We start from the raw sequence: 56,743 nt of genomic DNA, 5'->3' as shown, positions 1-56,743 counted from the left end.
TGTTCGGCAAGCTTCTCGCCGACTTCCAGCTCACCCAGGCGAAGCTGGCCCAGATGGCGCTCGAGATCGACGCCGCCGCGCTGCTGACCTACCGCGCCGCCTGGCTGCGCGACAGCGGCAAGCGGGTGACGAAAGAGGCGGCGATGGCCAAGCTGGCCGCCACCGAGTCGGCCCAGCGCGTGATCGACGCCGCGGTGCAGCTGTCCGGCGGCCAGGGCGTGCAGCGCGGGCAGGTCGTCGAAAGCCTGTACCGCGAGATCCGCGCGCTGCGCATCTACGAGGGGGCGAGCGAAGTGCAGCTCCTGATCATCGCGCGCGAGCTGCTCGCACCGAAGCCATGACACTACTTTCTGGAGCAGGGATGGACATTCTTCAACCGCCCGGCTGGCCGCGCCCCAAGGGCTATGCCAACGGCATCGCCTGTCGCGGGCGCCAGGTCTTCGTCAGCGGCATGATCGGCTGGGATGCCGAAGGGCGCTTTTGCACCGACGATTTCGTCGGCCAGTCGCGCCAGGCGCTGGAAAACATCGTGGCCGTGCTGCGCGAGGCGGGCGCCGGTCCCGAGCACATCGTGCGCATGACCTGGTATGTGCTCGACAAGCGTGAGTACCTCGATGCCGGGACTGCGCTCGGGACCGCCTACCGCGAGGTGCTGGGCCGCCACTATCCGGCCATGAGCGCGGTGCAGGTGGCGGCGCTGATGGAAGACCGGGCGCGGGTCGAGATCGAGGTCACCGCGGTCATTCCCGACTGATGCCGGGCGGCCTGGTTGTCAGGACGTCGCGAGCCTGGCGTTTTTCTCTTGATGTTCCAGCTTGTTCTGCTTATAGAAAAACAAGCCCATTGCGGCCGTCGCGAGCAGTAGAGCCACACTGGCTGCATCGACACCGACATTGACGCGAACGTCTACTTTTACGTCTTTCATGATGTGTTCCCTAGATGCGCGTTTGAGTCTGGCCGCCTGGCGGCAGGCCGATCCGGGGGGAGCATAGCATGGCGGTCGTCCCGGGCGCGCCCGGTAGCCGGGCAGCGCGAGCGGACCGAGCGCCCGCGCACCGGCCTTTCTGGTAACTTGTTTGCAACAGCATACCGAGGAGCCATCATGAGCAATCCCATCGTCCACGTCATCCAGGACTTCGCCATCGCCGAGCAGTTGCGGGCCGACCTGGTGGCCGCAGGCCTGCCCCAGGACAGCGTCGTGCTCTCGCCCATCGGGGACGAAGCCGGCCCGGGTCAATCCAACTTCACGGTCGGCGACTCGCCCTCGGCCAAGGGCGGTACCGACTACAACGACGTCTATCGCCCGGAAGGCGATATCCACGGGGCCTGCATCCTCAGGGTGCTGGCCCAGGATGCGCGCCAGGAAGAACTGGCGCGCGCCATCGTCGAACGCCACCGCACCGCCGCGCCGCACGCATTGAGCGAGCAGCGCGTGCCGTAAGCCGCAAGGTCAGCTCCAGCTCAGGTCCGCCTTGCTGAGCGGGAGCTCGCGCACCCGCTTGCCGGTGGCGGCGAAGATCGCATTGCACACGGCCGGCGCGAGCGGCGGCAGCGGCGGTTCGCCCAGGCCCGTCACCGGCTGGTCCGACTTCACGAAGTGCATCTCGATCTTCGCCGGCGCGTCGCCGATGCGCAGCAGCTGGTAATCATGGAAGTTGCTCTGCACGATGCGGCCGTTTTCCAGGTTCAGTTCGGGGAACATCAGCGTCGACAAGCCGTCGATCACCGATCCCTCGACCTGGTTCTCGGCACCGGACAGGTTGATGATGGTCGGGCCAACGTCCGTCGCCACCACCACCCGGTCGACCTTCACCTTGCCGTCTTTCGACACCGTTACCTCGGCCACCTGCGCCACGTAGCCGCGATGGCTGAAGTGGAAGGCGATGCCCTGGCCCTGGCCGCGCGCGAACTTCTTCTTGCCCCAGCCGGCCTTGTCGGCGGCGGTCTGCAGCACCGCACGCATGCGCGCCACGTTGTACGGCTGGCCGCGCTCGACGCTCGGCGGCATGATGTCCATGTCGCCCAGCAGCTCCAGGCGCAAGGCCAGCGGATCGCGCCCGCCGGCGTGCGCCAGCTCGTCGATGAAGCTGTGGAAGGCCCAGGCGAACACGCAACTGCCCGGCGCGCGCCACGGCCCCATCGGCACGCTGCATTCGAGCGCGGTCTGCTCGAGCTGGCAGTTGGCCAGCCAGCGGCCCGGGAACTCGTCGGGCGACAGGCTGCCGCCGCTGCCGTTACGCAACGTACTCTTGCCGTCCTGCACGACGCGATTGGCGAAGGTCACGAAGTGGTTGTGCCAGCCCACGACCTTGCCGGCCTGGTCGAGCCCGCCGCGCAGGAAGTGGAAGCCGCCCGGACGGAAGTGGTCGTGCTGCAGGTCGTCCTCGCGGGTCCAGGTCAGCTTGACCGGCGCCTGGTCCTTCAGGCGCTGGGCGATCGCGGTGGCCTCGACGATGAAGTCCGAGCTCAGGCGCCGGCCGAAACCGCCCCCGCTGCGGATGATGTGCATCGTGATCTTTTCTTTGGGAATGCCAAAGGTGGTCGATACCAGCGCCTGGCCTGCGTTCGGGTTCTGGGTCGGAGCCCACAGCTCGAGCGCGCCATCCGGCTTGATCCAGGCGGTGCAGTTCTGCGGTTCCATGCTCGCGTGCGAGATGAACGGGTAGCTGTAGGCCGCTTCCACGGTCTTGGCCGCGCCCGCGAGCGCGCGGGCGACATCGCCATCCTTGCGCAGCATGGTGGCGCCGGGCTGCCAGCTCGCCGCCCTGGCCTGGGCCGTGAAGTCGGCCCAGCCATGCCTGGCGGCGGCGCCTTCGTCCCATTCGACCTCGAGCGCGCGGCGGGCGCGGATCGCGGCCCAGGTCGAGGTGGCGACGATGGCCACGCCGGGACGCAGCCCATTCAGGTTATCCGTGCCTTCGATGATGAAGGCGTCCCTGACGCCGGGCAGGGCGCGCACCGCGTCCAGGTTGGCGCGCAGCGGCTTGCCGCCGAAGACCGGACACTTGACGTACTGGGCGTGCAGCATGCCGGGCAACTGGATGTCGATGCCGAACAGCGGCCTGCCGCTGACGATGGCGCCATTGTCGACGCCGCCGATGCGCTTGCCCAGCAGCTTGAACGTGGCCGGATCCTTGACCGAAACGCTCGCCGCATCCGGCAGCTGCAGCTTCGCAGCCGTCTCGACCAGCTCGCCGTAGGCCAGGCGCCGCTTGCCGGCCGCATGCAGCACATGCCCGCCGTCGGTCGTGCATTCGGCGGCCGGCACTTTCCACCTCTGCGCCGCGGCCTGCATCAGCACGGCGCGCGCGGTGGCGCCCAGGCGACGAAAGTTCTCGTAGTTGTTTGGGGTCGAATTGGACCCGCCGGCGCCCTGGCTGCCATAGGCTTGCATGTCCAGGTCGCCCTGGACCACGCGCACGCTTTCCCAGGCGACGTCGAGCTCTTCGGCGATCACCATCGGCAGCGAGGTCTTGATGCCCTGGCCGATCTCGGGCTGCTTCGATATCAGGGTCACGCTGCCGTCGCGCGCGATGCGGATGAAGGCGTTCGGCACGAAGTCGGCGCCAGCGGCCGGTGCGGCAGGGTTGCCGACCGCCGCCAACACGCCTTGCGCCGACATCCCGATCAGGAGGGCGCCACCGGCGGCGCTGGCGCGCAGGAATCCGCGCCGGGAGGTAGACGCCAGCGTCATGCTTTCTCCCCTTTGCCGGATGCGATCTCGGCGGCGCGGTGAATGCCCTTGCGGATCCGCATATAGGTTGCGCAGCGACACAGGTTGCCGGCCATGGCCTCGTCGATCTGGGCGTCGCTCGGATTCGGATGCTGCCCGAGCAGCGCGCAGGCGCTCATGATCTGGCCCGACTGGCAGTAACCGCATTGCGGCACGTCCAGCTCTTGCCAGGCCACTTGCAGCGGATGGCGGGCATTGGCGTCGAGGCCTTCGATGGTAGTGATCTTCGCGTTGCCGATGCCCGACACCGGGAGCAGGCAGGAGCGGGTCGCTGCGCCGTCGAGATGGACGGTGCAGGCGCCGCACTGGCCCAGCCCGCAGCCATACTTGGTGCCGACCAGGCCCAGGGTATCGCGCAAGGCCCACAACAGCGGGGTATCGGCTTCGACGTCCACGGCCTGCGCCTTGCCGTTGATATTCAGGGTGTAAGTACTCATGACGCTCCTCAAGGCGGTCCGAACAAGCCGCCTATCGTAGCGGAAATTTCGTTAATTCAACAGCATGGCAAGTCATACTTTGTTGCCTTCTGAACAGTTAATGTCCCGCTTGCGGATGTTGCGCTTTGGTAGGGCGGAATTAGTATGTAATACTTTGTCGCATTGCCGTTAACATTATTCCTATGCTTAAACGCGGTCTGCGCCCGATGCCGGCGAACCTGAAGCTGCGCATGGCCTGCGTCGCGGCGGTCCTGGTATTCGTGGCCACCTTGCTGGTCACCCTCTCGACCCTGGCGGTGGCCGAGCGCGGCATGAAGTCGGTCATCGGCGACCAGCAGCATGCGATGCTGGCCAGCGCCGCGTCCTTCATGGACGACCGCATCCTGGCGCGCGTGGCGCAGGTGGAGTCGCTGGCGGCCAGCCTTGCGCCGACGGCGATCAGTGACCCCGAGGCGACCCGGCGCGTGCTGGAAGCGCGGGGGCCCATGTGGGAACACGAATACCTGAACCTGATCGTGCTCGATGCGCGCGGCCAGCAGGTGATCTCCCTGCGTTCCTTCGGCAAGAACCGACGGCTCGATGCCGCCGGCCTCGACTATTTCACGCGCCCCATGGAAACCGGCCGCGGCTTCATGTCGCAGCCGGTCGTGAGCCGCATCTCGAACCGCAAGATCGTGATCATCAGCGCGCCGCTGTTCGATGCCGACGGCAATCGCTCGGGCGTGCTGACCGCCAGCATGGACCTGCAGGCGACCGGCTTCCTGCGCCAGATCAGCGCCCTCAAGCCTGGCGTCTCGGGTTACCTGTTCCTGACGGCGCCCGACGGCGCCATGATCGATCATCCCGATCCGCGCCGGCTGGCGCAGCCAACCGGGCGCCAGACCGCGGGCCTGACGCGCGCCATCCAGGGCTTCGAGGGCTGGATCGAGGCGGCCGGCATGGACGGGCGCGAATCGATCTACGCCTACCAGCGCCTGCGCACCACCGGCTGGATCCTGGGGGCGCGCTTGCCGACCGAGGAAGCCTTCGCTCCGCTGGCGGAGATGCGTCGCAACGCCATCTATGGCGCGACCGGCCTGGCGCTGGCGTCCGGCGTGCTGGCCTGGGCGATCGTGTTCCGGCTGTTGGCGCCGCTGCAGCGCCTGCGCGACCGGATCCGCGCGATCCGCCACGACGGCGCCGACATCGCGGTGCTGCACGACGCCCGGTGCGACGAGATCGGTGAACTGGGCAATGCCTTCTACCAGTTGATGGCCGAGCGCGAAAACGCCGAGGGCCTGCGCACGGCGAGCGAGAAGCGGCTGCGCCTGATCACCGATAACCTGCCGGTGCTGATCGCCTACGTCGACCGCGACGAGCGCTTCCGCTTCGGGAACGCGACCTTCGAGCGCTGGTTCGGGGTGCCCCCCGAACGCCTGGTCGGCATGTCGATCGCCGATCTGATGGGCGAGGATGCGGCGCGCCAGGGCGCCGCCAGCCTCGACGGCGCCTTCGCCGGCCACGCCACTACCTGCCAGATGCGGCTGCAGATCCAGGGCGCGTCCCGCGTGCTGGAGGGCGTCTATATCCCCGACCTGCAGCCGGACGGCAGCGTGGCCGGGGTGTACGCGCTCAAGCACGACATGACCCACGTGAAGGAAGTCGAGGAGCAGCTGACCCGGCTCGCGCGCAGCGATACCCTGACCGGCCTGGCCAACCGGCGCAGCTTCAACGAGATCTTGCAGCAGGCGCTGGCGCGCGCGGCGCGCCACGGCCGCGCGCTGGCCTTGGCCTACCTCGATATCGACCGTTTCAAGCGCATCAACGACAGCCACGGCCACGGCGTGGGCGACGAGGTGCTCAAGGAAGTCGGCGAGCGCCTGCGCGCCTGCGTGCGCGCGAGTGACACACCCGCGCGCCTGTCGGGCGACGAGTTCGTGGTGATCCTGGAAGAGATCGGCGGCAGCGAGGAAGCCGTGCGCATCGCGGTCAAGATCGTGGCCGCGATGCGTGCGCCGTTCGATACCGGCGCCGGGATGCTGGCGGTGTCGGCCAGCGTCGGCATCGCCTTGTGGCGCCAGGGACAGGATGAGGATGGCTTGCTGGCGGCGGCGGATGGGGCCTTGTATGTGGCCAAGGCGAATGGCCGCGATGGATATGCGGTGGGCGAGGCGGCGTGACCGGGTGATGGGCGGTGCCTGAACGCGTGGTCGGGCGACCCGTCCACCCGCGATCTACGCGTTCAGCGCATCCGGCGATGGGGTCACAATCCGCCCGGATACGTCTCGGGCGGTTCGCCCGAACGCCACCCGCTGCCCGGGTCCAGTGGTTCCACCGCCGTGGTGCGGTCGATGTGGATCACCGCATCGAACTGGCGCGGCAGCTGGGCCATGAAGTAGTGGCTCTGGCGTTCGCTGCGCGGCAGGTACAGCACGCCGATCGCGCGTTCGAGCCGCTCTTGCATCAGCGCATCGCGGGCGGCCGAGGGCTCGCGCAGCGGCAGGAAGAAGCGTTCGATGCCGGTGCTGTGCAGCAGGTGCTCGTAGCTGTTCTGCAGGGCCGGCCGCACGTGCTTGTGCTGGCCCTCGCCATCCCATTCCGAGGCCGCCGTGACCCGGCCCTCATAGGTGGTGAAGCCGACCAGCAGGGCGTCGGCGCCGTAGGCCTTGCGCGCCAGCTCGCCCACCGTCCATTCGCCCTGGCGCCCGATCTCGGTCGCGCGGGCGTCGCCGATGTGCGAGTTGTGCTCCCACACCACGATGCGGGCCGGCTTGCCGTCGCGCGACAGGTGGCGCGCCACCGCGTCCAGCGTCTCGGCCATGTGGCTGTCGCGCAGGTTCCAGGACGAGATGCGACCCTTGAACATGGTGCGGTAGTACTCTTCGGCGTTCTTGACCAGGCGCGCGTTCTGCTGGGCGTAGAAGAACGCGTCCTCGGCGCCTGCGCCGTCGGCCTGGACGTAGTCGAAGGCGCGCTGCTGCAAGGTGCGCAGCGTGTCGATCACGCCTTGCTGGCATGACGGCGACATGCCGAAGCTGGCCGCGTAACCATATTGCTGGCTGTCCTGCTCGTAGTGGTCGAAGCAGGCGTAGACCTTGCGCGCCTCGCGCGCGGCATGGGGGTCGACCGCGTCCAGGTATTGCAGCACCTCGTGGATCGAAGTGTACATGCTGTACAGGTCCAGGCCGTAGAAGCCGGTCCTGGCCGACCCGGCCCCTTGGCCGGCATTATGCGCGCGCAGCCATTCGACGAAGTCGAGTACCGCCGTGTTGCGCCACATCCAGGCGGGAAAGCGTTCGAAGCCCGCCAGCGCGGCGCGGCCATCGCGGTCCGCCCCTTCGCCGCGCACATAGCGGTTGACGCGCCAGGCATCGGGCCAGTCGGCTTCGACCGCCACCGCGGTGAAGCCTTTTTCCTGGACCAGCCGCTGGGTGACGCGGGCCCGCTCCGCGTAGAACTCGTGGGTGCCGTGGGTGGCTTCTCCCAGCAGCACGAAGCGGGCGTTGCCGACCATGTCGAGCAGGGCGTCGTAGTCGTCCGCAGCACCCGTGAGGGGGCGGGCGGACGCGCGCACCGCGTCGAGGGTGGCGTTGGTGAGGATGGCCACGTCAGTGCAGGAAGCTGTGGCTCGGCGCCGCCTGCCGACCGGCATATTGCGCACCGCCGCGTTCGATGAACTCTTTCATGCGCGCCAGGTCGTCGTCCATCTGGCGCTGCGGGTCGGCGCCCAGCATGCGTGCGATGCCATGGCCCAGCGCGCCTGCCGGCGGCGAATAGCGCATGCGCACCGTGACGCGGGTGCCGCTGCCGGACGGTTCGAACGTGATCGTGCCTTCTTGCTCGATCTCCGAGCCCGGCTCGCTGCGCCACGACAGGCGGTCGGGGCGCGACTGCTCGGTCATCACCGCGTTCCAGGCGTATTCCATGCCGCCAGGGCCGCGTACCACCCAGTGCGAACGGCGGTGGCCCAGGTCGCGCACCTCGGTCACGTGCGACATGAAGCGCGGGAAGTTCTCGACTTCGGACCAGGCGTCGAACACTTCTTTTGGCGCGGCGTCGATATGGATCGAATTCTCCACCTCGACCTGGCTGGCGGCGCCGCGGTGGCGCAGCGAATCGACCAGCTGGCGGCCACGGTCGCTGCGCAGCAGCACCGCCAGCGCGCCCAGGCCGAGCAGGGCGGCGACCGGCGAGCGGCGCACCAGGCCGACCACGCTCAGGGCGCCGGTTCCCAGCAGGGCGGAATTGGTGAGGGTCGGGCTGCGCGCGCCGAAGGCCTGCGCCAGGTGATCGGTCCATTCGCGCACCTGGCTGCCTGCGGCCTGGGCGCGCGAGCGGGCGTCGGCCTTCAGGCTATAGGCGGACTGTTCGAGGCGTTCGCGGGCCTGGTCGGCACGTTCGCGGGCGTGCTCGGCGGCGTAGTCGGCAGCACGCGCGGCGCGGTCGCGCGCCTTGTCCGCGGCATACTCGGCCTGCTCGCGCGCATCGTGCGCCGCGTGGCGGGCGCGGTCGCGTGCCTCGTAGGCGACGTGTTTCGCGCGGTCGCGTGCGTCTTGGGCCAGATGGCTGGCGCGGTCTTTCGCCTCATAGGAGGAATCCGCCAGGCGCACGCGCGCATGCTCGAGCCGGTCGCGCGTCTGGTGCGAAGCCTCGGCCAGGCGGTCACCCGCCGCATGGGCGGCGCCGGCCAGGCGTTCACCGGCGCGGGCCGCGGCGATGGAGGCGCGGTGGCGCGCGGCGTCGAGACGGTCGCCGGCGTTGTACCAGGCGTGTTCAAGGCGCTCACCGGTGCGCTCGCGCGCGTCGCGCAGGGCGCCGCGGGCGCGTGCACGGCGCTTGCCGCCGCGGTCCGGGTCGAACGCATACATCAGCAATGCGCCCGCGACTGCTGCGCCGATCCATTTACCCACGTTCGCTGCTTGTTCTTTGTTCGTATCGTTCATGTCGGCTCCTTGAGGTAGGGTTGACTGGCGGCGTCGCGCGTTCGTGCCCACGCCTGCGCCAGCAGGGATTGCACTTCTTCATCACCCGTCTGCTCGAAGCTGCCGTACCACTCACCGACGGCGCGAAAGCGCAGCGGTGCGACAGGGCAGACCACCTCGTCGACCACCTCGCGCAGTGCCTGCAGCGCAGCCGGGGCCGCCACCGGCACCGCCACCACCAGCCGCGCCGGAAGCTGGCGGCGTGCGACTTCGACCGCCGCCAGCATCGTCGATCCGGTGGCGACGCCATCGTCGACCAGGATCACGCAGCGTCCCGCGATCCGGACCGGCGCCCGCGCGCCGCGGTAACACCGTTCGCGTCGCGCCAGCTCGCTTTGCTCGGCCGCGCTGACCGCATCGACGTCGGCCTGGGTCACGCCCATCAGCCCCGGCACGCCGGGCTGCAGCACGCGCACGCCGCCGCTGCCGATGGCGCCCATCGCGAACTCGGGCTGGCTGGGCATGCCAAGCTTGCGCACCAGCATCAGGTCGAGTTCGGCGTGCAGCGCCTGGGCGATCGGACAGGCGACCGGCACGCCGCCACGCGGCAGCGCGAGGACGAGCACGTCGTCGAAGTCGGCGAAATGGTGCAGTGCCTGCGCCAATTGCCGGCCCGCATCTTGACGGTCGATGAACGGTTCGAACTGTTGCATGATGAAGAAGTTGTTAACTTCCAGCATACACAGGGATGGTCACGGCCGTCGTTCGTTTGCCGTATGGAATGGTCCCCAGGGAAAGGTGAGGACGGATGGCGGCCCGCGCTGCGGGCCGCGCGCTGGCTCAGCCGAGCTGGCTGGCGTGGAAGCGCAGGTGATCCTCGACGAAGGTCGAGATAAAGTAATAGCCGTGGTCATAACCGGCATGGCGGCGCAGGGTAAGGGGCTGCCCCGCCTTGGCGCAGGCTTGTTCGAACGCTTCGGGCAGCAACTGCTCGACCAGGAATTTGTCGCCCAGCCCCTGGTCGATCAGGATGCCGCGGGGGAAAGGTGCGGTGTCGTGACGGGCCATGAGCGCGCTGGCGTCATGGTCTTGCCAGGCGTTCTCGTCGGGGCCGAGATAGCCGCCAAAGGCCTTCCTGCCCCACGGGCAGCGGCTCGGCGCGGCGATCGGCGCGAAGGCCGAGACCGAGCGGAACAGCTCCGGATGTTTCAGCGCCATGGTCAGCGCCCCGTGGCCGCCCATCGAGTGGCCGAAGATGCCGACCCGCTTGGCATCGGCCTGGAAGCTCGCCAGCACCAGCGCATGCAGTTCCAGCAGATAGCTGTGCATGCGGTAATGGCGCGCCCACGGTTCCCGGGTGGCGTCGAGATAGAAGCCGGCGCCGGCGCCGAAGTCCCAGCTATCGGTCTCTCCCGGCACACCGGCGCCGCGCGGGCTGGTATCGGGCGCGACCAGGATGACGCCAAGCTCGCTGGCCAGGCGCTGGGCGCCGGCCTTGGTCATGAAGGTTTCCTCGGTACAGGTCAGGCCGGCCAGGTAGAACAGCACCGGCAGCTTCTTGTCACCGGCTGCCGGCGGCAGGTAGACCGAGAACTTCATCGGCAAGCCGATGGCGGCCGAGTCGTGCTGGTAGAAGCGCTGCACCCCGCCGAAGCAGGCGTGTTCATTCAGGAGTTGGAGCATCTTGGTGTCGATTGCAGTGGTGTGAATGGCGCCAGTATGCCGCGTTCAGGCGCAGCTTGCCAACTAGACCACGCCCAGCGCGCCCAGCAGGGCGCCGGCCGCCAGCATCCACAGCAGGTGCAGGCGGGTGCGCCAGATCACGATGCAACTGGCGATCGTGAGCAGCCACAAGGGCCAGTTGTCCATGTGCGCGCCACCCTTGCCGCCACCGGTGGCCAGCAGCCAGGCGGTCGACAACAGCATGGCGATCACCAGCGGCGCCATGCCCTGCTTGAAGGCGCGCACGGCGCGCAGCGTGCGGTTGCGGTGCGCCCATTGGGCCACCTGGTAAGTAAACACGGTGGAGGGCAGCATGATGCCGATCATCGACAGCACGACGCCGCCCAGCGCCGCCGCCATGCTGCCGGAATTGAGCCCGACGTGCCAGCCCAGCAGCGCCACGAACAGCACGTTCGGCCCTGGCGACGACTGGGCCAGCGCCACCGAATCGGCGAACTGGGTCTGGCTCAGCCAGCCCTGGCGCTCGACCAGGTAGCGCTGCATCTCGGACGTGGTCGAGATCGCGCCGCCGAGCGACATCATGGACAGCATCAGGAAGTGGACGAACAGGTTCAGCCAGTCATGCCAGCCGAACGCCAGGGTCGGCGCGCTCATGGCTTGAGGGCGCGCCAGGCCAGCACGCAGCCCAGGCCGCCGAGCAGGGCGATGACAAGCGCCAGCGGCACCCGGATCCAGGCCAGCAGGACGAAGCCGGCGCCAGCGATCGCGATGCAGGCCGCGAGCGGGATCACGTTCTTCGACAGGGCCACCGACATGCGCAGGCCGGTCGCGGCGATCAGGCCGGCGGCAACGGCGGCCATGCCGCGCAGGGCGCCCTGCACCTGGGGCAGGGTGGAAAACTGGGCGTAGACCAGGGCCAGGCACAGTACCAGGATCAGCGGCACGGTGAGGATGCCGGCCAGTGCGCTCATGGCGCCGGCCAGGCCGAAGTGGCGAGTGCCGATCATCATCGCCAGGTTGCAGACGTTCGGGCCCGGCATGATCTGGGCGACCGACCACTCCTCGATGAATTCCTCGTTGCTCATCCAGCGCTTGCGCTCGACGACCTGCTGCTGGATCACGGCCAGTACGCCGCCGAAGCCCTGCAGGGCGATCAGCGTGAACGATACGAACAAGTCGGTCAGCGACGCCGGACGCGGACGTTCGGGGACCGGCATGGGCAAGTCGGCTGCTGGCGAAATGGGCGTTGCCGAAGGAACGGGGGAGGGGGAAGCGCTCATTCGGCGATTATCGCCGCTCGCCGCGCGTCCTGTCCATGCGCAACCCGCGGCGGATAAAGCGCTCAGCCGCCGCCGATGCCTTCCATTACATGGCCGGTCCCGCCGCACTGCGGACAGGGTTTTCCGTCGGCCAGGGTGCCGCGGCCGGCGCAGGCGTCGCACACGTTTTCACCGGCGCCGGGCGTGCCGGGGGCGGCTTCGTCACCGGGGTTCAGGTCGGGATCGGGCTGGATGCTCATGGATGTCCTCGCGATTGGTCGTATGCAGCCGATTGTAGGCAGGAAGACAGCAGGGCGGCGCAGCGCAGCGCAGACGCCGTCGTCGGGTACGAATTGCCCTCGCATTGATACTGGTCTGACATTGACTTTGAGCGTGCATCGTCAATACTCGTGATGCCATTCATGCTATGCCAGCGACATAACTCATCGGAGACAAGCGCCATGAGCCCTTTCCGTGCCCAGGAAATCAACCAAGGCCTTGCGGCTTCCTTCGAAATCAGGCGTAACACCTGGCAGCGCGACGTCGTGACGCGCGGCATCGCCACCTTGCATGAGTCGGGCGTCATGCCCGCCGTCGAGTATCTCAAATCGCAGGGCGTGGGCGCGCGCGTGATCGAACGCGTGGTCCTCGAGCCGGAACGGCGCCGGGCGGGCGCTTGAAAGATGGCCGGCGCGACGTTTGTGCTGGCATCCGGTCGACGAATTATTTATGGCGGATAAGGTGTATGCTTAAGGCAACTGCATGTAAACCTTTGATTTTGATCGTAAACGGGATTGCCTTCCCAATAGGCAAATTGTTGAAACCCGCACCATGGGCCGCCTCCAGCGTGTCAAGCCCCCGCTTTTCCACATACTTATTCACAGACTTTGTGGATATCCAAAAAACGCCTTGATTATCCGTGACTTGGCAGGAAATGTTGAGGCCCTGGCGCATGCCGTTCCTGACGACGGTTTGATGGCGTCGGCCTGCGACGCCAACTTCTGCTTGCGGCGCTAGACTGGATAAATGTACAGTATGGCATTTCCAGATTGCTCAGCCATGTCCGCCGTCGCCGATCCGAACGCTCCACCGCCTGCCACCGACGACCCGTTCGCCTGCCTCAACCCCGAACAGCGGGCGGCGGTCGAGCATGACGTCGGCATGGCGGCGCCGCGGCCCTTGCTGGTCGTGGCCGGCGCCGGTTCCGGCAAGACCAATACGCTGGCGCACCGGGTGGCGCGCCTGATCCAGTCGGGAGCGGATCCGCAGCGCATCCTGCTGCTGACCTTTTCGCGCCGCGCCGCCACCGAAATGACCCAGCGCGCCGGTGGCGTGCTGCACCGGCTGTTCGGGCTCAAGGGGACGCGATCGCAGGTCACCTTGCCCTGGGCCGGCACCTTCCACAGCATCGGCGCGCGCCTGCTGCGCGCGTTCTCCGGCCGCATCGGCCTGGACGAGGGGTTCACGATCCACGACCGCGGCGACGCCGAAGACCTGATGGGCATGGTGCGCCACGAGATCGGCCTGAGCCGCCTTGAAAAACGCTTCCCGCTGAAAGGCACGTGCCTGTCGATCTACTCGCGCGTGGTCAATGGCCGCGAGCCGCTGGACAAGGTCTTGCAGGCATTCTTTCCCTGGTGCAGTGAATGGGAAGCGCAGCTCAAGACGCTGTTCGGCGCCTACGTCGACGCCAAGCAGGAGCAGAACGTGCTCGACTACGACGACCTGCTGCTGTTCTGGGCCGAGATGGCGGCCGACCCGGTGCTGGGGCTCGAACTGGGCGCGCTGTTCGATCACGTGCTGGTCGACGAGTACCAGGACACGAACCGCCTGCAGGCTTCCATCGTCACCGGCATGAAGCCCGACGGCCGCGGCGTGATGGTCGTGGGTGACGACGCCCAGTCGATCTATGGTTTTCGCGGCGCCACGGTGCGCAATATCCTCGATTTCTCGAGCCAGTTCTCGCAGCCGGCGCAGCTGATCACGCTGGAGCGCAACTACCGTTCCACGCAACCCATCCTGGACGCCTCCAACGCCGTGATCGGCGCCGCGCTCGAGCGTCACGCCAAGACGCTGTGGACCGACAAGGTGTCCAGCGTCAAGCCGCAGCTGGTCTTGATTCCCGACGAAGCCGAACAGGCGCGCTGGGTCTGCAACCGCATCCTCGAACAGCGCGAGGCCGGCGTCACGCTGAAGTCGCAGGCGGTGCTGTTTCGCGCCGCCAGCCACAGCGCCGCGCTGGAGCTCGAACTCATGCGCCGCAACATTCCTTTCGTCAAGTTCGGCGGCCTGAAATTCCTGGAAGCGGCCCATATCAAGGACGTGCTGGCGCTGCTGCGCTTTGCCCAGAACCCGAGCGGGCGGCTGGCCGGCTTTCGCGCGCTGCAACTCATTCCCGGCATCGGCCAGGCCACCGCCGCCCGCCTGGTCGACGCGGCCGGCACGAGCGACGATCCGGTGGCGGCGCTGGGCGCCTTCGCGCTGCCGGCGCGCTGCAGGGCCGATTGGGAAGCCTTTTGTGCGCTGTACCGGCGCCTGCGCACGCCTGGCCTGCGCTGGCCGCTGGACCTCGAACTGGCGCGCGATTGGTACCAGCCGCACCTGGAGCGGCTGCACGACGATGCGCAGGTGCGCGCCGCCGACCTCGACCAGCTGGTGGCGCTGTCCGGCGGCTATGGCAACCGCGAAAGCTTCCTGGCCGAGATCACGCTCGATCCGCCCGAGGCGACCAGCGACCGCGCCGGCGCGCCGCTGCTGGACGAGGATTATGTGATCCTGTCCACCATCCATTCGAGCAAGGGCCAAGAGTGGCACTCGGTGCACGTGCTGAACGTGGTCGACGGCTGCATCCCGTCGGACATGGCGACCGGCAGCCAGGACGACATCGAGGAAGAGCGGCGCCTGCTCTACGTGGCCATGACGCGGGCGCGCGAAAACCTGCACCTGGTGGTGCCGAACCGCTTCTTCATCAAGCAGCAGTCGTCGATGGGCGACCGCCATGTGTATGCGGCGCGTACGCGCTTCATCACCCCGGTCATGCTCAAGTATTTCGAGGAATCGCCCTGGCTCAGCGCCGACAAGCGCGAGCTGCGTACCCCGATGCCCGACAGTGTACGCATGCTGGTGCGCGACCGGGCCCGGAACGCATGGAAATGACGACAGATGCGCGCAAGTTGCCGACTTATCCCCGCCGCGCCACTTTTGTAGGAGTTTGCCTTGTGTGACATGAATGTTTAGAAGTGTTGCACGTGCAAGTGACTGATTTTAAGCGGCTATTTTTTTGCCTCCAGAACGGGCATTTTGTTGAAACCCGCATCAATACTGCGCTTGCGGCCTGTCAAGTGGCGCTTGTCCACACAGTTATCCACATTTCTTGTGGATAGGCCAAAAGGCTGAATGAAATCAGACACTTGTGCTCAATATTAACCCGCAGAAACTCTCTTTTCCCGGCCGTCACTCGCGATCGTGAGCCGGCGCAGTTCGCACAGGAAGCGTTCGCAGGCCAGGCCTGGCGGCCATGGTTCCCACGGCCGGCAACCGTAGTACGCTACCAACGGATCGTCGGCCAGTACCGCTGCCCGGATCTTGAGGGTGCGCCGCACTTCCTCGCGCGACCAGCCAGCCACGTGCACCGCTTCGGTCGCGGCCGCCAGTCGGTCGGCACGCTTGTGCGCGGCGTGGCCGCGCGCATCCCAGGCCGGCAGGCCATAGCGCAAAAAGACCATGTGTTCGAGTCGTTTGGTAAGGGCGCGGAACGCGTCGCCCAGGAAGGGCTTGATGACGGAAATCGCATCGAAGCCGAGCAGGCCTTCCTCGGCGTCGTGCAGCAGTTCGCGCAATTCCTCGAGCGGGGTGAGCGCCGGCGCGGCGGCGCGGCGCAGCAGCATGACCGTGATCGAATGCTGGGCCACCGACAGGGGCAGGGGCCAGGCCGAGTGGCCGCCCCAGCGATAGGTGCGGGCCAGGCCGAGCGCGAGGTCGGCGTCGTCCCAGTCGAAGGGCGTAGGGTCGAGGAGGTCGAGGCGGCGGCCCGACGGCATGCGGACCCAGGCGCGGGTCCGGTCAGGGTTGGACGGGATGGGCATGTGGCGATTTTCTCACACCGGCCCGTTCATTCTCCGCATAATTGATGCAGGCAAACTTCCAGCCGGCGCGTCCGCCTAGACTGGAGCGGATGGCGTCATGCCGCGGTGAAAAGCGATGGGGGACCGATGCGAGCGAACACGATGATCGATTGCGACCTGCTGGTGATCGGCGGCGGCATCAACGGCGTCGGCATCGCGCGCGACTCCGCCGGGCGCGGCTTGCGCGTCGTCTTGTGCGAGAAGGATGACCTGGGCGCACACACGTCCTCCGCTTCCAGCAAGCTGATCCACGGCGGGCTGCGTTACCTCGAGTACCGCGAGTTCGGCCTGGTGCGCAAGGCGCTGGCCGAGCGCGAGATTCTGCTGCGCAGCGCCCCGCACATCATGCGGCCATTGCGCTTCGTGATGCCGCACGTGGGCGGGCAACGGCCGGCCTGGCTGCTCCGCGCCGGGCTGTTCCTCTACGACCGCCTGGCGCCGCGCGCCTTCCTGCCCGCGTCGCACGCGATCGCGCTGGCCGGCCACCAGGCCGGGGCGGCGCTCAAACCAGAGTTTACCCGCGCCTTCGCCTATTCCGACGGCTGGGTCGACGACGCGCGGCTGGTGGTGCTCAACGCCCTCGACGCCCATGAGCGCGGCGCGCGGGTGCTCACGCACGCCGCCTGCAACGACGTTGCCCGGCGCGGCGCGCACTGGGAAGCGCAGCTCGACCAGGACGGCGCGCCGCTGACCGTGCGCGCACGCGGCCTGGTCAATGCCGCCGGCCCCTGGGCGGCGCGCGTCGCCCAATGCGCCAACCGCGCGGCGCCGCACCGCGCGCTGCGCCTGATCAAGGGCAGCCATATCGTGGTGCCGCGCCTGTTCGAGCACGGCTGCGCCTACCTGTTCCAGCATACCGATGGCCGGGTCGTGTTCGCGATTCCGTATGAACAAGCGTTCACCCTGGTCGGCACCACCGACATCGACTTCGACGGCGATCCCGGCAAGGTCGCCATCGGCGAGGGCGAGGTGCGCTACCTGTGCGAGCTGGCCAACCGCTACTTCCAGCGCCAACTGGCGCCAAGCGACGTGGTGTGGAGCTACTCCGGCGTGCGGCCCCTGCTGGAAGACGATGCCCGGAGCGCGGCGGCGGCCACGCGCGACTACTTCCTCGAGCGCGACGCCGATGGTCCGCCGCTGCTGTCTGTCTTCGGCGGCAAGATCACGACCTACCGCAAGCTGGCCGAGGAAGCGGTCGACTGGATCGCGCCGCTGCTGGGCCAGGCGCCGGGCGGCGCCTGGACGGCCAGCGCCGTGCTGCCGGGCGGCGACCTGTTCGGCCCCGGCCCCGACAGTCGCGGCGTGCTCGAATTCGAGCGCTGGGTGGCGGCGCTTCAGCGACGCCATGCCTGGCTGCCCAAGCCGCTGGCGCTGCGCTACGCACGCGCCTACGGAACGCGGATCGATGTGCTGCTCGACGGATGCCGGAAGCTCTCGGATCTTGGCCTGGCACTGGCGCCGGGCCTGTACGAGGCGGAGCTGCGCTACCTGATGACGCATGAATGGGCCGCGAATGCAGCCGATGTGTTGTGGCGCCGGACCAAGCTGGGCTTGCACCTGCGGCCGGGCGTGGCGGACACGATCAACGCCTGGATGGCGTGCAGGGTTGGCGGCTACGCCGCCGACCCCACGCGCGTCGGCGATCGTTATTAGCGTACCCGCTTGTACCAGGCCCTGTCGTCGAACAGCGGCCGGTAATCGCCTGCCGCCGCATCGCCCGCCATCAGCTCGCGGTCGATCCCCAGCACCCCGAACAGCGCCAGGCTGTCCCTGAACAAGCGCAGCACGCGCTGGCGCAATACCGGCCCGAAATCGGGCAGGGCGCGGCAGCAGACGATCGCGTGGAACTCGTTGAACGAGCCATCCGTCACCAGGCAGTACTGCAGCCAGGTGATGCGCTCGCGCAGCCGCGGCAGCAGGCGCGCGCGGCCGTCGCCGACTTCGAAGTAGTCGGCCAGGCGCCCGGTGCCGCCGCTTGCCTCGTAGCCACGCTGGGCCTCGACGAGCTGCGACGCCGGCAGCGTGGCTTCGCGCGCCTCGAACAGCAATTCGTCGCTGGCCAGCGTCGCGAACACCTGGGTGCGTCCATACAGCTTTTCCTCGGCCAGCAAGACCGCCAGGGTCCAGGCCTCGCCCACCCCGGCCACTTCCGGCAGCCAGACCTTGGGCAGCGCGGTCGGACGCAGGCTGTCGGACAACGCGTCACGCTGGCGCCGCGCCCAGTCCGGACGGTCGAACAGCGCGGCCGGCTGCACCGCAAGCGCACGCACGACGCCCTGCGCCGCGCCGGGCGCATGCAGCACCTGCTCCTGCAAGCGCGACAGGTTCGGCAGATCGTGCAGGCGCGCGAGGTCCTGCAAGCGACGTCGCAACAGGGAGCGCTCATGGCTGCGGTAGTCGAAGCCGAAGCGCTGGTACAAGGCTTCGAGCAGTAACTCGATCTCGAGCTCCGCCAGGCCGGGATCGACCGGCAATCCAGTCAGGGCGTTCACCGCGGCCTCAGTGCAGCCAGACCCGCATCATCGACAGCAGCTGGGCCACGTCGACCGGCTTGGTGATGTAGTCCGAGGCGCCGGCCGCGATGCACTTGTCGCGGTCGCCCTTCATCGCCTTGGCGGTCAGCGTGATGATCGGCAGTGAACGGAATTTCGGAATGCGGCGAATGGCGCGCATCGTGTCGTAGCCGTCCATCTCGGGCATCATGATGTCCATCAGGACGATCTCGATGCCGGGATCCTTCTCCAGCACTTCGATGCCGTCGCGGCCGTTCTCTGCGAACAGCACCTGCATTTGCTGGCGCTCGAGCAGGGTGGACAGGGCGAAGATGTTGCGCAGGTCGTCGTCGACGATCAGGACCTTGCGGCCTGCCAGTCCCGAGTCGAGCGCGTGGATCTCTTCCAGCATCTTGCGCTGGGTTTCGGGCAGGCTGGCCTGCGAGCGGTGCAGGAACAGCGCCGTCTCGTCGAGCAGGCGTTCGGGCGAGCGCGCATCCTTGATCACGATCGTCTTGGCATAGCGCTTGAGCTTCGTCACTTCCTTGCGGCTGAGTTCCTGCGCCGTGTAGATCACGATCGGCAGGTCGCGCAGGCGTTCGTTGCGGCCGATCTGGTCGAGCAGTTCGAAGCCGGAGATGTCGGGCAGCGTCAGGTCGAGCACCATGCAGTCGAACTGCGACGATTGCAGGGCCTTGAGCGCGGCGGCGCCATGGTCGACGGTGACCATGTGGATATCGTTGTTGCCGATCAGGGACACGATCGACTCGCGCTGGGCTGGATCATCCTCGACCACCAGCAGGCTGCGCTTGCCGCCCATCAGGAATTTCTGGATGCGCTTGAATTCTTCCTTCAGCGCGTCGCGCTCGACCGGCTTGTTGATGTAGGAAATGGCGCCCTGGCGCAGCGCGCGTTCGCGTTCGCGCAGGGACGACATCACGTGCACCGGGATGTGGCGGGTGCTCGGATCGCGTTTCAGGCGGTCGAGCACCGTGAAGCCGTCGATGTCGGGCAGGTCGAGGTCGAGCAGGATGGCCGACGGCAGGTAGTCGCGCGCCAGCGACAACGCCGAGTCGCCGCGGTGGGTGACGATGGCCTTGAAGTTTCGCTCGCGCGCGAATTCGAGCACCACCTTGGCGAAGCGCTCGTCGTCCTCGACGATCAGCACCGACGGGTCACCCGGCGTCACCAGGCCGCGGTCGTCGAGCACGCTCGCGTATTCGACCACGGCGCCGCTCGGGTCGAGCAGGTCGGACGTCAAATCCAGGGTCGAGACTTCGCTATGCTCTTGCAGCACAGGCACCAGTGGGGCAGGCAGGTTCACCGGCGGGGCCAGGCGCGCGGGCTGCGGCTGGCGCGCCTGCTCGTAGTTGATGAAGCCGGCGCGGTTGTAGGGCAGGTAGAGCGTGAACACCGAACCGACGTTGACGGTCGACTCGACCCTGATTTCGCCGCCCAGCAGGCGCGCCAGCTCGCGCGAGATGGACAGGCCCAGGCCGGTGCCGCCGTATTTGCGCGCGGTCGAGCCGTCGGCCTGCTGGAAGGCTTCGAAGATCAGCTGCAGCTTGTCGGCCGGGATGCCCACGCCGGTGTCGTACACCGAGAACGCCAGCACCGCGTCGGCGTGTTCCAGGTTCGGATGGTCGGCGGTCCAGCCGCTGGTCACCAGGCTGATGCCCAGCGAGACCTGGCCGTGGCTGGTGAACTTGAATGCGTTCGACAGCAGGTTCTTCAACACCTGCTGCAGGCGCGTGGTGTCGGTCATCACCGCCGTCGGCAGGTTCTCGGCCAGGTCGACCTGGAAGCCCAGGTGCTTGGCCTCGGCCATGTGCCTGAAGGTGCGGTCGACGTAGTTGCGCAGGTTCGAGAAGCGGTATTCCGACACATCCAGCGTGACGGTGCCCGATTCGATCTTCGACAGGTCGAGGATGTCGTTAATCAGGGTCAACAGGTCCGAGCCCGAGCCGTAGATCGTCTTCGCGAACTCCACCTGCTTGCCCGACAGGTTGCCTTCGGGGTTGTCCGACAGCTGCTGGGCCAGGATCAGCAGCGAATTCAGGGGCGTGCGCAGCTCGTGCGACATATTGGCCAGGAACTCGGACTTGTACTTCGACGACAGCGCCAACTGGGTCGCTTTTTCTTCCAGCGCCAGCTTCGCCTGTTCCACTTCGCGGTTCTTGCGCTCCACCTCGATGTTCTGCTCGGACAGCAGGCGCGCCTTCTCGGCCAGCTCCTGGTTCGTCTGTTGCAGTTCCTGCGCCAGCGACTGCGACTGCGTCAGCAGCGACTCGGTGCGGCTGTTGGCCTCGATCGTGTTCAAGACCACGCCGATCGATTCCATCAGCTGGTCGAGGAAGGACAGGTGGGTTTCGGTGAAACGGTCGAGCGAGGCGATCTCGATGACGGCCTTGACCTGCTGCTCGAACAGGATCGGCAGCACGACAATATTGTTCGGCGGCGCCGAACCGAGGCCCGACGACACCACGATGTAGTCGCGCGGCACGTCGGTCAGCCAGATGCGGGTCTTTTCCAGCGCGCACTGGCCCACCAGGCCTTCGCCCGGCAGGAAGGAGGTCGGCAGCTTGCGGCTCGAGCGGTAGCCGTAGCTGGCGATCATGCGCAGGCGCGCATCGGTCTCTTGCGAGTCCATCATGTAGAACACGCCGTGGTGGGCCGAGACCAGCGGCGCCAGTTCCGACAGGATCAGCTTGGTCACCGCCTGCAAGTCGCGCTGGCCCTGCAGCAGGCGGGTAAAACGCGCCAGGTTCGTCTTGAGCCAATCCTGCTGCGCGTTCTTTTGCGTCGTTTCCTTCAGGTTGCGGATCATCTCGTTGATGTTGTCCTTCAGGTAGGACACCTCGCCGCGCGCTTCCACCTGGATGGAGCGCGACAGGTCGCCGCGCGTCACCGCGGTGGCCACTTCACCGATCGCGCGCATCTGGTTGGTCAGGTTCGCCGCCAGCTGGTTGACGTTTTCGGTCAAGTCCTTCCAGGTGCCGGCCACGCCCGACACGTTCGCCTGGCCGCCGAGTTTCCCTTCGGTGCCGACCTCGCGCGCCACCCGCGTCACTTCGGACGCGAACGAGGACAATTGGTCCACCATGACGTTGATGGTGTCCTTCAGCTCCAGGATCTCGCCTTTCACGTCCACGGTGATCTTCTTGGACAGGTCGCCGCGCGCCACGGCGGTGGTCACCGCCGCGATGTTGCGCACCTGGCCCGTCAAGTTCGAGGCCATGAAGTTGACGTTGTCGGTCAAGTCCTTCCAGGTGCCGCCGACGCCCGGCACATAGGCCTGGCCGCCGAGTTTGCCCTCGGTGCCGACCTCGCGCGCCACGCGCGTGACTTCCGAGGCGAAGGACGACAGCTGGTCGACCATCACGTTGATGGTGTTCTTCAGTTCGAGAATCTCGCCCTTGACGTCCACCGTGATCTTCTTGGACAGGTCGCCGTTGGCCACCGCGGTGGTCACGTCGGCGATGTTACGGACCTGGGCCGTCAGGTTGCCCGCCATCGAGTTCACGCCGTCGGTCAGGTCCTTCCAGGTGCCGGCCACGCCCGGGACGTTCGCCTGGCCGCCCAACTTGCCCTCGGTGCCGACCTCGCGCGCCACGCGCGTCACTTCGGAGGCGAAGGAATTGAGCTGGTCGACCATCACGTTGATGGTGTTCTTCAGCTCGAGGATTTCACCTTTCACGTCCACCGTGATCTTCTTGGACAAGTCACCGTTGGCCACCGCGGTCGTCACGTCCGCGATATTACGCACCTGGCCGGTCAGGTTGCCCGCCATCGAGTTGACCGAGTCGGTCAAGTCCTTCCAGGTGCCGGCCACGCCTTTCACCATCGCCTGGCCGCCGAGTTTGCCCTCGGTGCCGACCTCGCGCGCCACCCGCGTGACTTCCGATGCGAACGATGAGAGCTGGTCGACCATCACGTTGATGGTGTTCTTCAGCTCGAGAATCTCGCCTTTCACGTCCACCGTGATTTTCTTGGACAGGTCGCCGTTCGCCACCGCGGTCGTCACCGCCGCGATGTTACGCACCTGGCCCGTCAGGTTCGACGCCATGAAGTTGACGTTGTCGGTCAAGTCCTTCCAGGTGCCGGCGACGCCCGGCACATAGGCCTGGCCGCCGAGTTTGCCCTCGGTGCCGACCTCGCGCGCCACCCGCGTGACCTCCGACGCGAAGGAGCGCAGCTGGTCCACCATGACATTGATGGTGTCTTTCAGTTGCAGGATCTCGCCGCGCACGTCGACCGTGATCTTCTTGGACAGGTCGCCGTTCGCCACCGCGGTGGTCACCTCGGCGATGTTGCGCACCTGGGACGTCAGGTTGCCCGCCATCGAGTTGACCGAGTCGGTCAAGTCCTTCCAGGTGCCGGCCACGCCCTTCACCTGGGCCTGGCCGCCGAGTTTGCCCTCGGTGCCGACCTCGCGCGCCACGCGCGTGACTTCGGACGAGAACGAGGACAGCTGCTCCACCATGGTGTTGGCGGTCATCGCGGCGCGCAGGTACTGGCCCTTGAGCGGGTGGCCGTCGACTTCCAGGGCCATGGTCTGGGACAGGTCGCCCTTCGCCACCGCGCCGATGACGCGCGCCATCTCGGTGGTTGGGCGCACCAGGTCGTCGATCAGGGTGTTCACCGAGCTGATCATGGTGCTCCAGCCGCCCACCACGCCCGGCAAGTCGGCGCGCTGGGTCAGGTGGCCCTCGCGGCCCACGACCCGCGAGACTTCCGTCACCGTCTCCACCATCTTTTGCTTGGTTTCGATAATGTCGTTCAGGGTGTCGGCGATCTTGCCCGACACACCGGTCCAGTCGTCAGGCATGCGTACCGAAAAATCGCCTTTTTTCAAGGCCATCAATGTGGTGAGCAGCAGCTTGACGTCCAACTGCTCGCCCATATCGGTCATGGTGTTCATCGCCTGGATCCTCGTCCTGAAGAAAGTCATCGTAAGCCGGATCACGCCCGGCAAAAGTGTCGTTTTTACACAAACACAAGATACCGCCCTGTAGATCTAAGTCAAGGCAGGAAGCTAGATCTCGGTTAGTGAATACTTGCAAATGTGAAATTTATTCTGGGTAATTCGGCGGAGGGTAGCGGATTCCCCCCGCTTCGGGCGCACGATTGCGTATTGTTGCAATGTTTGCATGGAAACATGCTGAATAGGTAGAAGTAAATTCTGGATTGTTAATTTCCGTGAGCTTTCAAGGGGGCGAACCATCTAGCATAGCGGGGTGATATCAATAACCGCCCCCATGATTGACACCGCCTTGTTACTCGATCTGATGCAGGCCAAGGACGCGCCCCAGTGGAGCGCGTCGCTGTTCACGATTGCGCGGGGACTCGGATTCGACCAGGTACTGTTCGGCGTCGTCAATTCGCGCCACACCCGCTTCGAATCGGCCTTCTTGCGCAGTAATTACTCCGAAAACTGGCGCGAGCGCTACGACCGTAACGGTTTCGCCTATGTCGACCCGACCGTCGCGCACTGCATGGCGAGCACGACGCCGATCGTGTGGCAGCCGGGCACCTTCGCCGCCAGTGTGCAGCAGGCCGAGCTGTACGAAGAGGCCAGCGCCCATGGCATCCGCAGCGGCGCGACCTTGCCGATCCACGGACCGCAGGGCGAATTCGGGGTGATCAGCTTCGCCTCCGACGCGCAGCCCGACATCGAAGCCCAGCGCGCCATGAACGAGGTGCTGCCGATGTTGTCGCTGGTGCGCGACTACGCCTTTGCCTCGTCCAGCCGTTTTCGCGACGAGGGCGCGCGGACCGATGAGGCGCCGCGCCTCACGCGGCGCGAGCTGGAGGTGCTGCAGTGGGTAATGGCAGGCAAGTCGTCATGGGAAATCGCCCGCATCACGAGCTGCTCCGAAGCCACCGTGAATTTTCACCTGGCGAATGTGCGTCAAAAATTTGACGTCAACACGCGCCAGCAGGCGGTGGTCAAGGCCATCGCCCTGGGGCTCATCACCCCTGAAGATCACCATCGTTGAGCTTACCGTTGATATACATGCGCAGCAGGATCGACACAGGCGCCGGGATCGCAAGGCCCGTCTCGAAACGGCTGCCGCTGGACTGGGTGACCCCGAAGCGGCCCCAGAATTTCTCCTGGCTCTCGCGCTTGGTGATGCGCAGCCGGCGCAGTTCGTGCGGGGCCAGGCGCGCGGCGCCGGCGGCCTGGACCAGCTGGCTGGCCTGCAGTTCGGCTGCCAGCACATCGCACATCAGATCGTTTGCCATGGTGAATCCTTTCGGGATGGTGAAGCAAGGTTGGACACTGCGTCGTTTCCAAAAGTATTGCACCGCTGACATTGCTCGCCACCTAGCAATGCTGATAGTACCCAAGCTACCCGATTTGCATGACGCTTTCATGCGCTGTGCATATTTCTTGCATCGATTTTCTCAACGAGGAGGAGGTGGGCAATGAGCATGCAGATCAGGATCGCGCCACGTCGCGCATTCGCATCGAAAGAGCTGTGGGAAATGCATACCTTGCGCGCGAAAGTCTTTCGCGGGCGGCTGGGATGGGAAGTGCCGGTGCTGTCCGGCATGGAGATCGACGGCTATGACGCCCTCGAGCCGCGCTATATGCTGATGCGCGACGGCGAGACGCTGCGCGGCTGCTGGCGCCTGCTGCCGACCGAAGGACCTTACATGCTGAAGGATTCCTTTCCTCAGCTGCTCGACGGCCAGCAAGCGCCCAGCGACCCGCAGATCTGGGAGTTGTCGCGCTTCGCGATCGAGACCGAAGGCGCCGGCAGCTATGGCTTCTCCGAGATGACGATGGAATCGATCGAGGCCATCATCCGCCACGCCCACGAGCGCGGCCTGTCGCGCTACGTGACCGTCACCACCACCGCGATCGAGCGCATGCTGCGCCGCGCCGGCGTGGTCACGACCCGCATCGGCGCGCCGCAGGCGGTCGGGATCGAGACCGCGGTCGCGCTCTACGTCGAGATCGAACCGACCTGGGAAGCGCTGTTCGCGCGGCGCCTGGCGTCCTGACGGGGTTCACGCCGGGTGCGCGCCCAGTTCGCGCAGCAGGAACGTATAGGTCAGCGCGAACATGCGCGCGCTCTGGGCATTGTCGGCGGCGCCGGCGTGGCCGCCCTCGGTGTTTTCCCAGTACAGCACGTCGTGCCCCTGTTCCAGCATGCGCGCCGCCATCTTGCGCGCATGCGCCGGATGGACGCGGTCGTCGCGGGTCGAGGTGGTAAACAGCACGCGCGGGTAGCGCTGGCCCGGCCGCACATGATGGTACGGCGAGTAGCGCACCAGGTAGGCCCAGTCGGCGGGATCGTCGGGGTTGCCGTATTCGCCCATCCACGAGGCGCCGGCCAGGAGCTGGTGGTAGCGCCGCATGTCCAGCAGCGGCACCTGGCACACCACCGCGCCGAACAGGTCGGGGCGCTGGGTCAGCGCCGCGCCCACCAGCAGCCCGCCGTTGCTGCCGCCCATGATGCCCAGTTGCCGGGGCGTGGTAAGGCCGCGCGCGACCAGGTCTGCGCCGACCGCCAAAAAATCGTCGAAGGCGCGCTGGCGGTGCTGGCGCACGGCCGCCTGGTGCCAGCGCGGACCGAATTCGCCGCCGCCGCGGATATTGGCCAGCACATAGGTGCCGCCGGCTTCGAGCCAGGCGGCGCCGGTCATGCCGCTATAGAAGGGCTTGAGCGCGACTTCAAAGCCGCCGTAGCCATACAGCAGGGTCGGCGCGGGCTGGTTGCGGGCGCCTCCCTGGGCGCCGCCGCGGCGGGTGACGACGAAATAGGGCACGAGGGTGCCGTCGCTCGACGTTGCCGTGTATTGGGCCACGTCGTAGGGCGCGGCATCGAAGAAGGCGGGCAGCGCCTTGAGCGGCTCGCGCTGGTCGCTGCCGGCGCGCATCAGGTACAGCGTGGTCGGATGCAGGAAGTCGGTCACGGTCAGGAAGTAGTCGTCCGAGTTGTCGGCATCCAGGGCCGATATGCCCAGCGACCCGATGCCGGGGACGGCGACTTCGCGCCGGATCCACTGTCCACCCTCGCGGCGCAATTCGGTGACCCGGTTTTTGACGTTGTCGAGCACCGTCAGCAGCAGGCTGGTACTGGTGGCCGCCACGCCGTCCAGCGAGGTGGTGGGGGTGGGTTCGAACAGGATCTCGAAGGCGCCCTGCCGGCGACCGGCCACGAAGTCGTCGAAGCCGGTCGCCAGCAGGGCGCCTTGCGGGTAGGTGACGCCGTCGACCGTCCAGTCCGAACGCAGCTCGACGATCAGCTGGTCGCGCAGGGCGAAGGCGTTGGCATCGAGCGGCTTGTCGATCCGGACCAGCTGCGCGCCGCGGCGCCAGAACAGTTCGCTCGTATAGAAATCGACCTGGCGCAGCACGAAGGCACGCTCCCAGCCGGGGCTGTTGTCCTGGTAGCCGGACGCCGCCATGTCGCCGGGCGCCCCCTCGTACACGGTGGCGGCCGCCGCCAGCGGCGTGCCGCGCTTCCACTCTTTGACGATGCGCGGGTAGCCCGATTCGCTCAGGCTGCCGGGGCCGAAGTCGGTGCCGACGAACAGGGTGTCGCGGTCGATCCACGCTACGTCGCTCTTCGCCTCGGGCAGGGTGAAGCCGTCCGCCACGAACGACAGGGTCGCCAGGTCGAACTCGCGCACCACGCGGGCGTCGCCGCCGCCGCGCGAGAGCGAGACCAGGCAGCGGTCGGCATGCGGCTCGAGCCAGGATACACCGGCCCAGACCCAGTTCTCGTTCTCGCGGCGCGCCAGCGCGTCGAGGTCGAGCACCGTTTCCCAGTGCGGCGCCGGCTTGCGGTATTCGTCCAGCGTGGTGCGGCGCCAGAGGCCGCGCACGTGCCGGGCGTCGCGCCAGAAGTTGTAGCACCAGGCGCCATGCACGCCGACATAGGGAATCTTGTCGCTCGAATCGAGGATGCCCTTCAGGCGCGCGCGCAGTGGCGCAAAGCGCGGGTCGCGTTCGAGCTCGGCCTCGGTCGCCGCATTGCGCGCCTCGACCCAGGCGCGGGCCTCGTCCGCCTCGATTTCCTCCAGCCACAGATAGGGATCGTCGATGTCCGGGGGGCGGCTTTCGTGTTGCATGCTTACCTCATCAGTGTCACGCCGGCGCGGCGCGCCGATATACTAGCAATTTTGCGTGGCGGGCATCGCCGGCCAGGGGAAGTATGGAGCGACCGCCGTTGCCAGGACCAGAATTCATCGACGCCACCGGCGCGCGCCTCGGCCGGTCTTTCCTGCCGTGGGGCGGCGGCGTTGCGCTGTCGCTGGCGGTCGGCCTCTTGCTGCATGCGGTGGCAAGCGCCGCCATCGAGGACGACGCCCGCAAGCGCTTCGAGAACCTGGCGCAGTCCACCCGCGACCGTGTCGATGCGTCGCTCGCTTCCTACGGTCGTGCGGTGCGCGCGCTGGCGGCCCTGCACGCCGCCGCCGGCGCGCAGCGCGTGCCCGATCGCGCTGCCTTCCACCGCTACGTGGCTGCGCTCGATATGCCGGCCAATTTTCCCGCGATCGAGGGCGTGACCTACGCCGCCCACGTCAGGGACAGCGAGCGTGGCGCCTTCATCGACGCCATGCGCGCCGACCGCGGTGTCGATGTGCGCGGCTATCCCGACTTCACGATCTTTCCGGGCGGTCGCCGCCCCTGGTACGAGGTGATCGCCTACCAGTACCCGGTCGACCGGCCCACGCGCCGCCTGGGATTCGACCTGGCCGCCCGGCCGGCCGTCGCCGGCGCGCTCGAGCGCGCGCGCGACAGCGGCGGCATCAGCGCGTCGGGCCAGCCGATCCTCGTCAACGAGCCGTTTCCGCACTACGTGCTGGGCATGCGCATGCCGATCTATCGCGGCGGCGTGTTGCCGCTCGGGGTCGAGGAGCGGCGCGCCGCCTACCTCGGCTCGTTCGGCGTCGCCTTCGCGGTGCATGAACTGGTCGACAACGCCGTGCGCGCGCCCGACTGGATCCCGCGCTCGGTGAGCGTCTACGGCGCCGGCGACGATGCGATCCTCCTGCACGGACCCGACGTGCGGCGCACGCCGCACGATACGAGGGTGAACTTCACCTCCGTGGTCGACGTGAACTTCGCCGGCAGCCCGTGGACGTTGCATTTCGCGGTGCCAAAGGCGTCGATGCTGGCCGGCCCCGATCTGTGGCTGCCGATGGCGGTACTGGTTGCCGGTTTTCTGGGCACCTTGCTGGTGTACGGCCTGTTCCTGGCCCAGTACCGAGCGCGCCGCGGCGCCGACGAGCAGCGCCTGCTGCTCGACTCGGTGCTCGACAACCTGGACGCCGAGGTCTACCTGAAGGACGCGGGGCGCCGCATCCGCTACCTCAACGCCAAGGGCGCGTCCAGCCTCGGGCAGGCGGCGGCGCAGCTGATCGGCCGGCGCGACGTCGAGGCCATGGGCCGCGAGCTGGCCGATGCCGCCTGGGAGCTGGACCGCGCCGTGCTGCACGAAGGACGGCGCAGCAGCGCCCAGGTCGCGCAGCCGCACGCCGGCGCCGCGCCGCGCCAGCTATGGACGGTGCGGGTGCCCTTGCAGGTCGGCGACGAGCCGGCGGTGCTGTGCGTGGCGACCGACGTCAGCGAGCTGCACCGCCTCAAGGCGCGCGCCGACGCCGCCAGCAAGGCCAAGAGCGACTTCCTGTCGAACATGAGCCACGAGATCCGCACGCCGATGAACAGCATCATCGGCATGACCCACCTGGCGCTGCAGGCCGCGCCCGATCCGCGCCAGCGCGACTACCTGGAAAAGATCTACCACTCCGGCCAGCACCTGCTGGGCATCATCAACGACATCCTCGACTTTTCCAAGATCGAGGCCGGCATGCTCGAGCTGTCGCGCGTGTGTTTCATGCTCGACGCCCTGATGCGCAATGTCGAGGCCCAGCTCGGGACCGCGGCCGCCGCCAAGGGCCTGGGCTTCGACATCGAGATCGATCCGGCCCTGATGCGGCCCCTGTGCGGCGATTCGCTGCGGCTGGAACAGGTGCTGCTCAATTTCGCCGGCAACGCGGTCAAGTTCTCCGATCGCGGCCGGATCACGATGCGCGCGCGCCTGGCCCATGCCTTCGGGCCCGAGGTGCTGGTGCGCTTCGAGGTCGAAGACCGCGGCATCGGCATCGAAGAGGCAGCCCTGCCCAATCTGTTCACGCCGTTCCAGCAGGCCGACCAGTCGGCCACGCGGCGCCATGGCGGCACCGGCCTGGGCCTGGCCATCAGCCGCCAGCTGGCCGAGCTGATGGGCGGCGAGGTCGGGGTCCACAGCAGGCAAGGCGAGGGCAGCACCTTCTGGTTCACCGCGCGCCTGGCGCTGGACGACGCTGCGGCGGGGCGCTCGGGCGCGGTGCTGGGGGCCGGCCTGGGCGCCGCGCCGGCGCCTGCAAGCACGCGCCTGGATGGTTGCTCGGTGCTGCTGGTGGAGGACAACGTCTTCAACCAGCAGGTCGCGCGCGAGCTGCTGGAGCAGTCCGGGGCCGAGGTCGCCCTCGCCAACAACGGCCAGGAGGCGCTCGAAGCGATGACGCGGCGCGGCTTCGACTGCGTGCTGATGGACGTGCAGATGCCGGTGATGGACGGTCTCGAGGCGACCCGCCGCATCCGCGCCGATCCCGCTCTGCGCACGACCCTGGTGGTGGCGATGACGGCCAATGCCGGGGTCGACGACCGCGCGCGTTGCCTGGCCGCCGGCATGAACGAGTTCCTGGCCAAGCCGGTGGTGCCGGAACTGCTGGCCGCCACCATCGCGCGCTGCCTCGGCCGCACGACGGCGCCGGTGGCCGACGTTGCCGTCGGGCGTTCCTCGCGCTCATCGCACTTGCCCGTCCTCCCGGGCGCGCTGCCGAACGAAGGGCAGGGAACCGGCGGCGATGTGCTCGACCTGGCCAGCCTGGCCCATACGGCCGGCGGCGACCTCGAGCGCATGCGTGGATATGCCTTCCTGTTCCTCGACACCGCGCGCGCGAACCTGGCCGGCATCGACGCCGCCCTGGCCGGCGGCGACCTGACCCACACCGCGAGCCTGGCGCACCAGCTCAAGTCGGCGGCGCGCGCGATCGGCGCCGTCAGCTTCGGCGCCATCTGCGAAGACCTCGAGGCGCAGCCGAAGCGCCGGCTGCGCCTGGGCGCCGCCGGCACCGCCCAGGCGCGGGCGCTGGCGGCGCGCCTGCGCGCGCTGTTGATCCGCATCGAACGCGAAGTGTCGACCCAGTTCGGCAGCCGCGACAGCGACGTGCGCTGAGGGCAGGATGTGCAATGGCGACACCGGTGTCGGCCCTACCGTCGGCACGCCAAACACGGTATGCTGTTGGCCCAACCGTTCGAGCCACGCGCATGTCTTCCACGATCACCCCCGGCCTCCTCATCCTTCATGGCAACCAGATGGAATTGCTGCGCAGCGCCGTGTTCGACTGGCTGCGCAGTCATCCGCTGGGTCCCCTCGAAGAAGAGATCTTCCTGGTGCAGTCCAACGGCGTGGCCGAATGGCTCAAGATCGCGCTGGCCGAGGAACTCGGCGTGTGCGCCGCGACCCGCGTGGCGCTGCCGGCGCGCTTCCTGTGGGAAGCCTATCGGGGCATGCTGGGACGCGAGCGGGTTCCCAACCGCGCGCCGTTCGACAAGGATCCACTGACCTGGCGCCTGATGCGCCTGTTGCCCACCTTGCTGCAAGAGGACGGCTACGAGCCGCTGGCGCGCTTCCTGGCCGACGGCGACGCCGAGCGCCGCCTGCAGCTGGCCGAGCGCGTCGCCGACCTGTACGACCAGTACCAGGTTTATCGCGCCGACTGGCTGGCTGATTGGGCCGCCGGGCGCGACCAGTTGCGGCGCGCGTCGGGCGATCCTGTACCACTGGCGCCCGACCAGCGCTGGCAAGCCTGCCTGTGGCGCGCGGTGCACGAGAGCCTCGACCCGGCGCAGCGCGACAGCGGGCGCGCCACCATCCACCAGCAATTTCTGGCGGCGATCGAGTCTGACCAGATGCCGGCCGGCCGCCTGCCGCGCCGGGTGGTGCTGTTCGGGATGTCGACCCTGCCCTACCAGACCCTGCAGGCGATCTCGAGCCTGGCGCGCCATACCCAGGTACTGTTCGCGGTGCCGAACCCGTGCCAGTTCTACTGGGGCGACATCATCGATGGCCGCGACCTGCTCAAGGCCGCGCGCCGCCGCCAGCCGCACCGCGATGGCGTGGACCTGGGCGCCATCCCGATCGATGCACTGCACGCCCACAGCCACCCGCTGCTGGCGAGCTGGGGCCGCCAGGGCCGCGACTTCGTGCGCATGCTGGACGAATTCGACAACCAGGACCGCGCCGAGGCCGCGCAGGCGCCGCTGAAAGTCGACCTGTTCAGCGACGGCGACGGCGCGACCCTGCTGGCCCAGGTGCAGGCCGCGGTGCGCGACCTGTTGCCGCTGTCCGAGCATTCGAAGATGCCGCCGGCGCCGGGCGATCGCTCGATCGAGTTCCACGTCACCCACAGCGTGCAGCGCGAGGTCGAGGTGCTGCACGACCAGTTGTTGTCGTGGTTCGCGCAAGATCCGAGCCTGCGTCCGCGCGACGTGGTGGTGATGGTGCCCGACATCGACACCTTCTCGCCGGCGATCCACGCGGTGTTCGACCAGCATCGCGGCAAGGACCCGCGTCGCATCCCGTTCGAGATCGGCGACGTGCGCGACCGCAGCGTGAATCCCCTGCTGGTCTCGCTCGAATGGCTGCTGCGCCTGCCGCAGCAGCGCTGCCGCCAGAGCGAGGTGCGCGACCTGCTGGACGTGCCGGCGGTGGCGCGCCGCTTTGGCCTGGGCGATGAAGACCTGGCCATCCTCGGGCGCTGGATCGAGGGCGCCGGCGTGCGCTGGGGCCTGGACCACGCACACCGCGCCGGCCTGGGTCTGGGCATGGCGGGCGAGCAGAATGCCTGGATCTTCGGCGTGCGGCGCATGCTGCTCGGCTACGCCAGCGGGGCCGGCAACAGCTTCGCCGACATTGAACCGTATGCCGAAGTGGGTGGGCTCGATGCGGCGCTGGCCGGCGCGCTGGCGCAGCTGGTCGACTGCCTGCTCAACTGGCGCGCGCAGCTCGATACGCCGCGCACCCCGGCAGGGTGGGGCGAGGCGGCGCGCGAGATGCTGTCCTGCTTCTACGCCGCCAGCGACGAGGCCGACCGCCTGACCTTGTCGAACCTGGGCGAGGCCCTGCAGTGCTGGCTCGAGACCTGCGACGCCGCCGGTTTCGACGAGCCGGTGCCACTGGCAGTACTGCGCGAAGCCTGGCTGAACGAGCTCGACCAGCCGACCCTGAACCACCAGTTCGTCTCGGGCGGCGTGACCTTCTGCACCCTGATGCCGATGCGCGCGGTGCCGTTTCGCGTGGTGTGCCTGCTGGGCATGAACGACGGCGACTTCCCGCGTCGCGCGCGCCAGTCCGACTTCGACCTGCTGGCGCTGCCCGGCATGGCGCGGCCCGGCGACCGCTCGCGCCGTGACGACGACCGCTACCTGATGCTCGAGGCCTTGCTCGCCGCGCGCGACAAGTTCTATGTGAGCTGGGTCGGGCGCAATGTGCGCGACAATAGCGAACAGCCGCCGTCGGTGCTGGTGTCGCAGCTGCGCGACTACCTGGCCGAGGGCTGGGACCTCGATCTCGAGCATCTGACGGTGGAACACGCGCTGCAGCCTTTCAGCCGCGTCTACTTCCAGCAAGGCGGTTTGCTGACTTATGCCGGCGAATGGCGCCTGGCCCACGGCGCGCAGCAACCGGACGCCGGCGACGCCTTGCCACCCTTCGAGCTGGAGCCCGATTTCGTGCTCAAGCTGGGCGAGCTGGCGAGCTTCCTGCGCCAGCCGGCGCGCTATTTCTTCCGCCGCCGCCTGGGCGTGGTGTTCGCCGACGCCGCCCAGGTGGGCGAGGACGAAGAACCGTTCGCGCTCGACGCGCTCGAACGCTACCAGATCGAGGATCACCTGCTGGACGACAGCGGCGAGCCCGAGCCCCTGCACGAGGTGCGCGCCACGCTGGCCTCGCGCGCCGAACGGCTGGCGCGCGAGGGCGTGCTGCCGATCGGCCTGATGGGCCGCATGTGGCAGGAACAGCTGGTCGACAGCCTGGCGCCGGTGCGTACCGAGTGGCTGCGCCTGGGGGCGCGCTTCCCGGAGTCGGCGCCCAAGCAGGCGCTCGGCCTGGACCTGGACGGCGTCGTGCTCGACGACTGGATCGACCGCCTGCGCAGCAATGGCGAGGAATCGGCCTGGCTGATGCAGCTGTCCTCGAAGGTGCTGGACCGCGAAGGCCGGCCGCGCGGCGACAAGCTGATCGCCCCCTGGCTGCGCCAGCTCGGCAGCGCCGCGGCGGGCCAGCCGGTCGCCGGCTACCTGGTGGCGCGCGACGCGGTGCTCACGATGGCGCCGCTGGCCCGTGACGAATCGCTGCAGGTGCTGCGCGACCTGGCGCGCCTGTGGCGCGCCAACCTGGACGCGCCGCTACCGGTGGCGTGTCGCACCGCGCTGGCCCAGCTGGCCGAAGGCGACCCGCGCGCCACCTACGACGGCGGCTTCGAGCTGCGCGGCGAAGTCGATGACCTGTGCCTGGCGCGCCTGTGGCCCGACTTCGGGGCGCTGCGCGCCGCCGGCGGCTGGCCCGAGCTGGCCGAAGAATTGTATGGGCCGCTGGCGCGCTGGATGGAGAGCGCGGTCACGGTCAAGCCCTTGCAGGAGTTGCCCGAATGAGCAGTAAACTCGAAGCGATCGGCTTTCCGCTGCACGGCTCGCGCCTGATCGAGGCGTCGGCCGGCACCGGCAAGACCTGGACCATCGCCGCCCTGTATGTGCGCCTGGTGCTCGGCCATGGCGGCGCCGACGCATTCGCGCGGCCGCTGCTGCCGTCCGAGATCCTGGTGATGACCTTCACCCGCGCCGCCACGCGCGAATTGTCCAGCCGCGTGCGCGAGCGGCTGGTGCAGGCGGCCGCCCACTTCCGTGGCGAAGCCGACGCCGACGACCCCTACCTGGACGCGCTGGCCGGGGCCTATGCGCCGGGCAGCGAGCGCAGCATCGCCGCGCACCGCCTGATGCTGGCCGCCGAGACCATGGACGAGGCGGCGATCTTCACCATCGACGCCTGGTGCCAGCGCATGCTGCGCGAGCACGCCTTCGACAGCGGCAGCCTGTTCGACGAAGAGCTGGTGAGCGACGAGCGCATGCTGTTCGAGGACGCCGCCCACGATTACTGGCGCCAGCACGTGTATCCGCTCGGCGCCGACAGCCTGGCGGTGGTGCTGGACACCTGGCGCGACGTCGAGGCGCTCAAGGGCGGCGTGCACGAGCTGGTGCACCGTGGGCAGTTGCTGGGCGAGGTCGAGCGCGCGCCGCTGGGCAGCCTGGTGGCGCGCCTGGCGCGCGAGCAGCGCGCGGAGCTGGCGCGTCTCAAGCACGGCTGGGTCGAGCGCGCCGACGCGATGGAACGCTGGATCGCCGGCCACCGCGAACGCGCGCCCAAATGCTTCAACGGCAACAAGATGCGCGCCGAGTCGCTGCGCAAGTGGTTCGAGGCGCTGCGGGCCTGGGCGCGCGACCCGGCGCTGCACATGCCGGACCTGGGCGACACCGCCTGGCGCCGCCTGACCCCGGGCGGCATCGAGGACGCCTTCAGCAAGGATTTCAGCGCCGACGTGCCGGCCTGCTTCGACGGCACCGCCGCCCTCCAGCAGGCGTTGGCGGCGATCGATCCGATCGCCCACGCGCTGCTGCGCCACGCCGCCGGCCACATCGGTGCGCGCATGCAGGAACTCAAGCGTCGCAACCGCCAGTTCGGCTTCGCCGACATGCTCGAGCGCCTCAAGCTCGCGCTCGAGGGCGAGAACGGCGCGGCGCTGCGCGAACGCATCGTCGGGCAGTACCCGGTGGCCATGGTCGACGAATTCCAGGACACGTCGCCTGACCAGTACCGCATCTTCGACCTGCTGTACCGGGTCGAGGCCAACGACGCGCGGCAGGGCCTGTTCCTGATCGGCGACCCGAAGCAGTCGATCTATGGTTTTCGCGGCGCCGACATCCAGAGCTACCTGGCGGCGCGCCGCGCCACCACCGGCCGCCACTACCAGCTCGACACCAACTACCGCTCGACGGCGGCGCTGGTGGGCGCGGTCAACGCGCTGTTCCTGCACGCCGAGGGCGGCGACGGCCGGCCCGGCCACGCGGCGGCGGCGTTCCGCTTCCGGCGCGGCGCCGACAATCCCTTGCCGTTCGAGGCGGTCAAGGCGCGGGGGCACAGCAAGCGCCTGGTCGGAATCGGCCAAGACGCGAATGTCGACGGCGAGATCGAGGCGCTGTCGGTGTGCACCACCTGCCGCGACGACCTGAAGGCCGAGGACTACCGCGAATTCTTCGCCCACCACTGCGCCGAGCACATCGTGCGCCTCCTGAACCACGAGCGGGTGGGCTTTCTTGACGAGAAGGACGGCAGCTTCCAGCGCCTGCTGCCGGCGGATATCGCGATCCTGGTGCGCGACCGCCGCGAGGCCGCCGCCGTGCGCCATGCTTTGGCGCGGCGCAAGGTGGCCAGCGTCTACCTGTCCGACAAGGACTCCGTGGTCGAGAGCGAAGAGGCGGCCGACGTGCTGCGCTGGTTGTACGCGGTCGCCAATCCGCTCGACGGCGCCCTGGCGCGGGCCGCCTTCGCCACCCGCACCGCCGGGCTGGCGCTGGGCGAACTGGCACGGCTCTCGAGCGACGAACTGGCGTGGGAACGGCGGGTGGAGCAACTGAAGACCTTGCACGTGGCCTGGCAGCGGCGCGGCGTGCTGGCGATGCTGCGCACCTTCATCCATGAACTGGGCCTGCCGGCACGCCTGCTGGCCGAGCCGGGCGGCGAGCGGCGCCTGACCAACCTGCTGCACCTGGCCGAGCTGCTGCAAGAGGCCAGCACCCAGCTCGAGGGCGAGCAGGCGCTGATCCGCTGGTTCGCCGAGCAGATCGAGGGATTCGGCGCCGGCGGCGACGAGCGCGTGCTGCGCCTGGAGAGCGACGCCGAGCTGGTCAAGGTCGTGACCGTGCACAAGTCGAAAGGCCTCGAGTATCCGCTGGTCTACCTGCCGTTCGCTGTGACCGCGCGCCCGACCAGCCGGCGCAACCGCGCCTTCTTCGAATACGTCGACGAAGAAGGCAGCCGCCGCCTCGACCTGGCCCTGTCCGACGAGGCACTGGAGGCGGTCGACCGCGCGCGCATCGAGGAAGACCTGCGCCTGCTGTACGTGGCGTTGACCCGGGCGCGCCATTTCCTGTGGCTGGGCGCGGCGGCGGTGGCGGGCACGCGCAAGGGCGAGAACAGGTTGCACGAGTCGGCCCTCGGCTACCTGCTGGCCGGGGGCGCGCCGATCGCGGCCGACGGCCTGCGCGCCAGCTTCGACGCGGTGGCGGGCGGTACCGGTGGCGGGGGTGGCATCGCGCTGCGCGAGCTGGAGCAGGACGACGGCGTCACCATGCTGGCGCGCCAGGATGTCCGCCCCGAACTGCTGGACGCGCCGGTGTACCGCGCCGACTTCGAGCGGGACTGGTCGGTCGGCTCGTTCACCTCGATGACACGGCACGCGGTGGCGCCGCCGACGCCGATGCGGGCCCAGGAACAGACCCTGCTGGAAGAAGCGCCGCAGGTCTTGACGCCCGCGCGCATCGAGGACGTGGCCTGGCACCGCTTCCCGCGCGGCTCGGTGCCCGGCAACTTCATGCACGAGCAGCTCGAATGGCTGGCGCGCGAAGGCTTCGACTGCCTCGACCAGCCCCATTGCGAAACGCGCCTGCGCCAGCGCATCGAGCGTGCCGGCTGGGGCAACCGGCTCGACGACGCACTCATCTGGCTGCGCGCGATCGTCGACACGCCGCTGCCGCCGCTCGGCGCCGCACTGCGCGAGCTGGAAGGCGTGCTGCCCGAGATGGAGTTCTGGTTCCCGAGCGAGCGCCTGGACCTGATGGCGCTCGACGACCTGTGTCGCGCCCATCTGTTGAACGGCATCGAGCGCCCGGTGCTGCCCGAGCGCGCACTGCACGGCATGCTCAAAGGCTTCGCCGACCTGGTATTCGAACACGAGGGACGCTACTGGGTGCTCGACTACAAGACCAATGCGCTGGGGACGGGGGATGCGGCTTACAGCCAGGCGGCGATGGCGGCCGGGATGGCCGAGCACCGCTACGAGATCCAGGGCAGCATCTACCTGCTGGCCCTGCACCGCCTGCTGCGCGCGCGCCTGGGCGACGCCTACGAGCCCGAATACCAGCTGGGCGGCGCGATCTTCATGTTCCTGCGCGGGATCGCCAATCCCGACACGCGGGGCTGCTGGGTGCTGGCGCCCGACCTGGAACTGCTGGATGGACTGGAACGATTGCTGGACAAGGAACAACATGGCCAAGCCTGAACCCGATATCGACGCCCTGTGGCGTCACATCGGCGAATTGACCGAGGCGGGCGAACTGCGCCGCCTGTCGAGCGCCTTTGCGCGCTTCATCGCCGAGCTTGGCGCGGCCCGGCCCGCACCGCCGCTGGTGCTGGCGGCCGCCATCCTGTCCGAGCTCGAAGGCCATGGCCACAGCTGCGTGCAGCTGTCCGACCTGGCCGCAAGTCCGGCCGCGCTGCTGGGTTGGAGCGAGGAGCAGTGGACGCGGCTGGCGGCAGCGGCGGCGCCTTTGCCCAAGGGCGTGGGGGGCTGGACGACATTGCTGGCGAGCTGCGAACAGGTCTGGGTGCGCGGTGAATTCGACTACGACCAGCCGCTGGTGCTGGACGGCGAGCGCCTGTACCTGCGCCGCTACTGGCGCGAAGAAACCGAGGTCGCACGTTCCGTGCGCGGACGCGCCGAGGCGACGCATCCGGTCGACACGTCCCTGGTGCGGGCGTGGCTCGACAAGCTGTTCGTGGCGGCGCCGGATGCCGCGCAACCCGACTGGCAAAAGCTGGCCTGCGCCGTGGCCCTGCGCGGCGCGGTCGCGATCATCACCGGCGGCCCCGGCACCGGCAAGACGTACACGGTGGCGCGCCTGCTGGCGCTGCTGTTCGCGACCGCGCCGGACGCCGCCCGCCAGCGCGTGGCGCTGGCCGCGCCGACCGGCAAGGCGGCGGCGCGACTGAAGCAGTCGATCGACAAGGCGCTGGGCGAACTGGCCGAGCGCGTCGGCGACGAGCTGCCGCTGCGCGAACTGACCGCGCGCATGGGCGCCGCCCGCACCTTGCACAGCCTGCTCGGCGCGCGGCCCGACACGCGCGCCTTCGCCCACCACCGCGGCAATCCGCTCGACGTCGACGTGCTGATCGTCGACGAGGCGTCGATGGTGCACCTCGAGATGATGGCCAGCCTGCTCGACGCGCTGCCGCCGGCCGCCACCCTGATCCTGCTGGGCGACAAGGACCAGCTGGCGTCGGTGGAGGCGGGGGCGGTGCTGGGCGACCTGTGCCACGATGCCCAGGCCGGCAACTACGACGACGACACGATCGGCTACGTGGAAGCGGCCAGCGGCGAGTCGATCCCCGCCGCCTTCCGCGGCGACGGCGGCCCGCTGGCCCAGCAGACCGTGATGCTGCGCCACAGCCGCCGCTTCGGCGGCCCGATCGGCCAGCTGGCGCTGGCGATCAACGCCGGCGAGACGGCGCGCGCCGAAGAGGTGCTGCGCGCCGGCGGCAGCGTGAACTGGATCGAACACGCCCAGCAGGCCCAGTTGCTGAAACTGGCCTGGGCCGGCTATGCCCCCTATCTCGAGCTGCTCAAGGGCGGCAAGGCCGGTGACGAGGACTGGATCCGCCAGGTGCTGCAAAGCTTCGAGACCTTCCGCATCCTGTGCGCGGTGCGCGACGGCGAATGGGGCGTGGCGGGCCTGAACGAAGCCGTCGAGAAGCGCCTGGAGGCGGGCGGCCTGCTGCGCCGCGGCGCCGAATGGTATGTGGGGCGGCCGGTGATGGTGACCCGTAATGACTATTCGACCGGCGTGTTCAATGGCGACATCGGCGTGACCCTGGCCGACCCGACGCGTCCGGGCGCGCAGCGCGTATATTTCCTCGAGGGCGACAAGGTGCGCAGCGTGCTGGCCACGCGCCTGCGCAACGTGGAGACGGCGTTCGCGATGACGGTGCACAAATCGCAGGGCTCGGAATTTCGCCACACGGTGCTGGCGCTGCCGCGCGAGAGCAACGCCGTCCTGACGCGCGAGCTCGTCTATACCGGCATCACCCGCGCCAGCCGCCTGTTCACGCTGGTGACCCCGAGCGGCGAGGTACTGCGCGAGGCGATCGCCAGCCGCACCTACCGCACCAGCGGCTTGCGCGCGCTGGTCGCCTGACGGGGGCAGGGCGCCGTCGCGCGCGGCAGGTCCAGGCATGCGTCCCTCGGGCAGCATGTCGCGCCTTCGGCCATCGAGCCGCGCTCGGCGAAGGTTGCCGCGACATGAAAAAAGGGGCCTTGCGGCCCCTTCGGTATCTGGTGTCGCCGCGCTCAGTTGCGGCGCTTGCGCGTGGACTTGACCTTGGCGGAAGTGCGTTTCTTCGTCGGCTTGGCCTTGGCCGCTTTCGACTTGGCGCGGGCCTTGGCCTTCGCGCTGCCGGCGCTGGCTTTCAGGCGCGGGCCGCCGCGCGCGGCGCGCACGACCTTGCTCACCGGCTCGTCGCCCGTGATGTAGCGCCGGATATTGAGCGCGTCCATGATGCGCGCCGACGATGCGCCGGCGTTGAGCAGCACCACCGTCGCCTTCTTGCCGGCGGCGGTGATGTTCATGATCAGGCAGCGGCCGGCCTCATTGGTGAAGCCGGTCTTCGACAGGCCGACGTCCCAGCCCTTGGCGCCGACCAGGCGGTTGGTATTGCGGTACTCGACACCGCGGCCGTTGATGTCGATGATTTCCTTGGTCTCGGTGGTCATCCGCACGATCTCGGGATAGCGGCTCGAGGCGGCGGCCATCTTGACCAGGTCGGCCGCATTCGAGCGGTTGTGCGGCGACAGCCCGGTTGGTTCCTCGATCTCGGTCTGGGTCATGCCCAGGGACTTGATCTTGCGACGCACGGCGGCCTTGAAGCCTTCCTTGCCGCCCGGGAAGGTGCGGGCGAGGGCGGCGGCGGCGCGATTGTCCGACGACATCAGGGCCAGGTGCAGCACGTCGCGGCGCGAAATGCTGGCGCCGACCGGCACCCGCGAGCTGCTGAACTTGACGCGATCGACGTCTTCACGGTCGATCTCGATCTGCTCGTCCATGTCGAGCTTGGCGTCGAGCACGACCATCGCCGTCATCAGCTTGGTCAGCGACGCGATCGGCATCACGGTATCGGCATTTTTTTCAAGCAGGATCTTGCCGGTCTCGTCTTCCACGACGAGCACCGATTGCGATCCGAACGGCACGGCGAATGCCGCAGCCGAAAACGTCATCAGGACCGTTGCGAACAGTTTCTTGATCATTCTTTGTCTGGAGTCTGGGGTTGAGGTTGAACGTCGGGGCGCCAAGGTGGCGCAAGATCAACATCTGTCTCTAGGGCAACTAGAGTAAGGACAATATCATCCATCCCAGCTGCATGTCTATGGCGCACAAGCAAATTCCCCTATGGGGCAGCATTTTATGGCGGAAATGTGACGACCTGAATGCATGGAATTAACGATTAATGTCACATAGAAATGTCGAGTGATTAATTTCTGTGCACAAAGCAAAAAGCCCTGCGCAAGGCAGGGCTTTCCCGGAACTGAGGAACTTACTTGGCCGTGTAGATCTTGTCGAACTCGCCGCCATCGTTGAAATGGCGTTTCTGGGCGGCGCTCCAGCCGCCGAATACCTCGTCCACGGTGAACAGGCTGATCGGCTTGTAGTTGGCCGCGTATTTCTTCATGACCGATTCGGACCGCACGCGCATGAAATGCTTGGCGCCGATTTCCTGGCCCGCCGGCGAATACAGGAAGTTCAGGTAAGCGGTGGCCGGCTGGCGCACGTTGAGGCGGTCGACCACCTTGTCCACCACGGCCACCGGCGACTCGGCCAGGATCGAGCTGCTCGGATAGACGACCTCGAAATCGTTGCCGAATTCCTGGCGCACCAGGCTGACCTCGTTCTCGAAGGTCACCAGCACGTCGCCGATCTGGCGCTGGGTGAAAGTGGTGGTCGCCGCGCGGCCGCCGCCATCCAGGATCGGCACGTTCTTGAAGATCTTGGCGACCAGGTCGCGTGCCTGCGCGTCAGTGCCGCCTTTCTTGATCACCGAACCCCAGGCCGCCAGATAGGTATAGCGGCCATTGCCGGCGGTCTTGGGATTGGGAATGACCACGGCGACACCCTGGCGCGCCAGGTCTTGCCAGTCGCGTACCTGCTTCGGATTTCCTTTCCGGACCAGGAATACCATCGTCGAGTAATAAGGCGCCGCGTTGTTCGGAAACTTCTTGGCCCAATCCTTCGTCACCAGGCCGCGCTCGGCAAGCATGTCGATGTCGTTTGCCTGGTTCATGGTGACCACCGACGCCGCGAGGCCGTCGGCCACGGCGCGCGCCTGCTTGCTCGAGCCGCCGTGCGACTGCTTGATGGTCAGTGTCTGGCCGGTCTGCTGTTTATACGACGCGATGAAGGCCGGATTGACCTCTTTATAGAGCTCGCGCGCTACGTCATACGACACATTGAGCAGTTCGGCGTTGGCGGCACCGGCGTGCAGCGGCAGGACACCGCCGGCGGCCAGGACCAGTGCCAGGAGGGAGCGGCGCAGCGTGTTCGGGGTGGAGTCGCGCATTGTTTTTCTCGCTTTGAAAGTGGTAGTGATTGCGTGCATGTTCCCTAATCCACGCTGCAAACGGAACGATACTTTCGTCATATGGTTATGCAGCGACCGGCGTTGTCCGCGTCGCCAGCAGGGTCTATTACTTTCGGTGTATAGTCGAGGTCGTGCGATGCTGCGTCATCGTTCGTTCCCATCCGTCTCCAAATACATGATTGATGTCCACGCGTATTGAAATCCGCAGGGCTGTCCCTGGCGATGCAACGGCTGCCTGCAATCTGCTGCGCCGTTCGATCCAGGAGGGCTGCCGCGCCGACCACCAGAACCAGCCCGGCGTGCTCGACGCCTGGCTGGGCAACAAGACGCCGGCCAACGTCGTCACCTGGTTTTCCTCGCCCACCAACTATGCGGTGGTCGCCGAGAGCGAAGGCGAACTGGTCGGCCTGACCCTCTTGACGCAGGCCGGCAAGGTGGCGCTGTGCTATGTGCTGCCGGACGCCTTGCGCTGCGGCGTCGGCCGCGCGCTCCTTGACGCGGTGGAGCAGCAGGCGCGCGGCTGGAACATCAGCAAGCTGCACCTGCACAGTCCGTCCGGCGCCAGCATGTTCTTCGAGCGCCACGGCTACATCAATGCCGGTAAAGAAAAGGCCTGTTATGGCCTCGAATGCGACCTGTTGTGGAAGCGCCTCGACGGCGAATGCGATCCCGCGCGCAAGCGCTTCTGCAGCTGTAGCGAATGATACTCAAAGGCAAGTCGAAGCACTGCGCCCACCATTTGCGCCTATTTGCAACAATGCGGTAACAATTGCACGCTTCCTGAACACTTCTGCATGCTTGTCGGATACGCTATAGTACGTCGCATCGCAATTGTCGAGTACCGGATCCCCAACCATGGCTTCACGCAGAGAATTCCTTCACCATAGTGCGCGTCTCGCCGCGCTGGGCGCCTTCGGCACGCCGCTGATCGCCGCCGCCACCGACCTCCAGCCGCCGCCCGACCTGTTCGACTCGCAGGCACTCGACCTGGACTTCTGGGTCAAGCCGCGCACCCTGTCCGTGACCCGTCCGGCCAGCGGCGAGCGCGCCAGCGTGCTGTACTGGAAGGACGGCGAAGTCATCGACTCAGCCTATGAGCAGCTGTGTCACCTGCTGCGCGACGTCAACGGCAAGGCCTCCGCCAGGATCGATCCCAAGCTGCTCGAGATGCTGTGGAGCACCCAGGCCTTCATCGCCCGCTATGGCTTGCTGCAGCCGCTCGAGATCCTGTCCGGGTACCGCTCGCCCGAATCGAACAAGCGCCTGCGCGAGGCCGGCATCCCGGCGGCGCGCCAGTCGCTGCACATGGTGGGCAAGGCGGCCGATATCCGCATCGCCGGCCTCAACGAGGAAGTGCTCGGCGGCCTGATCAAGAGCTTCCGCGGCGGCGGCGTGGGCTACTACTACCGATCCGGCCCGCGCGGCGGCTGGATTCACGCCGACACGGGCCTGGAGCGCAGCTGGAAGGGGTGACCCGCCATGCCGCCGATGCGTGCGAGCGTGTCCGGTGACTTCGGATAATATTGTTGTCAGGTGCCGGGGCAGGATGCCCCGGCTGTCCCACGTCTTTCCAAGGAGGCTGTGATGGCAACAATCAATGCACCAACCATGGACCGCCGGTCCGTTCCCGATCGTCGCGTCAACGTCCAGGGGCGCGAGCGCTCGGCGATGTCGGCGCTCGACTATATCGCGATGGCGCTCCTGATCATCGGTGGTCTCAACTGGGCCATGGTCGGCCTGTTCGAGGTCGACATGGTCGCGACGCTGTTCGGCCCGGATTCGGCGCTGACCCGCATCGTGTATGTGGTGGTGGGCCTGGCCGCGCTGTATTCGATCTATACCACGGCCAAGATGGCCGGCAGCAAGCGGCACTGAATGGTGACGCCCGTGCGGATCGGCCTTATTTCCGACACGCACGGGCTGCTGCGTCCGCAGGCGCTGGATTTCCTGCGGGGCAGCGACCACATTCTCCACGCCGGCGACATCGTCGGCGCCAATCTCCTCGAGCAGCTCGCGGCCCTGGCGCCATTGACGGCCGTGCGTGGCAACAACGACCACGGCGCCTGGGCGCAGGCCGTGCCCGAGACCGCCACCCTGACGCTGGGCGGCGTCACCATCCACATGCTGCACGACCTCAATGAACTCGCCATCGACCCGGTCCACGCCGGCGTGCGCGTCGTCGTGACGGGACATTCGCACAAGCCGGCCTGCGAGGAGCGCGGCGGCGTGCTGTATGTGAATCCCGGCGCCGCCGGACGGCGGCGTTTCACGCTGCCGGTCTCGGTCGGCGAATTGCTGATCGACGACGGGAAGGTCGACGTGCGGCTGGTGACGCTCGATCTAGCCTAGGGCGGCGCACGACTGGCGCCGAAAGAAGACGTCATCGCCTCAGCCTGGCGGCGGTGATCGGGAAAATCACCAGTACCGGAAATACGCCGCACATGACGGCCCACGCGATATGGCCCGGCACCGCAAGGTAGGGCAGCAATCCCGTCAACATCACACCGTTCGCGACACGTCTTTTCGTACTGGGCAGTATAAACAGCTCCTGGATATCGATCCGTACGGCGTCGGTCAGTCAGCCGGGCGTCGCGCGCGGGGCTATTTCTTTTGTGTCGTCAGATAGGCCCGCAAACCATGGGTGACCACCATGGGCAGGACGCTGGCATGGTCCTCGCCGGGGAACACCTTCAGGCGCGTACGAAGATTGCGGTAGCCGCGCTTGTTCAGCAGCGCGTCGAATTCGCGCAGGTCGGCCACCATGTCCGCATGTTCTTCCGAGCGCGACCGTTTCGCGCCCGGCGCCAGGGTCTCGAGGCTGCCGATGCCGAGGAACACGCTGGCCGGCAAGTCCTTGTGACCATCGGCATACGCCTGTTCCCGGTCGAACATGATGCCGGCGTCGAACCATAGCGATGGGCTGCCGAGGATGTAGTGGTCGAAACTGCGCGGCGCATCGAGCATCATTTGCAAGCCCAGCAGGCTGCCGTAGGAGTGGCCGACAAAGATCTTGCGGCCCATGTCGGCGCGGTAGTGTCGCGCGATGAAGGGCAGGACTTCGCCGCGCAGGTAGCGGCCATAGGCGGACGCCGCGCCGAAGGCGGGCGCGCGGCCCGGCATGTCGGAGCGGTAGGCGTGCTTGCGCGGCGTGGTGGGCGTATAGTCGCGGCGGCGGCTGAACACGGCGGCGTCGCCTTTCGCATACGACAGGCCGACGACGATGGCTTCTTCCATGCCGGCATGGCGGCTCAGGCGCGACGCGATATTGCGCACCACCGGGAAGGCATAGTCGGCATCGGCCACGAATACGACCGGGTAGGCGCGCTTGCTCGTGGCATACGAATCCGGCAGGGCGACGAACACCTGGTAGTCGCGGCCCAGCGTGCCTGCCCGCACGTCGCGCACTTCGGTATTGGCAAGGACGTAGGGTGGCGGTGCCGCGGTGGCCAGGGCGGATAGGGTGGGCAGGGACAGGACGAGCGCGGCAAGGACAGCTTTCACCTTCAACACCTTTGCTATTGTCGAGCAAGCATTGTCACACACCCGGGCACGGCGGGAAAGCGCTCGCCGGGCCGGGCGCGGGCGCTCGAAATCCCGTAAGATATGGTCCGTTTCTTCAATCATGCAGCAGATGAACCTTCCGTCCGACCAACCCCGCTTCAAACCCCGCCCCTGGACGCCGCTCGAGACGCCGCAGGACGTCGAGCTCTGGATCGACGAACACAATAGCGCCATGCAAGAGATGATCCGTCCCCAGGAAACCGGCGTCGGGATCTGCTTCACGCTGGCCGAAGGCGGCACCGTCCACATGCAGACCACGGAAGATGCGATCGTGCTCGACGTCGACCAGGACGCCTCCTGGATCGCGCCGCTGATCATGGCCGCCACCAATGTCGAGCAGCCGCGTGGCCAGTTCTGGGTGCTGCCGGACGACAAGCTGGTGCAGCTGATCCTGGGCCTGTCGATGCTGGTGCAAAGTACGACCCTGGTGACCGGCCACAACTTCGGCGCGGCCGGGCGCCGCGCCTGGTAGCGGATCAGTAGGGCAGCCCGGTCACGTCCAGCCGCACCTGCCACACGGCCGCTGCGCCCGTGATGTACAGGGTCTTGCCATCGGCGCCGCCGAAAGCGACGTTGGTGACGTTGGCGTCCGTGCGGATCGTGGCCAGCTGGCGTCCCTGCGGCGTGAACACGCGCACCCGCTTCGGCGCGTGTTCGGTCACATACAGGTTGCCGTGGCAGTCGAGCGTCATGCCGTCGCCATTCTCGATGCCCTTGATCACGTCGTGGCCCGCCTGCGGCACGCCGTCCTTGATCGGGTAGGCGCGCACCGCGCCGTCGCTCGCGTTCACGTACAGGGTGTCGCCGTTCAGGGACAGCGCGATCCCGTTCGGATTCTTGCGCGTGCCGTCCACCAGGGTGACGATGCCGTCAGTCGCGATCCGGTAGATGCCGGTCACCGGCTGGCCGCCGGGCGCCGCGGCCTTCTGGTAGTCCGGGTCGGTAAAATAGATCGTGCCATCGGCCGCGATCGCGATATCGTTCGGTGAATTGAAGGCCTCGCCCTGGTAGCGCGTGGCGACGTCGGCGCGCCGGCCAGTGGCGATATCGTAGCGCGACATGGCCTTGTACTTGTGGGTCGCGGCCACCAGCGCCCCATCGGCGTCGACCGCCAGGCCATTGCTGCCGGCATCTTCGATGGCCGTGCTCACCACGCCGTCGGGCGAGAACTTGCGCACGCGCGAAGGAAAGCCGGCGCCGAAGCTGAAGTCCGAGAAATACAGCGCATCCCTGATCCACACCGGTCCCTCGTACAAGCCGGGTTCGCTGCGCGTCGGCTTGATCGCGGCGATCCGCTTTGCCTTGAGTTCGCCCGACGGCGGTTTGCCGCTGCAGCTGGCGGCCAGTGCGCCGGCGGGCAGGGCGGCCGCCACGCCTGCTGCGAGCAGGACGCGAACGACGGGGGCGAAACGGGAAGGGCGGCATCGAATCATCAAACATCTCCTTATCGGTATCGGGCAGGCAAACGCGGTGTTAACGCTACCATTTCAATCGAATCGATTGTATCCTTAGTAACGGAACAATGATATCCCGGGCCACGGTCGGCACGGTAAGCGAACTACAATTCCATGAGGAGACAAGAATGATCGATCTGAATCGGCGCGGCCTGGTCATGGCCGCCGGTGGCGTGCTGGCGGCGGGCGCGGTGGGCATGCCGGCCTGGGCCAACCCTGAACGCAAGCTGGGCTACGCGGTCGTGGGCCTGGGCGGCTACGGACTGGGCCGGATCATCCCCCAGTTCAAGGAGTGCCAGCACAGCCGCCTGGTGGCGCTGGTCAGCGGCGACCCGGCCAAGGCCAGGAAAGTGGCGGCGGAGTACGGCGTGCCCGCGCGCGGCATCTACGACTACCAGAATTTTGACAGCATCCGCGACAACCCCGACATCGACATCGTCTACATCTGCCTGCCCGTCTTCATGCATGCCGAGTACACGGTGCGCGCCGCGCAAGCCGGCAAGCACGTCATGTGCGAGAAGCCGATGGCGCTCAGCGTGCCGGAATGCGAACAAATGATCGCCGCCTGCCGCAAGGCCGGCAAGAAGCTGATGCTCGGCTACCGCTCGCGCTTCGAGCCGCACAACGTCGAGGCGATCCGCCTGGCGCGCAGCGGCGCCATCGGCAAGCTGCGCTACTTCCGGTCCGAGCACGGTTTCGTCGCGCGCGACCCGAACACCTGGCGCATGAAGAAGGCGCAGTCGGGCGGCGGCTCGCTCATGGACATCGGCATCTACGCCCTGCAGGCGGCGCGCTACATGACGGGTGAAGAGCCGGTGGCGGTGTTTGCCAAGGAAACGACCGACCGCAGCGATCCGCGTTTCCGCGAAGTGGAAGACATGATCGATTTCCAGCTTGAATTCCCGAGCGGGGTCATCGGCTCGTGCATGTCGATGTACAGCGCCAACCGCAACCAGTTCGTGCTGATGGGCGACAAGGGCCGGATCGAACTGGAGCCGGCCACGGCCTACAGCGGCCAGCGCATGTGGGTCGGCGGCGAGCGCAGCGAGAAGACCCTGGTCACGCCGCCGCCCGGGCCCTATGCCAACCAGTGGGTCGGGCAGCTCGACCATATGGCGCAGTGCGTGAAGGACAATCGCGAGACCATCGTGCCGGGCGAAGAAGGCCTGCGCGACATCCGCATCATCGAAGCTGTTTACCGTTCGGCGCGTGAACAGAAGCGGATTACCCTGGCGTAGCTGTCACCGATCGCGTTTTTCGGTTATAAAGTGACTTTTACCGAAATACGAGGTCACGGTTGATGTGCGAGGCAGTAAGCATGGCGGGACGGCGCGCCGTCCTGGCCCTGGGGTTGGCGACAGGAATGGCGCTGACTTTCTCCCGACCGTCGCATGCGGCGGACCTGATGAGCGAGGCCAGGGCCCGCGGCGCGCTGCGCATCGCCGTCGAGGGCACCTATCCGCCCTTTAATTTCAAGGATCCGGCAAGCGGCCACCTGACCGGCTATGACGTCGAGGTCGCCCGCCTGGTCGCCGGCCGCCTGAACCTCAGGCCGCAGTTCGTGTTTACCGAATGGAGCGCCATCCTGCCCGCTGTCGCGGCCGGCAAGGTCGACGCCGCCATCAGCCAGGTGATCATCACGCCCGCGCGCCAGGAAGCCTACGATTTCTCCATTCCCTATACTTATTCGCGCTTCCAGCTCATCGTGCGCAAGAACGAGCGCGCCAACTACCGCGGCCTGGACGACCTCAAGGGCCGCAAGCTGGGCGTGCGCCATGGCAGCGTATTCGAACAGCATGCGAGAGCGGTGCCGGGCATCGAGGTCAGGAACTATCCCGCCGTGCCCGAAAACCTGCAAGACCTCGCCTTCGGCCGCATCGACGCCTCGCTCGACGACAGCCTGATGGTCAATTATTTGTTGAAGCATTCCCAGCTGCCGGTCAAGGCCGGGCCAAGGGTGGGCGAGGTCGCCCGCATCGGTGTGGCGTTTCGCAAGGGCAGCCCGCAATTCAAGGCGGCGGTCGACAAGGTGTTGGGTGAAGCGCGCGCCGATGGCACGCTGCGCCGGCTGTCGCTCAAGTGGTTTGGCGTCGACGCCAGTAGCGCGACGCGCTAGCGCACGACCGACAAAATAGCAGGCGCGGCTCGCTGTGCGGGCCGCGCCATGCGTGGTCGATGCCACGTCAACGGTTCTTGTCCTGCTTGCCGTCCCAGCCGCTCGTCTGGTCCATTTGCTGGGAAGCGTTGCCCAGCGACCCACGGTGACGACTGTCGAGGTCGGCGTTCAGGTCGTCCAGTGCGGGCGTGCCGCCCGAAGCATGCTGGCCACCTTTTTGCTGGTTCTGCCGTTGTCCGCCGGCGGCTTGCTGGTTGCCGACGTCTTGCTGCTCATTGACTTGCTGGCTATTGCCTTGCTGCTGGATAGTGCCTTGCTGTTGGCCGGCATCTTGCTGGTTCCCGGCGTTCTGTTGATTACCGGCACTCTGGCCGGCGCGGCTTGCCGCGGAACCCATCTCATCCAACTCAGGGTAGCTCGGCGCTTTATCGCTATGTCCTTTGTTTTCACCCATGTTCGTTTCCTTGCACTGGTGTCTGGAGTTCCCATGCTACGCCGATGGCGAACCCCGCCAATCAGCGGATTGGCGGAGGTTGCGTAGGATTCTTCGGACAAAGCCAGCAGTAGTGCTGGAAGCCCCGCAGGGCGTGGCCACAAGGTCAGCGCGGCGCCATGAGCACGCCTTGCCGGTGCAGGAAGGCCTGGATTTCGCCGAAGATGCCCACCTGCTGCTCGGCGCTGAAACCGCCATGGCCGCCGCCTTTCACCGTATGCAGGACGTTGCTCACACCTGCCTTGTCGAGCGCACTTTTCAGGCGCAGGCCATGGGCGTAAGGCACCAGCTTGTCGGCGTCGCCGTGGATCGTGAACACGGCCGGCCCGCCGGCGCGCACATGGGTCAGCGGCGACAATTCCCTGGCCAGGTCGCTACGCCCCGGCAGGCTGCCGAACCAGGCGACCGCATACGATCGGATGTTCGGACCCTGCAGCATGTCGGCCACGTCGGTGATGCCATACCAGTTGACGACGGCCTTCACCTTGGGCGCGGCGTTCTGGTATGGGCCGCTCCAGGTCGGTTCGGTCGACGCGCATTGATTGGCCAAGGGCGAGTCGGGGGGAATCATGGCCGTGGCCAGCGCCAGGTGGCCGCCGGCCGAATCGCCGGTGGTCACGACCCGCTCCAGGTCGAAGCGGTAACGCTCGGCATTGCGGCCAACCCATTGCAGCGCGCACAAGGTATCCTCGACCGCGGCAGGGGCCAGTGCCACGTTCGCCAGCCGGTATTGCACGTTGACGACGGCAAAGCCCATCTGCAGGTAGGGCAGGGCCGCCAGCGCCCGGCTCTCGCGGTTGCCGGCGACCCAGCCACCGCCGTGGAAATGCAGCACCACCGGCCGGCGCGCGGTGCTGTCGCGCCAGGGGCGGTAGACGTCCAGTTTCAGGTCCTGGCCGCTCGCGTGCAGGTAGGTGATGTTCGGTTCCACCGCCATCTCATGGCTGAGCAGGACGGCGCTGCGCAATCGCTCTTGCGCGGCGCCGTCCTGGGCCAGGCTGGAAGCGGGCGTGAAGGCGGCGGCCAGCAGGCCGGCGGCCGCCACGGCGCGCAATCGGGTGTGCAGCGTGATGGTCGCCATCGCCCGCTCCTTACATATTGGGGTAGTTGGGGCCGCCACCGCCTTCCGGCGTGACCCAGACGATGTTCTGGGTCGGATCCTTGATGTCGCAGGTTTTACAGTGCACGCAGTTCTGGGCGTTGATCTGCAGGCGGTCGCCGCCATCCTCGCGCTTGACGAACTCGTAGACCCCGGCCGGGCAGTAACGCTGTTCCGGACCGGCATACCTGGCCAGGTTGACGTCGACCGGCACGCTCGGGTTCTTGAGCGTCAGGTGGACCGGTTCGTCCTCGCGGTGGTTGGTGTTCGAGATGAACACCGACGACAGCTTGTCGAACGTCAGCTTGCCGTCCGGCTTCGGATAGGCGATCGGCTTGTAGTGCGAGGCCGGGCGCAGAGCCTCATGGTCGGCATGCTTGTGGTGCAGGGTCCATGGGGCCTTGCCGCGCAATACGATCTGGTCGATGCCGGTCATGATCGTGCCCAGGATCAGTCCCTTGCTCATCCACGGCTTGAAGTTGCGCGCGATGTGCAGCTCTTCATGCAGCCACGATTGTTCGAACGCGGCCGGGAAGGCGGCCAGTTCGTCGGCCTGGCGCCCTTCGCCCAGGGCGGCAAACGCGGCTTCGGCGGCCAGCATGCCGGTCTTGAGCGCCGCGTGGCTGCCCTTGATGCGGCTGGTGTTCAGGAAGCCGGCGTCGCAGCCGATCAGAACACCGCCCGGGAACACGGTCTTGGGCAGCGATTGCAGGCCGCCCGCGGTGATCGCGCGCGCGCCGTACGAGATGCGCTTGCCGCCCTCGAAGAAGCCGCGGATGTCCGGGTGGGTCTTGTAGCGCTGGAATTCCTCGTACGGCGACAGGTACGGGTTCTGGTAGGACAGGCCCACCACGTAGCCGACCGCGACCAGGTTGTTTTCCAGGTGGTACAGGAACGAGCCACCATAGGTGTCGTTCGGCAGCGGCCAGCCGGCCGTATGGATCACCAGGCCCGGCTGGTGCCTGGCAGGGTCGATTTCCCACAATTCCTTGATGCCGATGCCGTAGGTCTGCGGGTCCTTGCCCTTGTTCAGGTCATATTTCGCCATCAGCTGGCGGCCCAGGTGGCCGCGCGAACCTTCGGCGAAGAAGGTGTACTTGGCGTGCAATTCCATGCCGAGCTGGAAGTCCGCACCGGGCTCGCCTTCGCGGTTGACGCCCATATTGCCGGTGGCGACACCCTTGACCGAGCCATCCTCGTGGTACAGGATCTCGGCGGCCGGGAAGCCGGGGAAGATTTCCACGCCCAGGCTTTCGGCCTGCTGGCCCAGCCAGCGCACGACATTGGCCAGCGAGACGATGTAGTTGCCGTGGTTTTTCAAGGCCGGCGGAATGGCGAATACCGGGGTCGAGAACGATTTGGTCTCGGTCAGGAACATGACGCGGTCTTCGGTCACCGCCGTATTGAGCGGCGCGCCCTTTTCTTTCCAGTCGGGAATGAGCTCATTGAGCGCGCGCGGATCCATCACCGCGCCCGACAGGATGTGGGCGCCGAGTTCGCCGCCTTTTTCCAGCACGCAGACCGACACCTCCTGGCCCTTCTCGGCTGCGAGCTGCTTGAGCCGGATCGCCGCGGCCAGGCCGGCAGGGCCGCCGCCGACGACCACGACGTCGTATTCCATGGCTTCGCGCGGTCCGTATTGTTCGAGAAGATTGTTTGTCTCTGTCATGGTTTTTGTAAGCCCTCAGTGAGGCGGTCTAGAAAATAGCACGAGTGTGCGGGTTTTTGCTGTTGAATGCAACTTGCGCGCCATTGTAAAGGCAATATTAGATGAGGCAATCTAATACCCGGCATTTGTGGGATCATTATGCTTTCGCAATGGGTTAATGCGACAGCAGCCGGGGAGCCGACGTGGGGATTGAAGTCAATTTCGAAGGAAAGATTGCGATGGTCACCGGTGCGTCGAGCGGACTCGGCGCGCGTTTCGCGAAAGCGCTGGCCGGGGCCGGGGCCCAGGTCGTATTGGCCTCGCGCCGGGTCGAGCGCCTCAAGGAATTACGGGCCGAGATCGAGGCCGACGGCGGGGCGGCCCACGTGGTGCGCCTCGACGTCACCGACCTGGGCAGCATCAAGGCGGCGATCGCGCATGCCGAGACCGAGGCCGGGCCGATCGACATCCTGGTCAACAACTCCGGCGTCTCGACCACCCAGCGCCTGCTGGACGTGGGCGAGGACGACTACGGCTACATCATGGACACCAATCTGCGCGGCGCCTTCTTCATGGCCCAGCAGACCGCCAAGCGCATGATCGCGCGCGCCAAGGGCGACCCGCGCAAGCAGCACCGGATCGTGAATATCGCGTCGGTCGCCGGCCTGCGCGTCTTGCCGCAGATCGGCGTGTATTGCATGAGCAAGGCCGGGGTGGTGCAGATGACCAAGGCGATGGCGGTGGAGTGGGGCAAGTACGGCATCAACGTCAACGCCATCTGCCCCGGCTATATCGCGACCGATTCGAACGAGGATTACTTCGACACCGAGCCGGGCCGCAAGCTGATCGAGATGTTGCCGCGCAAGCGTCCGGGCAAGCCGGAAGACCTCGACGGGCTGCTCCTGCTGCTGGCGGCGGAAGAAGCCCATTTCATCAATGGCGCCATCATCACGGCCGATGACGGGATGACGGCGCAATAAATTCTATAGAAGCAGAGATAGTAATGAGCAGCAAGAAGCTGGTACACACCATGCGCATGCCGATCCGCTGGGGCGATATGGACGCCATGGGGCATGTCAACAACACGAATTATTTCCGCTACATCGAGACGGCGCGCATTGCCTGGCTGGAGCAGGTCGGCGGCTTGCCGGATGCGCGCGGCGAAGGTCCCGTGATCGTCAATGCGTCGATGAATTTCCTCAAGCAGCTGACCTATCCGGGCGAGATCGAGGTGCGCACCTTCGTGTCGCCGCCGGGCCGCTCGAGCGTCGAGGTGTCGCACGAGATCCGGCTGATCGGGGCCGATGGCGCGCCGGGCGAACTGCATGCCGAAGGCGCGGCCAAGGTGGTGTGGGTTGACTTCAGGCTGGGCAAGTCGGCGCCGTTGCCAGAGGTGTTGCGGGCGGAGTTGCCGCCGGCCGAGTAAGCCCGTTCAACGTCCCCCGACCAGCTTGTTGACGAGTTCCGAGGAAGTCGACGCCGCGAACTTGCGCATCAGGCTGGCCCGGTGCATCTCGACCGTGCGCGGGCTGAGGCTGGTATCGCGTGCGATCACCTTGCTGGTTTTCCCTTCGACCAGCAGCGCCGCGATCTCGCGCTCGCGCGGGGTCAATTCGGCCGTCACCGGCCGTTTCTCGCTCACATCCTCGAACGTCCACACGCCGGCGCCCAGCGGCTCCAGCGGGTCGAGCGCGCGCCCCGTCACGTGGCACCAGAACAGCTCGCCATTCGCGCGGCGCATGATGCGCTCATCCGAATAGCGGCCCCTGGCGTTCATGATGGGGATGATGCGGTCGCCCGTGCGCAGGAACTCATCCATCGTTGGATAGAGGATGCTGAACGATTGCCCCTGCAACTGGCCTCCGGCATAGCCGAACATCGCGGCCAGCGCGCCATTGCAGGTCTGGATTACGCGGTCGACCGACACGCACATGCCCACCGGCGCGTGCTGGAAGATCATCTCGTAATCGATGGCGCAAGGCGGATTCATCTGAGGTAGATCGACAGCAGTGTTCATGCGCGGTGGTATGAGTTGGAATGGGCCGTAGTTCTACGGTATTGTGCTTCGTTGTCACGTATTCTATGCTGAGAGTCTACTCAGTAGTACACAAGAGCTTTGGCTTAACCTATAAAAGGGACGGGTATGAATAAAGTTTATCCTGACGCGCGCTCGGCTCTGGCCGGCATCGTTCAAGACGGCCAGACCATCGCCGTGGGCGGCTTCGGCCTGTGCGGCATTCCAGAAGTCCTGATCGCGGCGCTGCGCGATTCGGGCGTCAAGAACCTCACCGCCATTTCCAATAACGCCGGGGTCGATGGTTTCGGCCTAGGCCAGCTGCTGGAAACGCGCCAGATCAAGAAGATGATTTCGTCCTATGTGGGTGAGAACAAGGAATTCGCGCGCCAGTTCCTGGCCGGTGAACTCGAGCTCGAGTTCACGCCGCAGGGCACGCTGGCCGAGAAGCTGCGCGCCGGCGGCGCCGGCATCCCGGCCTTCTTCACCAAGACCGGCTACGGCACCATCGTCGCCGAAGGTAAAGAAACCCGCGAATTCAATGGCGAACACTATGTGATGGAACACGCGCTGTTCCCGGACGTGTCCCTGGTCAAGGCCTACATGGCCGACCGCGCCGGCAACCTGGTGTTTCGCAAGACCGCGCGCAACTTCAATCCGAACGTGGCCATGGCAGGCAAGGTCTGCATCGTCGAAGTCGAGAAACTGGTCGAGATCGGCGAGATCGATCCGGACCAGGTGCACACCCCTAGCATCTTCGTGCACCGCATCGTCCACAATCCGACGCCCGAGAAGCGCATCGAACAGCGCACCGTGCGCACCTGACCCAACGACTTCGGAGACAAGAACATGGCATGGACTCGTGATGAAATGGCCGCCCGCGCGGCCCAGGAGCTGCAGGACGGCTTCTATGTGAACCTGGGCATCGGCTTGCCGACCCTGGTCGCCAACTATGTACCCAAGGATATCGAAGTCTTCCTGCAGTCCGAGAACGGCCTGCTGGGCATCGGCCCGTTCCCGACGGACGATGAAGTCGACGCCGACCTGATCAACGCCGGCAAGCAGACCGTGACGGCGCTGCCCGGCGCCGCTTACTTCAGCTCGGCCGATTCCTTCGGCATGATCCGCGGCGGCAAGATCAACCTGGCGATCCTGGGTGCGATGCAGGTTTCGGAACACGGCGACCTGGCTAACTGGATGATTCCGGGCAAGATGGTCAAGGGCATGGGCGGCGCGATGGACCTAGTGGCCGGCGTCAAGCGCGTGGTCGTCGTGATGGAACACGTGGCCACCGCCAAGGACGGCAGCACCAGCCACAAGATCCTCAAGAAATGCGACCTGCCGCTGACCGGCGTGGGCGTGGTCGACCGCATCATCACCGACCTGGGTGTGATCGACGTGACCGATACGGGCCTCAAGGTCGTCGAACTGGCGCCGGGCGTGAGCCGCGACCAGATCGTGGCGGCCACCGGCAGCGAGCTCGATACGTCGGCGCTGTAAGCCTCAGGTGTTCAACGACAAAGGGCGCTTGACAGCGCCCTTTGTCGTTGATGCCTGCCGAAGACCAGTCAATCCATCTTCCAGACGTACGGCAATTCGGTCCATTGCTCCTTGGGAGCGCCGTTCACGGTGCCCGGCTGGAACCTGCATTTGGCCAGCGCCGCGCGCGCCGTTTCATCGAGCGTGGCGTTGCCGCTGGTCTTGCGCACGACCGCTTCGCGCACCGTGCCGTCGGCCTTCACCAGGAAAGCGAGCGTGACGGTGCCCTCGACCTTCGCGGCCAGCACGTCCGGTGGATAAACCGGCTGGCGGCAGGACTTGGCGTTCACGACCGGGGCCGTGGTCTCGTTGTCGGGCATCGCCGCGAATGGATTGACCGGGGTCGTCTGTGTGCAGCCGGACAGGAGTGCGGCGGCCAGCCCCACTGCCACGATCGAGCGGGGCGCAGCAGGCGCCGGGCTGCGGCGCGCATTGCGCCATGT

49 protein-coding genes (2 of these 49 cut by a window edge) are annotated in these 56,743 nt (G+C 67.0%); 24 read left to right on the top strand and 25 right to left on the bottom strand.

The genetic code is table 11. The features are described from left to right. Window positions 1–341 carry the end of an acyl-CoA dehydrogenase family protein gene (locus tag AC56KW_RS06060; protein ID WP_497169827.1) on the top strand. Its footprint begins 814 nt before the window's first position, so 341 of the gene's 1,155 nt are visible here — the last part of the coding sequence; the start codon falls outside the window, past its left edge; it ends in the stop codon at window positions 339–341. A 20-nt stretch (window positions 342–361) separates the two neighbouring features. Next, window positions 362–754 (top strand): RidA family protein, encoded by a 393-nt coding sequence (locus tag AC56KW_RS06055; RefSeq protein WP_497169826.1) that lies wholly within the window; start codon window positions 362–364, stop codon window positions 752–754. A gap of 18 nt (window positions 755–772) precedes the next feature. Here the strand turns inward: AC56KW_RS06055 and AC56KW_RS06050 are convergent, their stop codons facing one another. After that, window positions 773–925, bottom strand: coding sequence for a hypothetical protein (locus tag AC56KW_RS06050; protein WP_497169825.1), 153 nt, complete (start codon window positions 923–925; stop codon window positions 773–775). A 177-nt stretch (window positions 926–1,102) separates the two neighbouring features. Between AC56KW_RS06050 and AC56KW_RS06045 the strand changes: the two genes are divergently transcribed. Beyond that, the gene (locus AC56KW_RS06045) at window positions 1,103–1,441 is read left to right on the top strand and encodes a hypothetical protein (RefSeq protein WP_497169824.1); all 339 of its coding nucleotides are present in this window, start codon (window positions 1,103–1,105) and stop codon (window positions 1,439–1,441) included. A 9-nt stretch (window positions 1,442–1,450) separates the two neighbouring features. Here AC56KW_RS06045 and AC56KW_RS06040 read toward each other — a convergent pair whose 3' ends face one another. Together AC56KW_RS06040 and AC56KW_RS06035 are read right to left on the bottom strand one after the other, a co-directional pair. Further along, window positions 1,451–3,694 (bottom strand): xanthine dehydrogenase family protein molybdopterin-binding subunit, encoded by a 2,244-nt coding sequence (locus tag AC56KW_RS06040; protein WP_497169823.1) that lies wholly within the window; start codon window positions 3,692–3,694, stop codon window positions 1,451–1,453. Beyond that, window positions 3,691–4,170, bottom strand: coding sequence for a (2Fe-2S)-binding protein (locus tag AC56KW_RS06035; RefSeq protein ID WP_497169822.1), 480 nt, complete (start codon window positions 4,168–4,170; stop codon window positions 3,691–3,693). The genes AC56KW_RS06040 and AC56KW_RS06035 overlap by 4 nt, the downstream gene beginning before the upstream one ends. Before the next feature lie 182 nt (window positions 4,171–4,352). On the opposite strand from AC56KW_RS06035, the gene AC56KW_RS06030 reads away from it, so the two are divergent. Next, window positions 4,353–6,329 (top strand): diguanylate cyclase domain-containing protein, encoded by a 1,977-nt coding sequence (locus tag AC56KW_RS06030; protein ID WP_497169821.1) that lies wholly within the window; start codon window positions 4,353–4,355, stop codon window positions 6,327–6,329. A gap of 83 nt (window positions 6,330–6,412) precedes the next feature. Here AC56KW_RS06030 and AC56KW_RS06025 read toward each other — a convergent pair whose 3' ends face one another. The 7 genes from AC56KW_RS06025 to AC56KW_RS05995 all read right to left on the bottom strand — a co-directional run bounded on the left by AC56KW_RS06025 (window position 6,413) and on the right by AC56KW_RS05995 (window position 12,273). Then, a complete protein-coding gene (locus AC56KW_RS06025) occupies window positions 6,413–7,756 on the bottom strand; it encodes an erythromycin esterase family protein (RefSeq protein ID WP_497169820.1) in 1,344 nt (447 codons plus the stop codon). Window position 7,757: 1 nt separating this feature from the next. Next, window positions 7,758–9,092 (bottom strand): SRPBCC family protein, encoded by a 1,335-nt coding sequence (locus AC56KW_RS06020; protein ID WP_497169819.1) that lies wholly within the window; start codon window positions 9,090–9,092, stop codon window positions 7,758–7,760. Beyond that, window positions 9,089–9,811: a phosphoribosyltransferase gene (locus AC56KW_RS06015; protein ID WP_497169818.1), complete on the bottom strand. Its 723-nt coding sequence runs from the start codon at window positions 9,809–9,811 to the stop codon at window positions 9,089–9,091. The genes AC56KW_RS06020 and AC56KW_RS06015 overlap by 4 nt, the downstream gene beginning before the upstream one ends. 100 nt (window positions 9,812–9,911) lie before the next feature. Further along, window positions 9,912–10,754, bottom strand: coding sequence for an S-formylglutathione hydrolase (gene fghA, locus AC56KW_RS06010; protein ID WP_497169817.1), 843 nt, complete (start codon window positions 10,752–10,754; stop codon window positions 9,912–9,914). Window positions 10,755–10,817: 63 nt separating this feature from the next. Next, window positions 10,818–11,408, bottom strand: a complete 591-nt coding sequence (locus AC56KW_RS06005; protein WP_497169816.1) for a chromate transporter — start codon at window positions 11,406–11,408, stop codon at window positions 10,818–10,820. After that, window positions 11,405–12,034 (bottom strand): chromate transporter, encoded by a 630-nt coding sequence (locus AC56KW_RS06000; protein ID WP_497169815.1) that lies wholly within the window; start codon window positions 12,032–12,034, stop codon window positions 11,405–11,407. Before AC56KW_RS06000 ends, AC56KW_RS06005 begins: the two co-directional genes overlap by 4 nt. Before the next feature lie 62 nt (window positions 12,035–12,096). Next, on the bottom strand, window positions 12,097–12,273 hold the full coding sequence (locus AC56KW_RS05995; RefSeq protein WP_497169814.1) for a hypothetical protein: 177 nt from the start codon (window positions 12,271–12,273) through the stop codon (window positions 12,097–12,099). Window positions 12,274–12,474: 201 nt separating this feature from the next. On the opposite strand from AC56KW_RS05995, the gene AC56KW_RS05990 reads away from it, so the two are divergent. After that, complete coding sequence (locus tag AC56KW_RS05990; RefSeq protein ID WP_497169813.1) at window positions 12,475–12,693, top strand: hypothetical protein; 219 nt, start codon at window positions 12,475–12,477, stop codon at window positions 12,691–12,693. 43 nt (window positions 12,694–12,736) lie between these two features. Here AC56KW_RS05990 and AC56KW_RS05985 read toward each other — a convergent pair whose 3' ends face one another. Further along, window positions 12,737–12,967 (bottom strand): hypothetical protein, encoded by a 231-nt coding sequence (locus AC56KW_RS05985; RefSeq protein WP_497169812.1) that lies wholly within the window; start codon window positions 12,965–12,967, stop codon window positions 12,737–12,739. A 105-nt stretch (window positions 12,968–13,072) separates the two neighbouring features. Between AC56KW_RS05985 and AC56KW_RS05980 the strand changes: the two genes are divergently transcribed. Beyond that, window positions 13,073–15,169, top strand: a complete 2,097-nt coding sequence (locus tag AC56KW_RS05980; RefSeq protein WP_497169811.1) for an ATP-dependent helicase — start codon at window positions 13,073–13,075, stop codon at window positions 15,167–15,169. Window positions 15,170–15,435: 266 nt separating this feature from the next. Here AC56KW_RS05980 and AC56KW_RS05975 read toward each other — a convergent pair whose 3' ends face one another. Further along, window positions 15,436–16,098 (bottom strand): phosphohydrolase, encoded by a 663-nt coding sequence (locus AC56KW_RS05975; protein WP_497169810.1) that lies wholly within the window; start codon window positions 16,096–16,098, stop codon window positions 15,436–15,438. Window positions 16,099–16,224: 126 nt separating this feature from the next. Between AC56KW_RS05975 and glpD the strand changes: the two genes are divergently transcribed. Next, window positions 16,225–17,790 carry a glycerol-3-phosphate dehydrogenase gene (gene glpD, locus AC56KW_RS05970; protein WP_497169809.1) on the top strand — a complete coding sequence of 522 codons (1,566 nt, stop codon included), beginning with the start codon at window positions 16,225–16,227 and terminating at the stop codon, window positions 17,788–17,790. On the opposite strand, the gene AC56KW_RS05965 is transcribed toward glpD, so the two are convergent. Continuing rightward, window positions 17,787–18,629 (bottom strand): protein-glutamate O-methyltransferase CheR, encoded by an 843-nt coding sequence (locus tag AC56KW_RS05965; RefSeq protein ID WP_497169808.1) that lies wholly within the window; start codon window positions 18,627–18,629, stop codon window positions 17,787–17,789. The two genes, glpD and AC56KW_RS05965, sit on opposite strands and share 4 nt — an antisense overlap. Window positions 18,630–18,636: 7 nt before the next feature. Further along, entirely contained in the window at window positions 18,637–23,550 is a 4,914-nt protein-coding gene (locus AC56KW_RS05960) for a response regulator (protein ID WP_497169807.1), read from the bottom strand. A 337-nt stretch (window positions 23,551–23,887) separates the two neighbouring features. Here AC56KW_RS05960 and AC56KW_RS05955 point away from each other — a divergent pair, with 337 nt between their 5' ends. Then, entirely contained in the window at window positions 23,888–24,628 is a 741-nt protein-coding gene (locus tag AC56KW_RS05955) for an autoinducer binding domain-containing protein (protein ID WP_497169806.1), read from the top strand. Here AC56KW_RS05955 and AC56KW_RS05950 read toward each other — a convergent pair. Beyond that, window positions 24,603–24,875, bottom strand: coding sequence for a helix-turn-helix domain-containing protein (locus AC56KW_RS05950; RefSeq protein WP_497169805.1), 273 nt, complete (start codon window positions 24,873–24,875; stop codon window positions 24,603–24,605). The two genes, AC56KW_RS05955 and AC56KW_RS05950, sit on opposite strands and share 26 nt — an antisense overlap. A 183-nt stretch (window positions 24,876–25,058) precedes the next feature. Here AC56KW_RS05950 and AC56KW_RS05945 point away from each other — a divergent pair, with 183 nt between their 5' ends. Beyond that, on the top strand, window positions 25,059–25,640 hold the full coding sequence (locus AC56KW_RS05945) for an acyl-homoserine-lactone synthase (RefSeq protein WP_497169804.1): 582 nt from the start codon (window positions 25,059–25,061) through the stop codon (window positions 25,638–25,640). Between the two features lie 6 nt (window positions 25,641–25,646). On the opposite strand, the gene AC56KW_RS05940 is transcribed toward AC56KW_RS05945, so the two are convergent. Beyond that, on the bottom strand, window positions 25,647–27,755 hold the full coding sequence (locus tag AC56KW_RS05940) for a prolyl oligopeptidase family serine peptidase (protein WP_497169874.1): 2,109 nt from the start codon (window positions 27,753–27,755) through the stop codon (window positions 25,647–25,649). A gap of 59 nt (window positions 27,756–27,814) precedes the next feature. On the opposite strand from AC56KW_RS05940, the gene AC56KW_RS05935 reads away from it, so the two are divergent. From AC56KW_RS05935 to recD, 4 genes are all read left to right on the top strand, one after another. Next, window positions 27,815–30,871, top strand: coding sequence for a CHASE domain-containing protein (locus AC56KW_RS05935; protein WP_497169803.1), 3,057 nt, complete (start codon window positions 27,815–27,817; stop codon window positions 30,869–30,871). Window positions 30,872–30,963: 92 nt separating this feature from the next. Beyond that, window positions 30,964–34,350, top strand: coding sequence for an exodeoxyribonuclease V subunit gamma (recC, locus tag AC56KW_RS05930; RefSeq protein ID WP_497169802.1), 3,387 nt, complete (start codon window positions 30,964–30,966; stop codon window positions 34,348–34,350). Next, a complete protein-coding gene (gene recB, locus AC56KW_RS05925; RefSeq protein ID WP_497169801.1) occupies window positions 34,347–38,030 on the top strand; it encodes an exodeoxyribonuclease V subunit beta in 3,684 nt (1,227 codons plus the stop codon). The genes recC and recB overlap by 4 nt, the downstream gene beginning before the upstream one ends. Continuing rightward, a complete protein-coding gene (recD, locus tag AC56KW_RS05920) occupies window positions 38,017–39,942 on the top strand; it encodes an exodeoxyribonuclease V subunit alpha (RefSeq protein ID WP_497169800.1) in 1,926 nt (641 codons plus the stop codon). Before recB ends, recD begins: the two co-directional genes overlap by 14 nt. Before the next feature lie 152 nt (window positions 39,943–40,094). Here the strand turns inward: recD and AC56KW_RS05915 are convergent, their stop codons facing one another. Together AC56KW_RS05915 and AC56KW_RS05910 are read right to left on the bottom strand one after the other, a co-directional pair. Continuing rightward, window positions 40,095–41,048, bottom strand: coding sequence for a serine hydrolase (locus tag AC56KW_RS05915; protein ID WP_497169799.1), 954 nt, complete (start codon window positions 41,046–41,048; stop codon window positions 40,095–40,097). Window positions 41,049–41,335: 287 nt separating this feature from the next. Beyond that, window positions 41,336–42,355: a sulfate ABC transporter substrate-binding protein gene (locus tag AC56KW_RS05910; protein WP_497169798.1), complete on the bottom strand. Its 1,020-nt coding sequence runs from the start codon at window positions 42,353–42,355 to the stop codon at window positions 41,336–41,338. Between the two features lie 203 nt (window positions 42,356–42,558). On the opposite strand from AC56KW_RS05910, the gene AC56KW_RS05905 reads away from it, so the two are divergent. From AC56KW_RS05905 to AC56KW_RS05890, 4 genes are all read left to right on the top strand, one after another. Next, on the top strand, window positions 42,559–43,080 hold the full coding sequence (locus tag AC56KW_RS05905) for a GNAT family N-acetyltransferase (RefSeq protein ID WP_497169797.1): 522 nt from the start codon (window positions 42,559–42,561) through the stop codon (window positions 43,078–43,080). Window positions 43,081–43,231: 151 nt separating this feature from the next. Continuing rightward, window positions 43,232–43,849 carry a YcbK family protein gene (locus AC56KW_RS05900; RefSeq protein WP_497169796.1) on the top strand — a complete coding sequence of 206 codons (618 nt, stop codon included), beginning with the start codon at window positions 43,232–43,234 and terminating at the stop codon, window positions 43,847–43,849. Window positions 43,850–43,960: 111 nt separating this feature from the next. Continuing rightward, window positions 43,961–44,251, top strand: coding sequence for a DUF378 domain-containing protein (locus AC56KW_RS05895; RefSeq protein ID WP_497169795.1), 291 nt, complete (start codon window positions 43,961–43,963; stop codon window positions 44,249–44,251). Continuing rightward, window positions 44,252–44,725, top strand: a complete 474-nt coding sequence (locus AC56KW_RS05890) for a metallophosphoesterase family protein (RefSeq protein ID WP_497169794.1) — start codon at window positions 44,252–44,254, stop codon at window positions 44,723–44,725. A 252-nt stretch (window positions 44,726–44,977) separates the two neighbouring features. On the opposite strand, the gene AC56KW_RS05885 is transcribed toward AC56KW_RS05890, so the two are convergent. Continuing rightward, complete coding sequence (locus AC56KW_RS05885; RefSeq protein WP_497169793.1) at window positions 44,978–45,877, bottom strand: alpha/beta hydrolase; 900 nt, start codon at window positions 45,875–45,877, stop codon at window positions 44,978–44,980. A 130-nt stretch (window positions 45,878–46,007) separates the two neighbouring features. Between AC56KW_RS05885 and AC56KW_RS05880 the strand changes: the two genes are divergently transcribed. Next, window positions 46,008–46,409 (top strand): hypothetical protein, encoded by a 402-nt coding sequence (locus tag AC56KW_RS05880; RefSeq protein ID WP_497169792.1) that lies wholly within the window; start codon window positions 46,008–46,010, stop codon window positions 46,407–46,409. Between the two features lie 4 nt (window positions 46,410–46,413). Here AC56KW_RS05880 and AC56KW_RS05875 read toward each other — a convergent pair whose 3' ends face one another. Next, window positions 46,414–47,370 (bottom strand): SMP-30/gluconolactonase/LRE family protein, encoded by a 957-nt coding sequence (locus AC56KW_RS05875; protein WP_497169791.1) that lies wholly within the window; start codon window positions 47,368–47,370, stop codon window positions 46,414–46,416. 149 nt (window positions 47,371–47,519) lie between these two features. Between AC56KW_RS05875 and AC56KW_RS05870 the strand changes: the two genes are divergently transcribed. Both AC56KW_RS05870 and AC56KW_RS05865 read left to right on the top strand, forming a co-directional pair. Further along, complete coding sequence (locus AC56KW_RS05870; protein ID WP_497169790.1) at window positions 47,520–48,629, top strand: Gfo/Idh/MocA family protein; 1,110 nt, start codon at window positions 47,520–47,522, stop codon at window positions 48,627–48,629. 62 nt (window positions 48,630–48,691) lie between these two features. Beyond that, window positions 48,692–49,507: a transporter substrate-binding domain-containing protein gene (locus tag AC56KW_RS05865; protein WP_497169789.1), complete on the top strand. Its 816-nt coding sequence runs from the start codon at window positions 48,692–48,694 to the stop codon at window positions 49,505–49,507. A 67-nt stretch (window positions 49,508–49,574) separates the two neighbouring features. Here AC56KW_RS05865 and AC56KW_RS05860 read toward each other — a convergent pair whose 3' ends face one another. The 3 genes from AC56KW_RS05860 to AC56KW_RS05850 form a co-directional block, all read right to left on the bottom strand. After that, window positions 49,575–49,961, bottom strand: a complete 387-nt coding sequence (locus AC56KW_RS05860; RefSeq protein ID WP_497169788.1) for a hypothetical protein — start codon at window positions 49,959–49,961, stop codon at window positions 49,575–49,577. A 145-nt stretch (window positions 49,962–50,106) separates the two neighbouring features. Then, window positions 50,107–51,081 carry an alpha/beta hydrolase fold domain-containing protein gene (locus tag AC56KW_RS05855; protein ID WP_497169787.1) on the bottom strand — a complete coding sequence of 325 codons (975 nt, stop codon included), beginning with the start codon at window positions 51,079–51,081 and terminating at the stop codon, window positions 50,107–50,109. A 10-nt stretch (window positions 51,082–51,091) separates the two neighbouring features. After that, complete coding sequence (locus AC56KW_RS05850) at window positions 51,092–52,768, bottom strand: electron transfer flavoprotein-ubiquinone oxidoreductase (protein WP_497169786.1); 1,677 nt, start codon at window positions 52,766–52,768, stop codon at window positions 51,092–51,094. Window positions 52,769–52,950: 182 nt separating this feature from the next. Between AC56KW_RS05850 and AC56KW_RS05845 the strand changes: the two genes are divergently transcribed. Both AC56KW_RS05845 and AC56KW_RS05840 read left to right on the top strand, forming a co-directional pair. Then, the gene (locus AC56KW_RS05845) at window positions 52,951–53,727 is read left to right on the top strand and encodes an SDR family oxidoreductase (RefSeq protein ID WP_123069242.1); all 777 of its coding nucleotides are present in this window, start codon (window positions 52,951–52,953) and stop codon (window positions 53,725–53,727) included. 23 nt (window positions 53,728–53,750) lie between these two features. Then, entirely contained in the window at window positions 53,751–54,173 is a 423-nt protein-coding gene (locus AC56KW_RS05840; protein ID WP_497169785.1) for an acyl-CoA thioesterase, read from the top strand. 6 nt (window positions 54,174–54,179) lie between these two features. On the opposite strand, the gene AC56KW_RS05835 is transcribed toward AC56KW_RS05840, so the two are convergent. Next, window positions 54,180–54,737, bottom strand: coding sequence for a LuxR C-terminal-related transcriptional regulator (locus AC56KW_RS05835; RefSeq protein ID WP_497169784.1), 558 nt, complete (start codon window positions 54,735–54,737; stop codon window positions 54,180–54,182). Window positions 54,738–54,890: 153 nt separating this feature from the next. Here AC56KW_RS05835 and AC56KW_RS05830 point away from each other — a divergent pair, with 153 nt between their 5' ends. Beyond that, complete coding sequence (locus AC56KW_RS05830; protein ID WP_497169783.1) at window positions 54,891–55,586, top strand: CoA transferase subunit A; 696 nt, start codon at window positions 54,891–54,893, stop codon at window positions 55,584–55,586. A gap of 24 nt (window positions 55,587–55,610) precedes the next feature. Next, window positions 55,611–56,261, top strand: coding sequence for a 3-oxoacid CoA-transferase subunit B (locus tag AC56KW_RS05825; protein WP_497169782.1), 651 nt, complete (start codon window positions 55,611–55,613; stop codon window positions 56,259–56,261). A gap of 68 nt (window positions 56,262–56,329) precedes the next feature. On the opposite strand, the gene AC56KW_RS05820 is transcribed toward AC56KW_RS05825, so the two are convergent. Beyond that, window positions 56,330–56,743, bottom strand: partial view of an energy transducer TonB gene (locus AC56KW_RS05820; RefSeq protein WP_497169781.1) — the 3' portion only. It continues 21 nt past the right edge of the window; 414 of the gene's 435 nt are visible here — the last part of the coding sequence; its start codon lies off the right edge, out of view; it ends in the stop codon at window positions 56,330–56,332.

It is taken from the genome of Telluria sp. RT2P19, from assembly GCF_059685725.1.
The sequence above is the reverse complement of the archived record's forward strand: the minus strand, read 5'-3'. Positions and strand labels throughout refer to the sequence as shown.

Excerpts from the sequence above, each read along its gene's own strand:
- AC56KW_RS06055 (WP_497169826.1), top strand. The coding sequence starts at position 362 with ATGGACATTCTTCAACCGCCCGGCTGGCCGCGCCCCAAGGGCTATGCC.
- AC56KW_RS06050 (WP_497169825.1), bottom strand. The coding sequence starts at position 925 with ATGAAAGACGTAAAAGTAGACGTTCGCGTCAATGTCGGTGTCGATGCA.
- AC56KW_RS06045 (WP_497169824.1), top strand. The coding sequence starts at position 1,103 with ATGAGCAATCCCATCGTCCACGTCATCCAGGACTTCGCCATCGCCGAG.
- AC56KW_RS06040 (WP_497169823.1), bottom strand. The coding sequence starts at position 3,694 with ATGACGCTGGCGTCTACCTCCCGGCGCGGATTCCTGCGCGCCAGCGCC.
- AC56KW_RS06035 (WP_497169822.1), bottom strand. The coding sequence starts at position 4,170 with ATGAGTACTTACACCCTGAATATCAACGGCAAGGCGCAGGCCGTGGAC.
- AC56KW_RS06030 (WP_497169821.1), top strand. The coding sequence starts at position 4,353 with ATGCTTAAACGCGGTCTGCGCCCGATGCCGGCGAACCTGAAGCTGCGC.
- AC56KW_RS06020 (WP_497169819.1), bottom strand. The coding sequence starts at position 9,092 with ATGAACGATACGAACAAAGAACAAGCAGCGAACGTGGGTAAATGGATC.
- AC56KW_RS06015 (WP_497169818.1), bottom strand. The coding sequence starts at position 9,811 with ATGCTGGAAGTTAACAACTTCTTCATCATGCAACAGTTCGAACCGTTC.
- fghA (WP_497169817.1), bottom strand. The coding sequence starts at position 10,754 with ATGCTCCAACTCCTGAATGAACACGCCTGCTTCGGCGGGGTGCAGCGC.
- AC56KW_RS06005 (WP_497169816.1), bottom strand. The coding sequence starts at position 11,408 with ATGAGCGCGCCGACCCTGGCGTTCGGCTGGCATGACTGGCTGAACCTG.
- AC56KW_RS06000 (WP_497169815.1), bottom strand. The coding sequence starts at position 12,034 with ATGAGCGCTTCCCCCTCCCCCGTTCCTTCGGCAACGCCCATTTCGCCA.
- AC56KW_RS05995 (WP_497169814.1), bottom strand. The coding sequence starts at position 12,273 with ATGAGCATCCAGCCCGATCCCGACCTGAACCCCGGTGACGAAGCCGCC.
- AC56KW_RS05990 (WP_497169813.1), top strand. The coding sequence starts at position 12,475 with ATGAGCCCTTTCCGTGCCCAGGAAATCAACCAAGGCCTTGCGGCTTCC.
- AC56KW_RS05985 (WP_497169812.1), bottom strand. The coding sequence starts at position 12,967 with ATGCGCCAGGGCCTCAACATTTCCTGCCAAGTCACGGATAATCAAGGC.
- AC56KW_RS05980 (WP_497169811.1), top strand. The coding sequence starts at position 13,073 with ATGTCCGCCGTCGCCGATCCGAACGCTCCACCGCCTGCCACCGACGAC.
- AC56KW_RS05975 (WP_497169810.1), bottom strand. The coding sequence starts at position 16,098 with ATGCCCATCCCGTCCAACCCTGACCGGACCCGCGCCTGGGTCCGCATG.
- glpD (WP_497169809.1), top strand. The coding sequence starts at position 16,225 with ATGCGAGCGAACACGATGATCGATTGCGACCTGCTGGTGATCGGCGGC.
- AC56KW_RS05960 (WP_497169807.1), bottom strand. The coding sequence starts at position 23,550 with ATGAACACCATGACCGATATGGGCGAGCAGTTGGACGTCAAGCTGCTG.
- AC56KW_RS05955 (WP_497169806.1), top strand. The coding sequence starts at position 23,888 with ATGATTGACACCGCCTTGTTACTCGATCTGATGCAGGCCAAGGACGCG.
- AC56KW_RS05950 (WP_497169805.1), bottom strand. The coding sequence starts at position 24,875 with ATGGCAAACGATCTGATGTGCGATGTGCTGGCAGCCGAACTGCAGGCC.
- AC56KW_RS05945 (WP_497169804.1), top strand. The coding sequence starts at position 25,059 with ATGAGCATGCAGATCAGGATCGCGCCACGTCGCGCATTCGCATCGAAA.
- recC (WP_497169802.1), top strand. The coding sequence starts at position 30,964 with ATGTCTTCCACGATCACCCCCGGCCTCCTCATCCTTCATGGCAACCAG.
- recB (WP_497169801.1), top strand. The coding sequence starts at position 34,347 with ATGAGCAGTAAACTCGAAGCGATCGGCTTTCCGCTGCACGGCTCGCGC.
- recD (WP_497169800.1), top strand. The coding sequence starts at position 38,017 with ATGGCCAAGCCTGAACCCGATATCGACGCCCTGTGGCGTCACATCGGC.
- AC56KW_RS05915 (WP_497169799.1), bottom strand. The coding sequence starts at position 41,048 with ATGATCAAGAAACTGTTCGCAACGGTCCTGATGACGTTTTCGGCTGCG.
- AC56KW_RS05910 (WP_497169798.1), bottom strand. The coding sequence starts at position 42,355 with ATGCGCGACTCCACCCCGAACACGCTGCGCCGCTCCCTCCTGGCACTG.
- AC56KW_RS05905 (WP_497169797.1), top strand. The coding sequence starts at position 42,559 with ATGTCCACGCGTATTGAAATCCGCAGGGCTGTCCCTGGCGATGCAACG.
- AC56KW_RS05900 (WP_497169796.1), top strand. The coding sequence starts at position 43,232 with ATGGCTTCACGCAGAGAATTCCTTCACCATAGTGCGCGTCTCGCCGCG.
- AC56KW_RS05895 (WP_497169795.1), top strand. The coding sequence starts at position 43,961 with ATGGCAACAATCAATGCACCAACCATGGACCGCCGGTCCGTTCCCGAT.
- AC56KW_RS05890 (WP_497169794.1), top strand. The coding sequence starts at position 44,252 with ATGGTGACGCCCGTGCGGATCGGCCTTATTTCCGACACGCACGGGCTG.
- AC56KW_RS05880 (WP_497169792.1), top strand. The coding sequence starts at position 46,008 with ATGAACCTTCCGTCCGACCAACCCCGCTTCAAACCCCGCCCCTGGACG.
- AC56KW_RS05875 (WP_497169791.1), bottom strand. The coding sequence starts at position 47,370 with ATGATTCGATGCCGCCCTTCCCGTTTCGCCCCCGTCGTTCGCGTCCTG.
- AC56KW_RS05870 (WP_497169790.1), top strand. The coding sequence starts at position 47,520 with ATGATCGATCTGAATCGGCGCGGCCTGGTCATGGCCGCCGGTGGCGTG.
- AC56KW_RS05865 (WP_497169789.1), top strand. The coding sequence starts at position 48,692 with ATGTGCGAGGCAGTAAGCATGGCGGGACGGCGCGCCGTCCTGGCCCTG.
- AC56KW_RS05860 (WP_497169788.1), bottom strand. The coding sequence starts at position 49,961 with ATGGGTGAAAACAAAGGACATAGCGATAAAGCGCCGAGCTACCCTGAG.
- AC56KW_RS05855 (WP_497169787.1), bottom strand. The coding sequence starts at position 51,081 with ATGGCGACCATCACGCTGCACACCCGATTGCGCGCCGTGGCGGCCGCC.
- AC56KW_RS05850 (WP_497169786.1), bottom strand. The coding sequence starts at position 52,768 with ATGACAGAGACAAACAATCTTCTCGAACAATACGGACCGCGCGAAGCC.
- AC56KW_RS05840 (WP_497169785.1), top strand. The coding sequence starts at position 53,751 with ATGAGCAGCAAGAAGCTGGTACACACCATGCGCATGCCGATCCGCTGG.
- AC56KW_RS05835 (WP_497169784.1), bottom strand. The coding sequence starts at position 54,737 with ATGAATCCGCCTTGCGCCATCGATTACGAGATGATCTTCCAGCACGCG.
- AC56KW_RS05830 (WP_497169783.1), top strand. The coding sequence starts at position 54,891 with ATGAATAAAGTTTATCCTGACGCGCGCTCGGCTCTGGCCGGCATCGTT.
- AC56KW_RS05825 (WP_497169782.1), top strand. The coding sequence starts at position 55,611 with ATGGCATGGACTCGTGATGAAATGGCCGCCCGCGCGGCCCAGGAGCTG.